Consider the following 55,298-nt stretch of genomic DNA (forward strand, 5'->3'; position numbering starts at 1 on the left):
TGGCGGAGTGGACGGGACTCGAACCCGCGACCCCCGGCGTGACAGGCCGGTATTCTAACCAACTGAACTACCACTCCATATTTCCGTTGCTGTTTAGGTCTCCCTGACAGCGGCGTGAATAATACGAACCAACCCCTATTTCGTCAAGGGCTTTTTTGTTTTTTTATAGGTTTTTTAGTCATCTGTCATCGAAAGGTTTAAAATTTCACCTGATCTGTCATTTTTTGAGCCATTTTTACCGACTTGATTTTTTTCTGTGTCGGCAACATCACCTTCACTTGTTTTCTTTTTCTTTAAAAAAGGCAGCTTCACTTTAAATTTAATCGGTTTTTTCTGAACAAATATACGAATTAACAACCAACCGAGTAATAAAATGAGCGTATTGCAGCCTACAATTAAACTAATAATTGTAGATGTGGCCATTTTTTCTTCAACAGGCTCACTCTCAATCATTTTATCTGGCGTAATAATCGTTGCCGGATCAATTTCGGGCACCGCTTCTATGGGTCGTTCTATCTCAAATTTATACGTTGGTAGCGTTGCCATAAATTCACGACCATTAATATTAGTGCCAAAAACAGACAGTTCAACACTATATCTACCCCAATCATAATTTTTAACACTAAGTTGTCGTGAGTCTTTAGCAGCAGCATCTATGGTAAACATTTGCTCTTCGTTATTGGGATAGTAGATTTTTCCCTGGATGATGACTGTTTCGGGCTTAACAATACTTGGGTCTATATTTATAGTTAACAGATGCTCGTCTGTGTCTTGCTCTGCTAACGCGACTTCGGTTACAAAAGGTGGCTCGTGCACTTCTATTGTATTTTGCACAATGCGACGCTGCAGCAGAGGTGTTGCCACGTAAAGCTCTGGTGTCCATTCACCCGCAGGAAAATCTAAAGTAAACTCGCCAGTAAACACACCATCTTTAGGGCGCTCATCAAATCCACGTCCATCGTCTTTAAATTCCGCTACTTCTTGAATGCCTGCGCCAAAGTTAGCAAAGTTTTCATTGTTGGTACTTACAAAGTCAACATTAAGGCTAACAACATCTCTAAATAGGTTTGTGTTAATTGGCTCACCGTCATTTAGTATTTTTCCGGTGATTTTTATTGTCTCCCCCCTAAACAACATTGAAGGAAGAGGCTCTGCTTCAAGAGATATCTCGCCTAATACAACTATTCTGCTGTCGGGTAAAATACTGCCTATTACTTGCCAAGGACCTGCCATAGGTTTTTTTATGGTTACTAAATCGTAGCTGAGTTCATCAAACCAATCTAAGTTAGGGTTTTTAACTGAGTCAGTAGCAAAGTACTTACTGCCATCGGGCCTCACTAAAATAACAGCAGGTGCACCTGATTTTCTAAAAAAAAGCAGTGTTATTTCATCTATTTTGCTATCTATGCGAAAACGATTATCAAGTAAAGGGATCTCATTTTGATGCCCATCGCGCTTGAGCACTTCTACTTGTTTTACGCCATATGCATTGCTAGTAAATAAACTAGCGGCACATAACGCTGTTACAAAATACATCGTTTTCATTAAATCGCCTTATTCAGCGCGCCATATGCACTGGCCGCCTTCTTTGTTTACAAGATCTAATCGTGCTTCGTGTGCGCTTTGCTCAGCGTCGCTTGCTCGTAATACAACTAATGGGGCTCTATCACTATTTAAACGCTTTATACCGCCCTTCTGTTGCTCGCTGCCGTCATCTTTATTTTGATTCAAATTTAGCTTTGTTTGACCACCCGTCATGGCAAGGTACACATCGGCTAAAATCTCAGAATCCAGTAGCGCGCCGTGAAGCGTTCGTTTACCGTTATCTACATCGTAACGACGACATAATGCATCAAGGTTGTTCTTTTGACCTGGATGCAAATCACGCGCCATTTTAAGCGTGTCGAGAACTTGACAAAAAGTATCTGTTTTAGGGTAGCCCTGATTAAGCAGCGCAAATTCGTTATCCATATGACCAACATCGAACGGGGCGTTATGAATAACTAACTCTGCCCCTTCAATATAGTCGAAAAACTCTTGGGCAATTTGATGAAACAACGGTTTATCACGTAAAAATTCGTTAGTGATACCGTGAACGTCGATTGCTTCTTCTTCGCTTGGGCGTTGTGGGTTTATATAAACGTGAAAGTTATTGCCTGTTAAGCGGCGATTTACTAACTCCACACACCCAATTTCTATAATACGGTGCCCTTGTTTAGGGTCTATGCCGGTGGTTTCTGTATCTAAAACTATTTGTCTACGTGCCATATCGAATTTAGCCTGATTCTGGTATCTTTCTATAATCACTTTATTGTACATAAGATCAAGGTAAAACAGTGCAAAAAACCGTAGAGATTTACACCGATGGCTCATGTTTAGGTAATCCAGGCCCCGGCGGTTATGGTATTTTTATGATTTATAACGGCCACGAAAAAGAAATGAGCCAAGGTTATAAACTCACAACGAATAACCGAATGGAAATGCTCGCGGCTATTGTAGCCCTAGAATCACTCACTCGAGAATGCGAAGTAAATCTAACAACCGATAGCCAATATGTTAAGCAAGGTATTGAATCGTGGATCACTAACTGGAAAAAACGTGGCTGGTTAACATCAGCTAAAAAGCCGGTTAAAAACGTCGATTTATGGAAACGCCTAGATAAAGCCTGTAGCGAGCACAATGTAACCTGGAAATGGGTTAAAGGGCATAGCGGCCATAAGTACAACGAAATAGTTGACGATTTAGCGCGCGATGCCGCTGGCAGTAAAGATTTACTAGAAGATGTAGGCTACCAGCCTTAATTTATTCAAAGCTAGTTGTTATACCAATTTTATTAAAAACATGTTCATTCTATCGCATTAAATAACTCACTAACTGCGTTAAAAATTATTCATATAGAACAACTATATGTCACAATTTTCGCCTTGTTAATGTGCTATTTTCTTAGCGCTATAATAGATCACTTATTTAATGCAATTGGTATTATTTTCTTGCTCGCACGATTTAAAGTGTTGCTTTGACGTTTGTCTAAGCCCTGCCCCTTTTACTGGCGCAAACTGCGGCCTTGCATGCCACTTAGGTTTTATTGGCGTAAGTGGCGCAACTCTTTTTCGTGCCACCAGCATATAAACACTGCCCATCGGTTTTAAATACTGTTTTGCAAAAGTCCGCCAAAACTCAAACCTTGATAGCCTATTACCTCTTGCCAGTGATGAATAAATAAAACGTTCGTCACTTACAATTTCAAAACCAAGTAAGTTTAGCCAATCTTTAACCCTCGCAGGTGTAAAAAAGCGCCCCGTCCATGGTAATTTCTGACCACTAAAAGGCAGCATTTGTGCAAGTCCGCACAAACTAAACGGATTAAATCCCGTAATTACTATATAGCCGCCCGGAATAAGTGTGCGATGTGCTTCTCGTAAAATGTGATGTGGGTCTGAATGATACTCTAAGCAGTGACTTAGTATGCATGCATCAATACTGTGCTCGTAAAATGGCAGTTCATCTATGTCAGCAACTACCCCAGTGTAAGGCCCAGGCTCTGCAACACACACTTGGTGTTTAATCGTACTTATACTTGTATTTAATTCGCCACTTAAATTACCTAGCTTAAGCATATGATAGCCAAACATACGCGGCAGCCATTGCTCCATTTTGCGTTCAATATCTTTGCGCAAATAATCCCCATGAGGAAACTGTTGCCACGACAGTGGTTTGGGTCCTTCTTGAAAACTAAGGGCTGGTTTCATTTTTTGAGCTCGTTATACTATGCGGTAAGTGTCACTTTATAGAGCAATTTACCATGGTGCAAGTCAAAGCAATTAAAGCCTTTTCTGATAATTACATTTGGTGTTTAACTACCGATAATAGTAACCAAGCATGGGTAGTCGATCCAGGCCAAGCACAGAGCGTATTAGCGTATCTAGCTGAGCACAAACTAACGCTTGGTGGTATTTTAATTACGCATCATCACTACGACCACACTGATGGCGTAGCTGCATTAGTTGACGCCTATCCAGATATATCGGTTTATGGCCCCGCAAATAGTCCATTTAAAGGCGTCACTCACGCACTCACTGATGGTCAAAGCATCAGTGTGCTTAATATTAACTTTAATATTTTGGCAACTCCTGGGCACACGCTTGATCATATTTGCTATACAAATGATGAACTTGCTTTTACAGGCGATACATTGTTTAGCGGTGGATGTGGGCGCTTATTTGAAGGCACACCAAAGCAAATGTGGGAATCGTTTAATAAACTAAGAGAGCTGCCTGCAAGCTGCAGTGTGTATTGCACGCACGAATACACGCAAGCTAATCTTGCCTTTGCCAAAGCGGTTGAACCACGTAACCCAGAACTCCTTGCGTACAGTAAAAAAGTAGATGAATTACGCAGTAATAACCAAATCTCCCTACCCACTTCTATTGGACAGGAGCTAAAAATAAATCCATTTATGCGTAGCGATTTGCCAACCATTACAGAGTTAGTGCCAGAAAAATTCATCTCGGTTACAAAAAACAATGAACCTTGGGGGAACTTTGCTAGTCTGAGACAGTTCAAAGACAATTTTTAATGCACAAACTAATACTTTAATATTTATTTTATTAGAATCATTAACTTAAGATATAGTGATGATTCTATTTCTGCGTTTTAAAAAGTCATTAAGTGGCAATGTTAACTCATAACAGGTAGTATTCGCCGAGTTTTTTACCCGATGTATTGGTATTTATGAATAAATCTCCCCTATTAGTAGCCTTGGCGTTAGCGCTAAGTGGTTGTCAAACTGTGACAACTCTAGACTCAGACTCTCAAGTCGCCACGCAAGCAAACCAACAACTCGAAGGCGCAAGTCCTAACGACATTAACAATGCATTGATGGTAAACGCACAATATCAGCAAGTTGACCCTGATGAGCAAGAAGCTCCCGTGTTTGATGATGTATGGGAGCGAATTCGCTACCAACTTTCTATCGAAATACCGCAAAACCGCCCTGTTGTTACTGAACGTAATTATTACGCTCGCCACCAAGCCTATTTAGATCGTATTTCTAAACGTGCAGAACCTTACTTACACTTTATCGTTGAAGAAGTAGAAAAGCGCGAAATGCCAATCGAAATTGCACTACTGCCTATTGTAGAAAGTGCATTTGACCCGTTTGGTTATTCTAATCGCAGCGCATCTGGCATTTGGCAGTTTATGCCTGCAACCGGTGAGCGATTCGATTTAAAACAAAACTGGTGGTACGACGGTCGTCGCGACATAGTGCAATCAACTCGCGCAGCACTTGACTACTTATCGTATTTACATAAAACACTTGAAGGCGATTGGCTAAATGCGATTGCGGCTTATAACTCAGGTGAAGGGCGTTTAATGCGCGCGATTAAAAAGAATCGTAAAAAGCATTTACCTACCGATTTTTGGTCTCTTGATTTACCAAGCGAAACAACAGCCTACGTACCAAAGTTATTAGCACTTGCCGATTTATTAAAACGCTCAGATGATTTTAACGTTACATGGCAACCAGTAATTAATGCACAAGTGGTTGAAGTGGTTGATGTTGGCTCTCAAATAGATTTAGCGCTTGCTGCTGATATGGCTGATATGACGCTTACTGAGCTATACAGATTAAACCCTGGTTTTAACCGCTGGGCAACTGATCCTAATGGCCCGCATTCTTTATTATTGCCTGTTGATAAAGCAGAGGAATTTAGCCAAAAATTAGCAAACACTGATATTAAAAACAGATTACGCTGGCAGCGTTATATTGTGGCTCGAGGCGACAGCTTATCGGTAATTGCCAAAAAGTTTACAACAAGCTCAAGTGCAATCCGATCGCTTAATAAACTCAAATCAAATACGATTAAAGTAGGCCAAGAGTTATTAGTCCCGCTTACTGATGGCGCTATAAATAGCGAGCATTTACCAAAGCAGATGCGTTTAGCTGCTAATAAAGCAACTCGCACAAAGCTTTCGCACACAGTTAAAAGTGGCGACACGTTATGGGATATTAGCCGCGAATATGACGTAACTATGGATGAGTTGGCTAAATGGAATAAGCTAAAGAAAAACTCTGTACTGCGCCTAAATCAAAAACTAACTGTGTATAAATCAGCTAATAAACCACAAGCAACGGCAAGCACCAACCGTACTATTACATACAAAGTACGCCGAGGTGATTCTCTTGCACGTATTGCATCTAAGTTTAATCTAAGCGTTAACGAAATTATTAAGTGGAATAATTTAGCCGGTCAAAAATACTTACAACCGGGCCAAAAGCTAAAACTTAAAGTAGATGTCAGAAGTAGTTAATTTATAAAACTATATTAAAAGTAAAAAAGCAAAAAGGAGCGCATGCGCTCCTTTTTTAATACCTTAAAGTTAAGGATTAAACAGGTAGTTTTTCTAGCCATACTTTTAACCAAGGCTCGGTTACTGGCCATGGTTCAAAATCTTCACATGCATCTATTTCTAGGCGGTTACCCACAGGCTTTGCTTGTAAATCGCGTAGTAACTCGTCAAAGCTACGCCCTGCGCCACAAAATGTATCGCCGTAGCATCTGTCACCCATTGCAATTACACCAAACGGTTTATCGGTAAGCATTGGGAAAGTGCTATTCATTGCAAAGTACAATCCTGCCAAATTACTCGGTACATCACCTTGGCCTGTTGTGGAGGTAACAATTAAAATATGCGATGCATTTTTTATATCATCAAGTGATGCTTCAGTAATTACTGTTGCAGTATGACCCGCTTGCTCTATTGTGGCTGCAACTTCATCGCTTAAACGCTCTGCACCGCCATTAACGCTGCCTACAAAAATACTAATATGTGCCATTAATAATCCTTTTCTTGCTCTGGCCAACCTAGCTGCTTACATATTTCAAGCATGTCTTCACCTAGTGGCGCTTTAATTGTTATTGATTCATTACTATAAGGGTGCACAAAACTAAGCTCTGTTGCAAATAACATTAGGCGTCTTAACTCAAAATGCTCCCTAAAAAATTGATTATGCTGATTATCACCGTGATTTACATCACCAATAATAGGCAGTGATAAGTGCTTTAAGTGTCTGCGAATTTGATGCTTGCGCCCTGTTTTTGGAAAACACTCAACCAACGAGTAACGCACTGTTGGGTACTTACCAATAGGAATAGGCAATGCAACTTGGTGCAAGCAATTAAACTGGGTTTGCGCTTCTTGCGGTGCTTTGTCTTGATCTGCAAATTTATCGGCTATTTTATCAAGTTCTTCTTTAAGCGGTTTATCTAGAAATACTGACTCTGGCGCAAAGCCGCGCACTAAGGCTAAATAGCGTTTAGCAATAGTACCTTCAATAAATAGCTGGTTCATATCGCGAGCAGCTTCAGAGCTCAGTGCAAACAGCAATACGCCCGACGTAGGTCTATCGAGCCTATGTACTGGAAATACATGTTGCCCTAGCTGGTCGCGCAACATTTGCATAGCAAACTGGGTTTCGTGTTTATCTAAAAACGAGCGATGCACTAATAAGCCTGAAGGCTTATTTATAGCCACATAGTTTTCATCTTGATACAAAATAGTCAGCTCGCCATATTCTATAGGCGCCGGACGCTCACTCATTTGGTTCTCCTAAAAAGGAATCAAGGGCTGTTAGTAATTCAATTATTTCATCGCTCCCCGCTTTATTCACAAGTGTCATTTGCGCCATAGGGGCAATAGCAAAGTTACGTGGCAGTGGTTGCTTGTGCGTTATTAATAGCTGTATTTTATCAATAAATACAAATTGTAACCACTGCTCAAACGCCATTGTATCGTGACAAAAAGGAGTATTTGAAAGCAGTGCATCAGCGTCTATTGGCTCACTTTGCCAAAGCGCGTGTTTTTGTAAAAGTGCCGTTAGCTGCACTAAATAAGTTTGGGTTTGCTGGTACATAACCACCCTCTTTTATATATGTAATGCAATTATACCCTGTTCCCTCATAGGCGGCTATGACGTATAATTAATGTAATTTTGCAGTAAAAACAGTTGAGAAAACAATGAGTGATCAAATAGCTACATTAGGTCAGCTTTTAGATGGTGCGGGTACTCAGTGGCGTGCTTTTGATATTGGCAGGCACATTACTAAGCTTGATAAAAAACAATTTTTAGCTATTGAACAAGCTCAAGTGCCTTACCCTTATCCTCTTGCTGGTCATGCTTGGCTCGCTATTCAATTTTGGGATACTAAAGCCAGTAAAGAACCTTATGTATGGTTTTTAAAGTTTCCACTTGATGAGCAAAGTATGCTTGTAAGTGCTAGTCGCGATCACTTTGCTGATATGGTTATTCAAGCGCTAGGCACTGAAATTACAGGTGAGCAAGCCGATGGAAAACTTGATAATAACCCTTATGTTTTTACACCAAACGCAAATAAATTAGCGGCATTTAACGCCCAAGTAAAAGTACTATTAAAACAGCCTGCGTCGCAATATTACGAGCATGCACAACTATACTTTAGCGGTAAAATTGGTTTTGATAATTGGCAAGGTGTTGCACTGCAGGGTATTGCCGATTTTGCACTACGCTTAGACAGCGATACAAACTTAAATAATTTGCAAAAAGCATGGGCGCATTTACCTATTGAAGTACTGCAACCACTCAGTGCCATGCTTGAACACGTTGAAATACCAACATCAATGAGTGAGTTACTTGTTGATTACACACAGACCGCAATTAGTAATAACGATACATTAGCTATAACCGCAGCACTAAGATCTGCATCAAAAGGTCAAGCTCAAGGGTTATGCGCTCAATTAGTTGATACTGTACTAAGCTCGCCGGTAAGGCACGACTCTGACGTGTTACTAACAATAGCTGGGCGGTGTTTTAAGCAATTAGAGAACCCTGAACGCTTACATGTATTTATGGATAATTGCGCACATCATCAAAAAATTGAAGAATTGTTTCCAAGTATTTTTGCTGACTTAGTTGCAATACCGACTATTCGCCCGCATTTATTAGGCTTATTACGTAAAGAAAATCGTAGCGAAACCCTCGCGCGTGCAATTGGAAGGTTATTCTCTTAAATGGCAAGTTTATGGACGTTCATACTTATTGGTAGTGTAATTTACTTATTTTGGCTTAACCGAAAGGTTGCTGAAGCGGCGAACGTTCATGCTAAACGTCAAAGTGAGCAATTGCAGGTGCAGTTGATGAGTGTTGCATGCACAAAACGCCGCTTTGGTTTTTTAAAGAACGGCAAGCCAGGCATCAAAAGTGAATTTATATTTGAATTTTCAAGCGATGGTGAAAATGCTTATCAAGGTGTGTTAATTATGGAAAATGAGTTTTTGAAAAGTGTGGTTGTTCCACCACATAAAATATAAAACTGAATATACTTTAAGAGTATTTGTCTTAAGTTGATAAACTTAATTCAACACAAAAAACTAAGGCGTAACTAAAGTTACGCCCCAATTGGACTGCATCCTGCTAGATATCCATTATCTTAAATCCGTATTATCATCCCCTGAACGAGTAAACAACCTTGTTTACCCTCACATTGCATCCTGCAATATCCATAGCCACCTTGGCAAACCCACGAAATCTATCGTTTGGCTACATACTGTAGCATCATCCCTGGTAATCCTTTTAAGTAGCTCCTGCCACTTTTTGCATCCTGCAATATCCATAGCCATCTTGGCAAACCCACGAAATCTATCGTTTAGCTACATCCCGTAGCATCATCCCTGGTAATCCTTTAAAGTAGCTCCTGCCACTTTTGCATCCTGCAATGTCCACTTGCCATCTTGGCCGTCCTACGTAAACTAACGCTCCTGCTACTTCCTGTAGCGTCATCCGTGATTATCCTAAAGTAACTCCTAGCTACTAAGTGCTTCATGCACTTCCTTATTCTTCCTTGTATCCGTTTTAGCTTGTCCTTTATGCTTCCTGCTAGCGTCTGCTATGTTGCCTATTCCGTATCCTTGGCAGTAACTCAATCATTGAGCTATGTCGTCTTGACAAAGAGAAGTTTAAAGCAATCAGGGGGGAGAAATAGGACTTAACACTAAATAAATAAACGTCACAAAAATGAAAAATAAAAATAAACTTTAAATAACAATAGCTTGAATCAAAAAAGGCTGCATATTAATAGCCTTTAACTGACAATGCTCACGATAATGTGAGATATATCTCACGGCCTTATGTCCGTTTGGGCGCATTGGTTTACATCATAATTTTAAATAGTTGGCTCAATTATTGATTTAAACAGTAACTCGCCCTCTACTTGGTTAAAAGTAAGGTGTTTAAATGCTTCAAACTTTTCGGTTTTAAAAAATTCAGTGTGTTCTTTACGCGTTACAAATACAGCCATCCCCGTTGACTCAGCGTTACATTTAACTAAATCATCAAGCCCTCGTAGTAAGTAACGACCAAACCCTTGCCCATGAAAATGTGGATCTACGGCAATAAAAGCTAAAAAGTAGTAATTGCCCTTCTCTTTAAGGGCATCTCTAATTGTTTGTTCTTTATCTATTAATTGATTTGTTTGTAAGTAGCCCGCACTCAGCATTAATTTTAAACGCCAGTGCCAATAACGCTGCGCTTGTAATTGGCTATTAGATTCAAATACACACGCTACTGCTTTTAATTTATCGTTGCGGTATAAACCAATTAATGGCTGCTTTTCTTGCCAAAAACTACTGAGCTCTTCGCGAATTAATGATCGTAATTTTTTTTCGTATACTGATTTATTTTCGTCATTGTAGCTAAGCATGTTTTGTAATACAGGATCGTCATGATAAGCCTGATAAATTAGGCTTGCTGCAGTGCTAATATCTTCTGCGGCTAAATACTGTACGCTGAACGTATCAGCTGGCGTGGTTACACTCATTGTATTTCCTTTATTATTTTAGCTGTAGACTGTTTAACTTTATACCTAACTATATACCTAAAATTATTAACCGTAAATTCAGCGAGAGTTTAACTAGCTAGGAGTAGAGTTAATCCTTAGAATAAGTTTTCATTCGTTTAAAGGAGCAATATCATGGATACGACTAAACACGACATCAATACACTATTTGCACAGCTTGGATTACCTAATTCTGATGAACAAATAGATGCATTTATTGCCTCACATGAATTAGAAGACACAACACTACTCCAAGAAGCTTCTTTTTGGGATGAGGCACAACAGCACTTTTTAGCTGAATCGCTTGCACAAGACGGTGATTGGAGTGAAGTAATTGACGAGTTAGATGTACGCATTCGTCAAAGTAAGTAATTTTATTTAATGTACCCTCCCTTATTTATTGCTAACATAGCATCTGCGCAGCATTTATATGCTGCGTATTTATTTTATTAAAGAGTTATATATCTAATGAATTCAGTTGTATTTGATGCAATTAAAGCCCTTCTTGATGAAGGAAAAACCCCTACTGTAGCACTAACTAAAAGCCGTTTGGCGCAACCGGTTCCTATGCCGATGATTATTGCAGCAGTAAGCCAATATAAAAACAATCCTGATTCAATAAATAACTTCATGAGAAACCCACAGCAGTCAGATAGTACTGAGCTTAAAACAAGTCAATTAGATAGAATTGAGCAAAAACTCGATAAACTTCTTGCACTGCTAGAACAAAAATAATTTGAGACTATAAATGTTCGTTGTTGATTTAACTTTTGATTGCTACCAAGACACCACCCTAGAACAAGCCGAACAAGCAATAAATCGCTTAGTAAATGCACTGCGTTTTAATGGTCAAATAATGGGCGAAGAATTTCCAACCGTTTTAAAAGATGGATTTTTTATTACCCGTGTAATGTGCCCTACTGAAGATGCAATGCACCCGCTAAATAACAGCCCGTTTGTTAAGCACAGTATCGAAAAGTTACATAGTGCGGGGCTACTTGCGCCAAAAGTAAAAGTGATTGGGCAAGATATTCACTCCAACGGCGCTGACTGCTGTAAAGAACCATCAAGTTATATTTTATACACAACCTATGTGCATACGTGTAGCCCGCTTTATTGTGGTGATGACTTTTTGCCTGTGCCGTTATTTCGTATTCCGGCAATTGCTAATGGTGACTATAAAACGCTTATAAAATGGCAAGAAGATTGGCAAGCCTGCGATCAAATTCAAATTAATGGCGCAACCCGTTGTGAGTTTCCGGCACTTGAAGAAATATCGAGTATCCAAAGCGACTTATACAGACGCGGAAAAGACATAACAAAGCGAATTAGTTTTTTAACTAAAAAGCCAACCTATTATTATTTATACCGTGTAGGCGGCGTAGATAAAGCGTCTGAACTTGAACGAAAATGCCCTAGCTGTCATGGCGACTGGAAATTACCTGAATCGTGGTTTAGGTTATTCGATTTTAGATGTGAGCCGTGTGGCTTAGTGTCTAATATATCGTGGGATTTTCAGTAACCATTAGGGCGTGTTGACCTTTGTGGATTGAAATTTGTTCAATCTAGGGGCGATTTAATCGCGGCGCGAGGTTTGTAACCTAGTGGGCTAAGTAAAAACCGAGCAACAAAGAGTAAATCGTCCCTAGAAAGAACCCAAAGGGCAGGCATGTTTGGCATTTATGCTTCGTTATCGCCTATTTATGGGGAGTAACCACACTACATAGGCTCTGCCTTGCCTAAAAACCAAACATACAGCTGCAAAATCAACCACGAAAGGTCAACACGCCCTAGTAATGGCTCTAAAAATCAGCTTAGTGATGACGCTAAGCTGATTTATTAAACACGTTTTAAACCTCTAATGCCTTTAAAAAAGCATTAATGTTAGGTGCAAGTACATGGTGTGTTTTTTTGCCTACGTGCTCTAAACATACTTCACCAGTGTGCACCAATACACTTACTAGTAAATCATCTTGATCTGTTAAACCAATAAATACCGTTTCTGGCTGCTTGAGCTTGCGTTTCATTAAAACGTGACCCGTTATATTTTGCTGTAACAAATTAAAATCTTCTTCGTTCCATGCTTGTAGTAATTCAACCTGATGCCCATCAATAACTGCTGAAATGCTTCCACCGTACATATGCCCATATAGCTCGCTAAGCTCTTTTGGGAAATCAAGCTCAAGTGCGCTGGCTAAATCATTAAGCGAACCTGCAGGTTGCTGACGCGCCCCCTGCCATTGAATGTTTCCTTGCTCGTCAACCTCACCAACTTCACATGGGCTTGGCCATTGTTCGTCGTGCGCAATAAGTGGGTACTTTGTAGTGTTTTTCAGGATATTTTCGCTAAATGTTTGATGAAGTTGTTCTATAAGCAATGCAACAGACATACTGTGAAACTCATTTAAATTAGATATAATGTCCCTATTGTAACTATTTAAGAGCAAACATGACAGATTACAGCAATTCTCCAGACCTTAAAGGTAGCGTATTAGGCCAATCTACTGAGTATGTAGATGTGTACACGCCAAGCTTGCTTTTCCCTATTGCGCGCAAACTAAATCGTGATGCTTTAAATATTGACGAAGCTGAGCTTCCATTTAAAGGCCAAGATATTTGGACAGGTTACGAGCTTTCATGGCTAAACGCTAAAGGCAAACCGCAAGTTGCCGTAGCCTTATTTACCTTTGAGTGCCAAAGCAGCCATATTATTGAGTCAAAGTCGTTTAAGCTTTACTTGAATAGCTTTAACCAAACCCGATTTGAAAGCATTGATATAGTAAAACAGCACTTAATTGATGATTTATCAAACGCGGTTAACAGCCCTGTCAAAGTGACTTTATATAATCCTGATGATTACAATTGCTTACCGTGTACAGCGCTGCCAGGTGAATGTATTGATGACTTAGATATTGAAATTAATAATTACGATATTGATGCTAATTCACTTAAAGCAAAAAGTGATAACGTAGTTACTGAAACGCTCTACAGCCATTTACTTAAGTCGAACTGTTTAATTACCTCACAGCCTGACTGGGCAAGTGTAATTATACGATACACAGGCGAGCAAATATGTCGCGAATCGTTACTGCGTTATTTAATTTCGTTCAGAACACATAACGAATTTCATGAGCAGTGTGTTGAGCGTATTTATAGCGATTTAACAACACAACTTAATATTAAAGAGTTAGAGGTTTACGCGCGTTATACTCGTCGCGGCGGGCTTGATATAAACCCGTATCGCTCTACGCATTATAACGATACGCCATTTGCAGTTAAAATTAATCGTCAGTAGTTTATTTTAAACTGAAATATGAGTATTAAAAAAGGAGCCTAGGCTCCTTTTTACATTTTTTAATTAACTTCGCGCTTAGTCGGTATGGGCATACCACACACATCAACGTAATTATGTGCTTTAACAAACCATGGTTCAACACGATTTTTACGAGCACTGATTAAGTTTTTAAACACAGATGAGTTTGTTTTCATCACTTTAAATATACTTTTATCGCTTTGTACATCGCCAAGAACTTGTATATTGGTAATTGGGTTAAATGCTTTTCCTTCAGTTGGTGTGCGCGCTAAACGGTTAAAATGCTCTATACCTTCGAGCACTCGACCAAATACCGTAATGTTTTTATCAAGGTAGCGCGGGCCTTGCCCTATCGTTACAAAAAACTCCGTGCTCGCACTATTTATGTCGTTATCGCGCGCCATTGCAAACACGCCACTACAATGCACTTGCCATGTTTGCGTATGTGCTGCATTTTGAGCTACTGTAAAGCCGTTTAAAAAACCCGTAACAGGCGCGTAACCATCGCCTTTTAACTCGGTAATTTTAAGTGGTTTGTTTGTTGTTAAATAAAACTCAGCAGGGACTGTTTTATCTGCCGTTTTAATTAACTTTTTACCCGAGCTGTCCCCGCCTTGCGCTACAAAACCTTCAACAAACCGATAAACGCTAGTATTTTTATAAAACCGTTCTCGCGCTAACTTTTTAATGTTTTTAACGTGCTTTGGGGCAAGCAGTTCATTAAGCTCAATGTACGCATCGCCCGTTGGCAGCGTTATCTTTAAAATATTTTGAGCGTTCACTACTCGCCAGTCATTATCTGTTGCACTAGCAATTACTTCACTCGCGCTCAATAAAGGTAGCTCTTGATTAGCAACATCATCACCGAGTTGTTGAGCACAACCGCTCAACAAAACACTAAGTAGAGCTGGCAATATAATTTTTTTCATCGCTTATATCCTTATAATTATTATAGTTTTGGTTATTCCCAATCAAACTTATATAGCACATCAACATTTTGGTATAGCCCGCTTGTTATCTCTATGTATAACTGTGAAAGTAACTGATATCGCACAGCCACTTCACTGAGCGAATCAAATACACCCACGCTATATTTAACTTGTAAGCTAGGTGCTACGTAACCTGATATTTCTACTTTGGTGCTATCACCACTACCTGATGAGCTTAAACTTACATCTGACAACCCAAAGGTTTCACCTACCTTAGAAACAACCCCTTCGCTGCGGCTAACACCTTGAGAGAGTAATAGCTGCGTAAGCATCGCATCGCTTGACGAACTTTCTCCATCACCTAAAGGTTGGCCATTAAGTAAATATGCAAGTGCTTGAGCTTGATCCATCGCAGGCTCAGAAAATATTTTAAGCGTTGGTTGTTCAACATTACCCGTGAGCGTAACTCCTGCAATGACACCATTTGCAGTCGTATCGGGGTTACGTATTGCTTTAATATTTAAAAATGGTTGTTCAATTGAACCGCTAAAACCTACTTGCCCGGTGCTGATTATTAAATCTTGCCCAAAGGCTAAGTAAGTACCTTCAATTAAGTTAAGCTCACCTGTGGCTATGATTGGCGCACCTTGACTCATTTTTATCGCTAAATCACCCGCAACTTTTGATTCCAAGCCAAACGACTCTACTTTTACATCGTTTTTAACAATCACTTTTAAATCTATGTCGTAATCAAACGGGACTGTTTTGGTGGTCTCGGTTTTTTGATCAACAATAATTTCATCATCGCTAACTTGCACCGCGCCCTCAGGAAGCTCTTCAATCATTATACGACCGTAAGGCACAACTACCTCACCAGCAAGCTTGAGTGCATTATTAGCCAAGCCTATTTTTAAATCCGGCGATACTTTAAAAGTAACCCCTTGCTGCGCGCGTACATAAAACTGCTCGCCAACTACAGCAACATTTACAGCAGGTTGCGCACCTTGCCAATCAACGTCACCGGTGAGATTTATTTTACCGCCTTGATTGTCGTTTAAGTTGCCTTTTATTGTGGCTGTTGCTTTATCAAACAATACATTTATATTTGATTTTTGCAGCGCTATAGGTAATTGCTCGCCCTCTAAACTAATATCGCTCACATTAAGCTCCCCATTTAATAAAGGATCTTTTAACGTACCTGCTAACGCCACTTTACCGCTAATATCACCTTTTAACTGTTCGAGGGTTTCAAGAAAAGGTTGTAAGTCTGAAAGGAGTATTTTATCAATATTAATGGTGCCATTAAGCGCTTGCGTATTTTGTATATCGTCGATATTAATTTGTGTATTAATTTTGCCTAATACACTTGATTCTAAATTAGCTTCAAGCTTGCCAATTTGAGAATCCGAAAACGCACTAATACTTAATGTTTCGATTGGTAATTTAAAACGATCTTCTTCCGAGGTTAGCACTGCTTCTAAGTCGCTAGAATCGATATTTGCGCGTAATGTTTTAAGCGCGCCGCTTTGCCAATTAAGTGCTACATCGCCAGCTATATTACCGCGAGTACGAATGCTATTAGGTAAAAAGTGCTTAAGCTCCTCAAGTGCTAAATTGCTTAGTTTAGCATTTAGCTGACCGAGATTTTTTGACTGCGCTAAGGTGTCTATGCATAATTTACTTTGCTCAGATGCCCAACAATGTGCACTTACATCAAAGTCGCCACTTTGTGTATTAACCATAATGGCAATATTTTTAGTATTACTAAAACTAAGCTTTTTATCGCTAAGCGTTACATTACTAAGCTCGCCATTCCAAGTGGTATTATTAACTTTGCCATTAACTTCAAGCTCTACACTGCCTTGCTCGGCATCTACAGATGCCGTAAGTTGGTGATCTGTTTTGTCGCCGCTAATATCAATTTTAACACTATTGATTTGTTGTTCGGCCACAAGCGCCGAACCAACACTTACCGAAACATCGGTTTGCCAATCGGCTGCGGTATCTAACTGCCCTTTTACTGATAATTTATTAATGTTTATTTCATCAAAAATAAAGCGATCGAGTATTAGTGCTAAATCAACAGAGGGCATTAACCTTTCCCCCCTTACTTTTAAATTTGCGTTGCCGTCAGCAGTAAATGGAATATTAGCTTTTTCATCACTTTTTAGCGTTACTTTGCCATCAACCTGCCAAGTATCGTCAACTTGCCCGCTTAGTGCTAATTTATTGGTGCCGCTACTTAAATAAAAGCTATCAATATTAGCTTTTAACGTGTTGTCTAGCTTAAAGTTTGAGGCAAATTCTAGTGGCACGTCGTTAAGTAATCCGTTTAACTTTGTATTATTCATTTGTAGCTGCCACTTGTCGTCAGCTGCATTAAATGAGCCTTTAAACTGTCCTGAAATATCACTGGTAGCGGCATCAGTTAAATACTGCGCTTTTAAGTTAGCAAGCGTGCCATTAAAGTTAGCCTGTATGCCCTTTTGCCAATCAACATTGGCTTTTATAGTTGCACTGCTTTCGTTCGCTTTAATGCTTAGCGCTTGTAAAGTTGCTTTGGTGAGACTGCCTTTTAATTGGGTATTTAAGTCAACAGCTGGGTACGCACCTAATTGGCTATTCCCCTGTAGGCTAAGCTGATAGTCGTCAGCATTACCTTGTGCGTTAAGGCTTACATTTCGCACTTTAAGCTCATTACTTTGTGCATCAATAAGCCACTGTTTAATTTTGCCATTTAACTCAAACGGATAGTTTTTCTGCTTTAAATTTGCCGTTGCCGTTAAACTAAGCGGATATTGTCCCTGCGTTTCTAAATTTAAGTTTAGATTTGATAAGTCACCATTCAACTGCAAATTGGCTTGGTGCTCGTCACTTTGTAAAACAACATCCCCTTTCACGGGCAAATTCCCTGCAAGCTCAGCATTAAGATGCGTATTAAGCTGCCACTGTTCATACTTTGCTGAGAATGACTCTAAATTAATAACCGCATCTTCCACACTTAATTGCAGCGAGATGTTTTCAATAACATGTTGGGCTTCGTTTTGCTCAATCGTAATTTTAGCTATTTCAAAGTCTTCAACAACTAAATCAAGTGGCGAAGTAAATTCTATATTAGGCAATGCGGGTAGGTGCGTTAAAGGTGCTTGAGTATTTTGCGCCGTTTGTGTTTTCGCATCTTGTTCTTGCTCTTTTAAGGCAACAAGTATGGTGGGAATATTCAGGCTTTTAACCGTCAGCTTTGACCCCTCTGCTTTTGCTGAGAGTTTAAAGTTATTAACGCTTACGTTTGCACTTGGATGCTCTAGAGTAAATTTATTGATCGCAATGTTTTTTACAGCAATATTAAAAGGTAAGCTGATTTTTTCAAGCGGCTCTGCCGCGGCTTCTTCTTGTGACTCTGCAGTTTTTGGTAATGTTAAATTTATAGATTTAGCACTTAAGTTATCTATACAAATTCCATCGCACTGCCACCAAAACAAATCAATTTTCAATTGTTGTGCATTAAAGTCCAATCCGTTGCTAGCAAAGCGTACATTAAAGGAATCATTATAAATAAAACGGCCATCTTTAATTTCGATATGTAGTCCATCTACCGCTTTGTTTGCACTATAAGCAATAAATTGATTACCGGGTGCGGTAAATAACAAACAAAATAGTGCAACAACTAACGTGACAAAAATAGCACTTACGGCGGCTGTTATCTTTTTTAATACTGACATTAAATTTCTGGCCCTATGGTAATACTTAAACGTGTGCTTTTACTTTCTTTTGTTAATCCCCAAGCGTGGTCTATACGCACTGGGCCAACGGGTGTTAAATAGCGAAAACCAAAACCAGCACCTACTTCAAAATCATCAGAAAAATCATTAGTCGCAGTACCACCATCAACAAATAAAGCTGCTCGCCAATTTTTAGCAAACTGGTAGTTATATTCCATCGTGCCCGATAGTAAATACTTACCACCTATTAGCTCGCCGTCATCGTTCTCAGGCGAAATTGATTGGTACGCAAAACCACGAACGCTTTGATCGCCACCTGCGTAAAAACGAAGTGAAAATGGCACGTTGTTAATATCATCAACAAGCATTGCTCCCACATTCGCTTTTAAAAACACCAAGTGGCGGTCAAAATAAGTGCGTAGCCATGCATGTTGCATTTGCACCCTAATCAGATTAGTACTCGAAAGCACATCATCTAAGCCAAACTCAGCAGATATAAGCCACTGCTCTCCCCAATAGGGAGTCGTGCCGCCTTTTGATTTTTTGCGCGCATAGCTAATGCCAGGCATTAACATTTCGGTACTTTCTTCGTCTTCATCACCGATGCGGTAGGTTTCTTGGTCGCGGCGTAAAAATGCAGTACGCACCCACTTATTTTCGGTCAACCATTGGCGCTGAACTTGCCCTGTTAATATTTCACTGTAAGTGTCGTTTGTGAGCTCATCTTCTAATTTATAACCGACAGAGAATCGCCATAAATCATCATTAGGATCATCAACCGGAATTGTATAAGCCATGGAAATATCTTGCTGCTTTTGTGCCACATTTAAATTAGTTTCGAGGTAATGGCCGTCTTCTGTGATCCACGGTTTACTCCATTTAAAACGCACCTTGGGCCCTAAGTCAGTACTAAAACCACCGCCAATTTCATAGCTGTTAGCTGGCTTGGGTAATACTTCAACTTTAATCGGTACTTGGCTGTTTTTGCGCGCTGCAATGTCAGCATAAACACGTACACTGGCAAAATAAGGGGTACTTGATAAATCCAAGTTATAGTCAGCAATATGTGTTGATTTATAAGGTTGGCCCTGCGAGAAAGGCGCTATAGAGCGTATGTATTTTTCAGCGGGTGTACTACTGGCAATTTGTATATCGCCAAACTCATACCTAACTCCGGTATCAATTATGAAAGTAATAACAGCACTATTTTTTTTAAGCGACACTTCTAATTTGCGCGCTGGCCACTTAGCATCAAAATAACCAAGCTCCAGCAACATAGATTCTATTTTTTTATGAGCAGAGTCATATTTACCATGATTTAAAACATCACCTTGCTTTAAGTGATTGCTTTTAATCAATGCCTGTAATTGGGTATCGCTTTGACCATCACCGTTTAGCGTAATATTAATTGCTTCTATGCGAGTTGCAGGCCCCCGTTCAACTTTAACAATTAGTTCGCTGTCGTCTTTATCATAAATAACCTCGACGGTCGGGCTATAATAGCCAAGTGCTTTGATGCTATTTTGTACTTGTTTTTGAGCATAACGGCGAAGTGTACGGGTTGGCTTCTCGCCAATTAACTGCTTGAGGTAAAGAGCTACGTTATTTTCTAAATCGCCACTTAACCCTTCAATTTCGTAATCTTCTATGACTTTTTCTGCCGCATAGCTATTTGTCGCAATTAAAGCGCTCACAACACACATGCAACGTAAAAACTTAATAAACAAGTAAATATCCTTACTTTTAATATCTTACAAAAAACTGGTTAATTACCCGTATATTAGCATAGCCATAATGAGCAACACATTAACTTAATAACAATCTAACGCGTAAATTTAACTTTGAATAAATATCAGCATAATTAAAATTAGTACGCGTTAAGACAATATTTTAGTTACAATAGTACCTACGAATAAAAAATTAATTTTAAATGAGTTTTTAATGCAATTCCCTGATGATGATAACGGCCAACTTTTAGCTGAAATAGCTGCTGCTGGCATTGATTTAAATAAAATGCACCAAGTCGATTTTTTTATTTTATTTGAACAAGAAGCCGATGCTGAAAAATTTGCTAAAGAAATAGTCTCTGATGCATTAGTTCAAAATGCTGAGCTCGAAAAATGCAAAGACACTGGCGTTTGGGAAGTAATCACTCAAGTACAAATGGTGCCAGAGCACACCCTTCTAGGACAAGCAGAGCAATACATTGAAAGTATTGCTAATAGCTTTAATGGATACGGTGATGGCTGGGGATTAATGGACGGTGACGAGGCTTAATTGCCTTTTAATTGTATTAGTTCAATGTACTCTATCAGTTAAGCTTAGCGGCTTAACTGATTTGCCTTTCTAAAACCCCCTTTATAGTCAAATAGCTTATCAGCCACTTTCCAACCATACTTTTTGCTTTTTCGTGCAATAACAAAATCCGGTGGTACTAATTCAAATTGTGCGTTTACTACTTGCGCTGCAGTTTTAAAATTAATAGGTGTTTGCCCAAGTCCTACTCGTAGACCAAATTGCTTATTAAATATAAATTGCCCGCCTTTATTTGCGAGGTTATATACTTCATCGCAACTTGCACCATCTTCATCAAAATACGTTATTTTAATAAGTTCATCTTTAATTTGAGTTACCGATAACCCACTACATCGAAGCACAAGTGCGTCTTTTAAGTTTAATGCATTACGTAACTTATCATCAGGGTCGGCCATAACCGCGCCACAATCATGGCATTTACGTGCAGCAATATCATTTTGGGCACCGCACTGCTCACACTCTTTAAACCTAAAACGATAATCGCACTGCTCTTTATGCCCATCATCATCTTCTAACAGCCCTTTACAGCGCCTGCCATAGTGCTCTATTACTTTTCCTGCAGAATCAGTTTTACCCCAAAATATATTCGCAAAACCACAGCCAGGACAAAGTACCTGCACAGGTTCATTATCACTATCGCCTTTTTTATCGCCTACTTCTGGGTGAAATAAATTAAAACCATTGCCAGCATAATCTATTACTAAGCAATCCGTTTTTGATTCAGATAACCTGAGACCTCGCCCCACAATTTGTTGATATAAACTAACTGATTCTGTAGGTCTTAAAATAGCTATAAAGTCGACGTGTGGCGCATCAAAGCCGGTTGTTAGTACCGATATATTAACTAGATACTTTAATTGCTTAGCTTTAAATTGCTTAATGATTTTATCGCGCTCAGTGTTTGGCGTATCACCTGTTATAAGTGCACTTTGCTGAGCTGGTAGGTAGCTTAATATTTCCTGAGCATGCATTACCGTGGCTGCAAAAACCATAACACCTTCACGCTCTTCACTGTATTGAATTACTTGCTGTAATATCGCTTTCGTTGCGCGCTCACTGTTTTTTAAAAGCGCATTCATATCATCAGTCGTATATTGCCCAAATGCATTGCTATCTAAAGACGAAAAATCATAATGGCTAATCGCTGCATCAACTTCGTTTGGCGGCGTTAAATAATTATGTTTGATCATATACCTGAGTGGTAATTCAAAAATACAACTTTTAAACGGGCTTTCATTAGTCCCTTTAACAAAGCCATGATAATGATGATGGTATATCCACCCCGTTCCTAGCCGATAAGGTGTTGCTGTTAAACCCAATACTTTTAACTGAGGGTTATATTCTTTTAAACTACTTATTACTTTTCCGTACTGGCTTTTTTTATCCCCATTTACCCTGTGGCATTCATCAATAATAAGTAACGAATAATGCTCATTTAATTTATTTAAATTACGAGAAAGTGATTGCACACTGGCAAAGGTTACTTGATGGTTTAATGACTTTTCTTTTAAACCTGCTGAGAATATACTCGCCTCTAAACCAAAACTTTTATATTTTTGCGAATTTTGCTCTACCAACTCTTTGACATGAGCAAGTACTAATATTTTTTGCTTAGCAATACGGGCAAGTTCAGCAATAACAAGGCTTTTACCTGCACCGGTCGGTAGCACAATAACGGCAGGATCATTACTCTTTCTAAAGTGTAAAACGGTGCGTTCTACGGCTTCTTGCTGGTAAGGTCTTAGTTTATAGCTCATGGGAAAACAAATAGGTTTGAGTGAAGAGATTTTAGCAAATAATAGCTGGGAGTTTTAAACTTTAATTATATTTTATTGAGGAGTAAACAAAAAAGAGAAGCCGAAGCTTCTCTTATATTTAGCTTTAGGCTAAAAATTTCTCAAGCTCAACACCTTCAAACGCTTTAGGACGACGGCCACGGCCTGTCCATTCAATAGTCTCACCATTAAGTTCCATGCGGTACTTAGGCTTAACTTTAGTACGTTTGTCTGATGCTCCATCTTGTAAATCTTCTAGCGTAAGTCCTTTTTCTTTTAAAAGATCCAAAACTTCCTGTTTCGCTTTTTGCTGCTGGGTATATTTTGAAATTGCATCATTGATAAGCTGTTGGGCTTTTTCAAGATCCGTTAATGATGCTGTTTTAATAAAAGATCGGACTTCTTTCATTTATATCTCGCTAAATTGTGTGATTGGATTTATTTAATTATTCTTTTTTAGTATAAGGGTATTTTTCAGGAATGACTATTACAAGATATAAACTAAATAATCCCTCTGTTAAATATACGCTATTAGTCCTACCTTATTAAATTAGGAGTAATTTAATATAAATTGTCGATGTATAAGGGAACTTCATTTTATAAAATATATAGTCGATAAAAAAACACTACTAATCCGTTGAATAATAAATGCCAGCTTTCAGTACAATAAAGCAGCTATGAACTTATATGTAATTTGCAAATATCATTACTTCGACTCTATTAAAAACCACATTATCTATTTTTCGTGTCAGGTGAATATAATCGGAAATCACAAGGTAACAAACTTAAAAATGAAGTGGGCCAGTAAGTACATACAAACCATAATTAAAACTTTAAAGATAAAATAGAAAACCAAATGTAAAAAGGTCAGAAGCATAAGCAACTGACCTTTTTTTATAATCGTCAACGTATTAAAGACGAAACATAATCTATAAACGATTTTTAGAAGTTTTGTTCAACTTTTAAAAATACAGCTCGGCCTAAAACATCATATAATGATGTTGAAGCATCGCGATAACCTCTAGTGCCATCGTTTAGCTGTGGTGCTTCTTTATCAAACACATTGTTCACACCTAGTACAAACTTACCATTCCATTCATGGTTATATGATACTTGGATATTGTGTTTAATATAGCTTGGAATATCAGCTAAATATGTTACACCATACTCTTCATTACCTGAGTCTTGGTCGCCTATGTAGTATGTAGTCCATGCTGCACCAAATGCATCATTTGTCCAATCAAAGGTAACATTACCACGAAGCTCTGGGTACTCTTGTAAACCAGCGTAATCGAATGCGTCAGCACCCTCTTCTGTTACTTCTTCAAAGTCACTTACATAACTTAACTCACCTTTAAGAGCGAAGTTACCAATGCTAGATTCAAACATGTAAGCTGTTTTAAAATCAAAACCTGATGTTTCTAAACTCGCCATATTTTGGTCAAAGCTGTACATTACATCAATACGACCTGTATTTGGATCGCGAACTACTGCAGGGTTAGAACCATTGTCTTGCTCGTCTTTTAATAGACGTTCAACACTTACTGCTGCAATTCTGTTTTCTAACTTAATATTATAGTAAGAAAGCTCTACAGATAAGTCATCTGTTACATTCCAAACAAAACCTGTTGTAAATGATTCACCTTCTTCTGGCTCAAGATCTGGATTACCACCAAACCAAGTTTTATGTTGCTGTGAAGCATTTGGGTTACAGTAAATAGCATCAGAACCTGCATTGCCTTGCGTATCACACCAAATTGTATCGTAAGCTTTTTCGAAGCTTAGTGCCTGACTAGAGAACATTTCGCCCATGTTAGGTGCACGGAACGATTCACCCCAGCTAGCTCGCACTAATAGCGCATCAGAAGGACGCCATGCAACACCAATTTGAGGGGCAACATTATCGAATGTTCCTGATACAAATTGTGAACCAACGTCACCTTCTTGCTCGTACTTGTCGTATCGAACAGCTGCTTTAATATCAACATTGTATGGTAGGTTTACTTGAAGCTCTGAATATACAGATGTTCTATCACGTTCTGCATTAACATCGTCACCACCTGAGCCACCTGACACTCGACCTGAAGCCGATTGAGGGTCACTCATTTGTTCAAATTCTACTTGCTCAAATTCAGCACCAACTACGCCAGCAATCGAAACATCACCATTATCAAACAATAATGTAGATGCTACCGTATCAAATTGAGTACTTGTAAAACGAGCTTGATACACACCTGTGTGAGCAGCTTGCCCATACAAGTCTTTCATGCTGCTATCCCAGTTAGCAAAGCTCATTCCTGATGTATTAAAGATATCATATTCGCCGCTATCAATTAATTTCTGAACAACATCATCATTTATCAGGTTTGTATTGAATGAGTTAGTTGTAGAACGGCTGTGTTGTACATTAAATTCCCAGTCAATACCATTTGCAACATCTACAAAGCCGACTAAACCACCTAAGAAATCAATACTATTAATTTCAGTACGAGTATCTCGCTCACCAATGTTAGCTGAGCGCATGTATAGAGTTAAATCTTCGCCTACAGGGTTTAAAGGATTATCAGCCAACATAGTTGGTTGGTTTGTAGATACAGGTGTACCTGCATAGCGAGAATCAGTTTCAGAAAGTGATGCACTTGCGCGACCGCGGAACTTTAAGTTATCAGTGAATTCATAATTGAAATTTGAAAGCATTGAGTTCTGAGTAGTATCACCAAATAACTTAGTTACTGCACCATAGTTATATAAACAGCGAGTGCCACCATCAACCGTGTTATTTGATTCTGCACACATAGTAGGGCTTGTAACCCAACCACTAGCACCATTACCATTTGGAACTGAACTAAATGACGAATAATCAGCATAAGTCTCATCATTTAATTTCCAAATATCTCTATCGTATACTGATTCAGCATCATAATATTCATAAGTTAATGTAATATTACCCTTCTCACCAGAGTAACCTGTACTTACGTTAAAACGATTTGTATCACCACCTTCGGCACTAGGTAGCTCAGTATCATATGAAAAACTTAAACCGTTAAAGTCTTTTTTTGTAATAATGTTAATAACACCTGCAACAGCATCTGAGCCATATACAGCAGAAGCACCTTCACGAAGAATCTCAATTCTTTCTACTATTGCCATTGGAATACGAGAAGTATCTGCGGCAGCGCCTGAAGACGAACTTGTACCAGGCATACGGCGACCGTCAAGTAGCACTAATGTGTACTCAGCCCCAAGGCCACGCATGTTAATATTACTTGTTGCTGCTGCGCCGTTACCGTAGCCAGACATACCACGCCATGAACCAAAGCTATTTACAGAAGTATTATTTAAAACATCAGCAACTGATGCTTCACCTGATAATTGTAGATCTGCAGCGGTAATAACAGTTACTGGTGATGATGTTTCCATATCAACTTGTTTAATGCGAGATCCAGTTACTTCTATACGTTCAACTTTTTCTTTTTCCGCGGCCATAGAGCTTGCAGAAAAAGCAGCGGTAGATACCGCACCAAAAGCTATCGCTAAGCGAACAGCTTTCGAGATTTTATTATTTAACATTGGATTACCCCTAGAATATTTTTTAATTATTTTGTTTTCAAAACGGTCTGCAATTCATCACAGTACCTATTTCGATTTGAATAGTAGTCCCAACTCAAGCAAAAGGTCAACACTTTGACAACGAAAAAATACATTAATTTACAATAACTTAAAGAAACAAAAAATCAACACGTTGCCATATAATCACCATTAACCAAAGAGCAATATTTCACTTTTTGGAGTCATGCTAATGAAATGAAATTAAATGTAAACAAACCTTGAAAGTGAATTAACATTTGTAGATGATGGTGTTCCTAACAAACAAAGGAATTGCTATGAAAACCTACTCCGCATTTATTTTTATACTTCTTGTCTCTTGTTCAGCTTTCGCTGATTTAAAAGAACTTCCGGAAGAATTTTCAGATTTTAGTTTAAATAGAGATATTTCTGTCTCATATGATGACTTAGATACTCTTCTAAGTTTTACTGTAATTGATACTGGAGCATCAGATCGTTCCAAACTAAATTCTCAAGCCTCTATCGGTACAAGAATGAAGTCGCATAAAAATAACGACACAGCATTAGAAGCAAATCGTTTCTTCTTTGAAGAAGTAACAAAATCAGAGATTAAAGATGGTTTTTATAAGATTAGAGTTAGCCTAGAAAGTCTGCCAAATGAAATCTCACTTAACGAACTCAGCCTTGATGAGCAACTTGCTTATTGGTTAAACCTTTACAATACAGCCATGTTAGAAAAACTAATCACACACTATCCTATTCGCGATACAGAAGATTTACTCTTTGGCAGCAATTCAATTTTAGAGGATGAGTTTTTAAATGTTGCTGGCCATAAACTTTCTTTAAACGATATACAACAAAATATTGTTTTTAAAAAGTTTGGTATAAAAAAGCCAATAGTTATGTATGGGTTTTATCAAGGAAATATAGGAAGTCCTAACATTCGTGCCGAAGCATATAAAGGAAACAAGGTTTATCATCAATTAGTTGAAAACGCTGAAGAATTTGTCAATTCAAATAGAGGAACTAGTATCAAGCGAAAAAATCGCCTTTATGCCTCTAAGTACTATGAGCAAGTTAAACCATTATTCGAAAACTTCGAGAAAGATTTACGAGAGCACCTAAAAGACTATGCAAACCCGCCAATGAGCTCTGATATAAAATATGCTAAGAGCTTTAAAATAGGTATTGAAGATTGGAGAATCACTGATATTTATGGCACAGAGCGAAAGTTTGGTGGCGCAGCGTCAACAAATCCTGCCGCCATGCTCAATGCTGTTGCAAATAACTCATCAAAACCAATAGGAGCTGATGGCGCAGGTTCAGGATTAGGTGCTGTTAACATAAGCTTTTTATCTAATTCTATTTCGGAGAAAACGATGGACTTTGGCCGCTTCGCTCCAGAAATGCTCGAAAAAATTAGAGCTCTCAAGCTAAAAGAAACTGATAATAGTGGCTCAGTAAAAATAAAAGACCTTTAATAAATTTTATTATTTAACTTTAAAAAACACCCTGTTAACATGGTGCGAAAAATAGGGTGTTTTATGTCTAACTTTCTTAACTCTGCGCTCACTGCTTATAATTCACGCCAATATAACCAAGCTATTCTTTTTTTAAACAAATGTGATATTAAAACTGTTGATTGGTATATTTTACTTGCCGCTACATATAGCGCACTTAACCAAAATGAAAATGCCGAACAAACATATTCTTACGCAGTAAATAAGTTTCCTTCATCCCTCCCTCTAATTGAAAACTATACAAACTTGCTATGCAGAACTGCTAAACATTCGTTATGTTTAAACTTTTTAAAAAACACAAGGTATTTGGCACAAAGCGAAAAGGTATCTCTGAATTTTATAGAAAGCTTGATCAAAACCAACCAGTTGTTACAAGCAAAAAAGGAACTTTCTAAAACCTTATCTGATGAAACCTTAAAAGAGAGATATCACTGGTTAAAGCTTGAATTACTAGAACGTTTGGGTGACTTAGAGTTAGTTGAAAGCTATTACCTGTCTTTACCTGCCGATTTAAAAAATCAATTTTTATTTAAATATAAACGTGCTTGTAATTTTCGCAATATGGGTAAATTCGACAATGCTTTAGATATATTTTTAATGCTAAGCGATAAGCAGAACAAGTATAGCCCCGAGGTTAACTTTTTGATTGGCTGTACTTATTATGATTTACTAAAGTTTGAGCTCTGTGAGCAGTATTTAAAACGATGTCTTGAACAGGCTCCTAACTATATACCTGCGCATGAGTGTTTAAATAAATTATACTGGGATCGTGCAAACAAATCAGCCCTTATGAGCTCCTACGATAGTACATTCTTAAATCATGCTAAAAACCCACAACTAGTTCAATCACAACTAGCTCAGCTTTTACATTTTAAAGATTTTAATCAAGCCCTTGATGTATCTTCACAAGCAATTAGGCTCTTCCCTGATAACTTAGACATAAAACATGCTCATGGCATCATTTTAGGTAAGCATGGGCAAAGTGATAAAGCATTCATTATATTAGATGAGCTTGTATCACAGGCTCCCCAATCAGCAAGATATAGTGTAGATTTGGCAAACTACTGTATTGAAAATTTTGAATATAAAAAAGCAATACTGCACTTAAACACTGCAGTTAAACACAACCCTTTTAATCAAGAAATCTGGGCTTATTTATCCACAGCTTGGCGCTTAGCTAAAGACGATAAATATCATTGGTTAACTAATTACGATATGTTTGTTAAAACAATGGCTCTACCTACGCCTAAAGGCTACAAGTCGTTTGACTCTTTTGCTAAGGATCTCAAGGAACTCTTACTTACTTTACACACTAAAGAACAAGACCCGCTTGATCAAAGTGTTCGAAGAGGAAGCCAAACTGAAGGACACTTACTCTATCGCTCAAATACGTTACTCTCATTATTTAAGCAGTCAATGGAGTCATGTATATCTACTTACTTAAATGATTTACCAGCAGATAGTATGCACCCATTAACGGTAAGAAATAGCCTAAACTTTACTGCCAAAGGCAGCTGGTCAGTAAAACTCGAAAATGGAGGATATCATGCCAATCATATTCATCCTCACGGTTGGTTGTCAGCACCCAGCTATATTTCTATACCTGATGAAATGAGTAAAAATGATCCACTTAAAAATGGCTGGTTAAAGCTAGGAGAAACATGTCTTGATCTAGGAAAAAGAGAATCAATAGATCGCGAGATATGCCCTGAAAGTGGACAAATTATCATTTTTCCTAGCTATATTTGGCATGGTACAAATGAGCTCAAAAGTGATAGACCTCGCTTAACAATACCTAGCGATATTATGCCAATTGGTTAATCTAGTTGATTAAAATTTAAACTAGTGCTATACAAATAAAAATAAACAAAGGATTGATCATGATAAAATGCTTGCTAGTTATAATCGCTATTGTTTTTATTCCAGTGAAAGCTGATGAATTCTCTTTACCCGAAGAGTTTTCAGATTTTGGCTTAAATAGGGATATAAGCATATCTTATGAAGACCTAGACCAACTCCTAGAGTTAACCGTTACTGACATGGGTTTATCTGATAGGACTATCCTAAAACCAATAGTAGGTAATGGCACAAGGTTACGATCTAATAGAGACAGAGATACGGCTTTAGAGGCTAACCGCTTTTATTTTGAAGAAGTTGTAAAATCGGATATTAAGCTAGGTTTTAAAATAATTCGCCAAAGCCTAGAAAAAGTACCTGAAGAAGTCCCTTTAAATGCATTAACCTTAGATGAGCAATTAGCTTATTGGCTAAACTTATATAATACAGCCATTATTGAAAAGTTAATTGAACATTACCCAGTTCGGAATGCAAAAAAATTACTCGAAGGTGAAAACTCAATACTAAACGATAAATTTATAAATGTTTCAGGCCATACCTTGTCACTTAATAATATTCAACATAATATCGTTTTTAAGAAATTTGGGAATAAGAAAATAGTAATGTATGGCTTCTATCAAGGGATAATTGGAAGTCCGAATTTACGTAACGAAGCTTACACAGCTGATAAGGTATATCAACAACTTTCAGGTAATGCTGAAGAGTTTGTAAACTCCAACCGAGGCGTTCAAGTTAAAAGAAATCGTCTAAATGTTTCTATTTTTTATGATCAAGCAAAAATTTTATTTCCTGACTTTGAGAACGATCTACTAAAGCATATTTTAAACTATTCTGATTCTTCTATTAACTCACAAGTAGAAGATTCGGAAGAATTAATTCTAGCTATTGAGGACTGGAATGTAACCGACATATACGGCACTGAGCGCTCATTTGGTGAGGGTAATGCCACCAACAAAGCGGCCTTACTCAATGCCGTAGCAGCCAATAGTAGCGTGCCTAGTGCAGGCGCTATGAACCTTAGCTTCCTAGACGATATGTTATCCTCTAAAGTTAGCTCTCAATCTCGCTTTTCACCTGCTGTATTAGACAAAATTAATAAGCTTCGTCTCAAGAAAAAAATCAATAGTAGTAGTGTTAAAATAAAAGACTTACCCACTAAATAATTAAATTGTATTCAGCGCTCTATTGAGTGCTGAATACTCTCAGTGATTAATCTAATACATTATTAAACTCTTCAAAATCAGAAATAGATAAGCTTTCTTTAATATACCTACTGAAATTTTTATATCTTCCCGATGAAGATGTATAAAGGGGCTTTCTCACCTGCCAAACACTAGCAGTACTTACAATATTTTTTTGTTGATGAAATAAACCGCTTTCACCTTGATATTTTACGCCTAAAAATTCGAACAGAGGCAATAATACCCCTTCGGGCTGTGAAACAAGTTCATCATAATTGACTGTAAAAATATCATTAGGATACTTTTTTAGCCAATGTGTTTTAACACGCTGCTGCGCTTTATGGTAGTGCACTGTATCATTCAGTGCTGTCGCATAATTCAAACTTGGGCCTAAATGTTGAAAGTAAGCTGATAAACTGTTATCTCTAATATCGCGCTGTGTCCAAATAACTTTTGCTTCAGGGTACATCGTTTTGATTATATCAATGTATAAGTAGTTCTCAGGCCGTTTATCCGTAACAAGACTACTCTTTCCCGCTCTTAACTTTAATTCTTTCTCATAACCTTGCTGAAATAATTGTGAGTTAACCGTGCTTAACAGCACTTTAGGCTTATCAATTAGATTGAATAGTTGCTTATGCAAGTAATCAATCTCTCCTCCATTGCTAATCATCTCAGAAGTACAAATTATTTGTTCTATTAAGGTTGAACCAGACCTAAACATGCCACAAATAATAATTGGAACAATATCGCCAGTCTTACTTTTTACGTTACTAAGCTCTCTTGCTAGTGTGCTACTTACTTGATGTTCAATATCAACTCTGCTGTATTGCGGGATATATTTTCGATTAAAACTATTGGCTTTAGTATAATAAGACCATGATTTTTCATAATCTTTGCTATCGTCAAAAGCTTTCCCAAGCGCATAATACATATCAGCTTTTAACACACCGTCTTCTGTAGCTTCTAAAATAGATAGGCTTTTTAGTTCGTATTCTAATACTTCTTTTTTATTAAATGTTTGTATATCGGCAATTCTCGCATGCGCAAGGCCATATAAAGGATTTATCTTTAATACCTGGTTAAAGCTCTTTAAACAGTTTTGCTTATCACCAAGCTGCTCATATATATTAGCAAGATTAAAATAGGCATTAATTTTATTTGGTTCAATTGTAATTGCCTGCTGTAAATAATTAGTCGCAGTCCCATAATCAATTAAAAGCTCAGAGTAGACGGATGCTAACTCCACATAAGCGGTATATATGTCGTGGTAACCAAGCTCGATAGCTGCTAAGAAAGATGTACTTGCAAGAATACCATCGCCATCTTTTTTTGCCATTTCACCCAATTGAAAATACGACATTGTGCTACCCGGTACTATTTCAGTGTATTTTTTAAGTAAGTCTATTGCTAAAGAGAATTCATTACTGGCGGCATATAATTGACAAAGAGTATTTACATAATCGAATTTTTTGGGGGCTATTGAAATGAGTCTTTTACAAACTTCCTTACTTTTTACTAAATCGCCTTCATTCATAGCTACTTTAAACAATACAGCTAAAGCTTGCTCATTAACCTCAGGGTTGTCGCATAAATCTTCTAGGGTGGCTTTTCCTGCCACAATATTTCCACTATTCAATTGCTGTATTGCAAACAGTAAACTTTCTTTTACCGATTTCATTTTTTCCCCATAAAAAAAGCGAGCCTAAGCTCGCTTAATATACATTAATTAATTCAAATTAGAATTTTAATGAAAGGCTCGCATGGAAGTAACGACCTAACGAATCGTAGTAACCAGCAATAGCATTTGCGTTTGTTGATAATGAACCACCAACTAGAGGTGCCTCTTTATCCATAACGTTGTTAACACCTACTAATAAAGACGTGTAATCATTAATAGTAAATGTACCTTTAAGGTCAATATAGCTTTGTGAGCTAATACCGTCGTCTTGTACTAATGTATCAGCACCAGTGTAATCGTTTACACCGCTGAAGAAACGCCATTTAGCAGTAGCTCTCCACCAGCTGCCCGTGTCGTAGCTAGCAGATACAACATGACGCCATTCTGGTTGAGGGAAACAACCGTTATCTAATGAGTCAACACAGTCATATACTTCACTTACACCAGGAATATTATCAAATTCCTTAGTTAACATGTAGGTACCAATGATACTAGTTTTTAATGTACCTTCAGCAATTTCCATATCGTAGTTTGCGCTTAAATCGATACCTTCGTAATGGATATTACCTAAGTTAGTATTTGTAGCAACAACTTGGCCAGAACCTATCCAAAGGCTACCACTACCAGGTGTACGGTCTACGTTATCACAAAATACAGCCGCGCCGCTTTTACCACATTGTGTAACAAGAATTTCTGGGTCAATATTACCAATCGCGTCTTCAAGTTCAATATCCCAGTAATCGATTGAGAAGTTGAAGTTTTCAAATGGGTTACCAACAACACCTAAAGTAATAGTATCAGCGATTTCTGGAGATAAATCTGGGTTACCACCAAACAGAGCATTATATTGATCCGCAGGGCTCTTACCTACATTGCCGTACTGGCTTGCAGAAACACCTGTATTTGCACACTCAGCTGCTGATAAAGTCGGTGTACCAGCACATGGATCTGTACCTGCCCATAAACCAGTGCTTTGTTGAGCAAATAACTCACCATTGTTTGCTGCACGAACTGCACGGTTGTAGCTTGAACGAATTTTCCAATCGCTAGTAACATCCCAGTTCATTGCCACTTTATAAGTCGGCTCAGCACCTGAAGTGCTATAGTCTGACCAACGGTAGCCTAATTCAACAAGTAAACTTTCAACTAACGGTAAATCTTCAACGATTGGTAGGCTAAGCTCGCCAAACACTTCACGTACTTGATAACCACCATTTAAACTCTTAGTAGTACCACCTTGGCCAAGTAATAGACCTTGTGCGTATACTTCGTCAGCTGTTCTACTGAATGTTTCTTCACGATACTCTGCACCAAATACTGCAGCAACAGGGTACTCTGAAGATGGAAGTGAAAAATCGAATTCGCCAGTAACAAAACCACTTACAATCAATTGCTCAGTAACACCGTTAAGAATTGCTGTACCTGTTAATGACTTTGCAGCTTCTTCAGTTACACCATCAAACTGAAAAACATCATATGGGATACAACCAGAAGTCGCGCTACAATCTTCACCATTTGCTGATAAAGCAGTGATTATACGCGGACCAAAGAAGTCATTTTCATATGCTGAAGAAGATGAAGTTGAACCGTATTGAGCAAATGCTTCGTAAGACCAAAGGTCGTTAATTTCGCCTTTACTACCTAGTACTAAACGGAAAGAGTTATGTTCAAGGCTGTCTGCACGAGCACCACCTTCAACGTTACGCTTACCAATATAAGTTGCAAACTGATCACCAGAAGTCAACCCAAAGCGCTCAGTTAGTTGTGCACGTTGTGTATCATTTAATAATGGGCTATCAAAATCAATTGAGTAATTATCATTAAAGAACGTACCAGACTCAGCAATCTGCGCTGTAGTGCGGTTACGCATAAACATTGCTTCCATGAACGGACGGAAGCTATCATTGATTTCGTAGTTAGCAAACATGCCTAATGTATGACGTTCATCAGGACGCATAAAGTGGTTAATTGGCGCGTAGTTATATGTATTACCAACTGAAGGAATAAAGCTGCTATCTTGACCTAGAGTCCAGTATTCATACTGGCCTTCACCAAAATCTACAACACCGTCAGCGTTAGGAGCTGAGATATAGAAGTTAGGGTTAACAGCATTACCTGAACCGCCACAAGCAGTACCAGCTGCATTTAGAGCACAAGATGAGTAATCACGTGCACCTTGGCGTAATTCGTTTTGTCTGTTGTAAGTAAAGTAAGCTACTGCATGGCCCTTACCACTATCAAATGCACCACCTAGAGTCGCTGCAAAATCAAACGACGCGCCATCAAGACCCGTATTACCTTCTTCATACTCAAAGCCAGCATCATCCATTAGGCCTTGCATGTATTCATTATCGTTATTATGTTGGTAAGCAGTTGTACCTACATTAACTTCAAAACCTTCAAACTGATCGTTCATTACAAAGTTTACAACACCAGCAACAGCGTCTGCACCGTAAGTAGATGAACCACCACCAGTCATTACATCTACGCGTTTAATTAGCGCAGCAGGAATTTGGTTAATATCAGCTGATTGTGTGTAGATACCACCAGCTTGCATACGACGACCGTTTACAAGAACAAGAGTACGCTGAGCGCCCATACCACGCAAATCAAGCGTTGCAGTGCCCGAAGCGCCATTTGATTGGAAAGAAGTGTTAGACGCTTCTAGTTGCGGCAAACTATTCATCATGTCTTCAACACGAGTAAAACCTGCAACAGCAATTTCTTCTGCAGTTGTTACTTGTACCGGGCTAGCTGTTTCCATATCTGTTCGTTTGATACGTGAACCAGTAACTTCAATTCGTTCAACTTTATCAACTTTTTCTTCATCAGCAGCAAAAGAACTTGCTGAAAACGCAGCTGTTGAAGCTGTACCGAAAGCTATCGCTAAGCGAACCGCCTTTGAAACTTTATTATTTAACATTTGATTCTCCCAGAATACTTTATATTTTTTATATTTTTTTGCTTGATTACCATTTGTTAATAAATAGTAATCATACGCTATGATAATACCAGCAACACAACGTGGTCAACATAAAATTAACCTAATGTTAATTAGCAATACTTTTACAGCCAAAGAATTACAATTTAGAGTCAAAAAATTTACATTGGCATTATTAAATAGCGCCATTACTGCATTAGGGGAAATTATAAAAAGGAGGGATTAAATTCACAAAGGTTAACTTTTAGCTTACAGTAACTTAAAAGAGAGAGGTTTGAATGCTCTTTGATAGCGTCACTTCCATAGCACTAAAAATCATTTCGGCTATTGGGTCTAATTGTTTTTTTATATACAAAGGATAATTCAGTCTTTTATTTGTATCACTGAGCTCTGGTCCATCAAAGGTGTAAACATATTCTATAACTTGCCCTCGTTTAACCTCAAAGTTTGGGTTCAGAGCTTTATATTTTTTAACTGCTTGGACATGTGGTGGAATATTCTTTTTATATTCAGTTAAATTTTGTCCTAATTTTTTTCTATAAATTAATTTATCGTCAAATTCTCCATTTTGTAAACGCCTAGAGTAAGAATTAACTAACTCCTCTAAAAGGCTTATTTTATAGTCACTACTGAACAAAGCTTCAAACAACTCTACTTGAAACTCTTGAGCGAACTCAGTCCAATCACTTCGAACTGCTTCAACACCTTTAAATACTAGCTCATTGTGATTTTTATTAATTTTTTGACCTACATATCGTTTTTTAGAGCCCATCGTTTTCCCCCTAATTGTAGGCATAAAAAAAGGACTGTATAAGGTTTCAAATTCAATCTCCAAAAAGCTCTCTAAGTCGTGCTTCTGACTAATTTCTTGTACCCACTGTTGATTGATATTAATAGCTAATTGTTTACCAATTTCATCGCATTGAAGCGTATTCAAACCGTCATCCAAAGTAATGAATATTGAATCTGTATCGCCATAAATTACATTGTACCCACACTCCTCTATCCATTTTTTTGTGGTTTGCATTATATCGTGCCCACGTAGTGTGATTGAACTTGAAAGACGTGGATCGTAAAAGCGACACCCCCGAGAACCAAGCACTCCATATAAGCTATTCATAATAATTTTTATAGCCTGCGATAACATAGGTTTTTGGCTATCTTTTGCTTCTTGTCTTGTTATTGATAGAGTTTTTATAAGGGCTGGTAAATGATTTTTATGTCTTGAAAAAAGTGCATTATTATATCCTGGAATTGCATCTTTTGGATTGAGCAACCCCTCAATTAAACCAAGAGGGTCTATACAAAAAGTACGCATAATTGATGGATATAAGCTTTTAAAGTCGAGTACAAGTACATTTTTATAAAACCCCGGTTTTGAAGACATTACATACCCTCCAGGACTATCAAAACTTAAGCCATGATCTCCTAAATTAGGTGCAACATAACCACTTCGGTGAAGTAAGGGCAGATAAAGGTTAACAAATGAAGCGACTGAACCTCCCATTCTATGAAGTTCAAGCCCCGTTAATTGACTCCTAACAACAGCAAAATCAAGTAAATTTAATTTGATAAAAATACGTAGAACCAGTACGCAATCTTGTCTATTGTATTTCGCAAGGGATAACTTATCATCATTAAATTGGCGTTCAATTTCTGCTAGCTGGTCACTTGAACTGATGAACTTTTTCTCACCAAGCTCCTTAGCAGCTACATTTGACAGGCTGAAGCTATCATAGTGGTAGGTCGCATTTTTTAACGTGTCTATACCGTCTATAACAACTCTTCCTGGTATAGTTAATCGAGTATAATGGCCTACTCGTAATTTTATTTTTTCGTTATTACGTCCAAGACGCAATTCTATACCTAGAGTTTCAGCTCTGGAGTGAAGAACAGAAAAATCAAACTCAATGACGTTCCAACCAATAATAAGATCTGGATCTGTTTTTGCTATAAAGTGCTGTAATTTATGTAAAAGATCGATTTCATCAACACACCATATTACTTCAATTGCATCACCATATTTAATCGGACTGCCAATCATTAATACACAATCAATGCCATGACCGACCAAACCAATGGAGAATAATACCCCTTCTCCATTGCATTCGATGTCTAAAGAAACTGTTTTAAACTTAGGATTTACATCTGGGTTATTTTTAAATTGGCAATTGGTTAACAGCCTATATCCGTCTTTATGTGTAATATCTCCTCTCACCCATGTGGAGCCTTTAATAAATCGCTCCATTAAAAAGCGATCTATAGGCCGTATGTCATCTTCGTATGTCACAATGCTCTCTGCGCTTAGAGCTTTTAACGCATTGTAGTAATGCTTAAGTGATTTAAAGTAGCAACCAGCCACAGTCCCCTGCTGGAAATCTTTTAGTTCTACAGGGACAATTTCAAAAGAAACACCTGAGAGCCGCAGTACTTTTTCTACCGTCGCCTTATCCTTTAACTTGATAAAAAAAACAACTGACTCTGGTAAGCTAATTGTTTTTAATGGCCCTTTTTCAGTTAAAAGCCAAATAACAAAACTTACGCCCAAAGGTGAATCAACTGTTTCTGTAGAGAGAATAAACCCCGAGTCTAAGTGCATTAATGAAATAAGCCTTGTAATAAAAAACGACAAAAATAAAATTTGTAAAGCAGGTTATATTTTATTTCTTTCTAAGTTAGTCTTAAGAAAAAATAATATGAGCATTCAATGAGCCCTTCTGAAATTATCCAACACGCTAATAATCTACTTCAACAAAACAAGCTTCAACAAGCAAAAAAAATAATATTATCTTTAATTCAAACTGCACCAGAGCACCATCAAGCTTGGCAAGTATTAGCCCAAGTACATCGACAGTTAAAAGAGCAAGAGCAATACCAACAAGCCAATAAACAATATGAGATGATTGCTTGGTTTAACCAACGTTTAGATAAAGCGAATCAGCATCTATTAAACAAAGAATTAAAACCAGCAGAAAACATTGCCCATGAGTTGCTCAAGCTTGTAGCGAATGAATACCGTGTTTTAGTGTTATTAAGTAAAATAGCTTTTCAGGCAAACGACTTAAAAACGTATTTGGCTATTACTTCTCATAATATAAATATAAACAGCACAAAATCAGCCGCTTATGATGCGCACATTGAAGCATTATTTAATACAAAGCAATATTTAGAACTAATCTCTTTTTATAATAGGTCGACCAAATTAGTTACTTTACTACCACAATCCCAAAGTCTACTCGCTGCTGCCTATGTAAAAATGATGGACTTCAAAAATGCATCTCTAAATTACCAATCTTTGTTAAATAAAAATTATTACCCCGCATATTGCAATTTAAGACTTGGAAACATAGAAAAGATAATTGGCAATAACCAAAGTGCTATTGCGTACTATTGCAAAACAATAAAACTAGCTCCCCATATAGGCGAAGCCTATTGGAACTTAGCAAACTTAAAAACATATACTTTCACTCAGCTCAATATAGCTAATTTAGAACAGCAGATAACAATAGACTCAAATAAATTAAATAAAGCACAACTTCACTTTGCTTTAGCTAAAGCATATGAACAACATAGCAGGTACGAAGATGCCTTTTTGCAGCTAAGAATAAGTAACGATTTACAAAAGTCACTTACCCCTTACATTACTAATGACTTTAATGAACGCTGTAAAAAATACCTAACCAAAAAAGTAGCCAATACAGTACATACCTCAACCGAAAATGAAGTCCAGCTAATATTTATTGTAAGCTTGCCTAGAAGTGGCTCTACACTTATTGAGCAAATACTGGCATCGCATAGCCATGTTGACGCTAGCTATGAATTATCAGAAATCAATTCTATTGCAGTAGAGTTAGAAAACCTTCAGATAAAAAGCAACGTACCTTATAAGCTAAATAGTTTGACTCAAGATCACTTGGCAACATTAGCCAAACGCTACTTAAAATTCATTGAACCTTTTCGCAATAACAAGCCTTACTTTATTGATAAACAACCAGTCAACTTTCAACATATTGCTCTTATCAAAACTTTATTCCCTAATGCAAAAATAATCGATGTAGAACGAGATAAAAAAGCGACTGCATGGAGCCTTTATAAGCACTCATTTTCACAAGGCCATAGTTATAGCTATGATCAGGAAGATTTAGCTCACTACATGAATGAATATTATAAGCTGATGACACATTGGCATAGCGTATATCCTGACGAAATATATACAATTAATTATGAAAGCTTAATAAACAACTTCACTGAAACGGTTGATGATTTATTTGAACATTGCAATTTAGTAGTAGAGCAAGCGTGTTATGAGTTTTATAATAACCAACGCCCTGTTTTAACTCCCAGTTCAGAACAAGTACGTAAGCCAATTTACAAAGAAGCGTTGACTGACTGGAAAAAATATGCAAATCATCTAACGCCACTGCTTAATAGGCTAAATTAGTAAACAAGCTGCTTGTAGTTACACTCTTATAACTCTAAAATCCATAGCACTGTAATTATATACATACTTTAGGTAAATCATCCCATGCTTTCTGACTCACTAAAAAAAACAATTAGGCAAGTACACCAGCATGTGGCTAGTAACCTAAACGATTATCGCCCTCGTAGCAGTCAAAACTACCTTGTAGCCGAAATAGCAAAAACGCTTGCTGGCGAATACCATAAAAAGCAGCGCATTTGCGTAATTGAAGCAGGCACCGGTACAGGTAAGTCTCTTGCCTATTGTTTAGGCGCATTACCGCTTGCCTTAGCGCAAAAAAAGAAGCTAGTTATTTCTACCGCAACGGTTGCACTGCAAGAACAATTAATAGCAAAAGAACTCCCATTTTTTAAAAAGCATTCAGGCCTCGACTTTAAATTTGATTTAGTAAAAGGTCGCCATCGTTATATTTGTGCCCACAAATTACATAATGCTGTAAACGGCGATAGCCAAACACAAATGGACTTTATGCCAACGCTTACTTCACCATTTAGCGCAATGGAAACCAAGTGTTTGAATGAGCTATATAACGCCTATGTGAATAAAAAATGGCAAGGCGATAGAGACAGTTGGGCCGATACTGTACCCGATAGAGTGTGGAACTTAATAGCGTGCGATAAACATTCATGCCAACGCCAAATGAAGGCCCATCAAACGTGTCCGTTTCAGCTTGCTCGTAATCAATTAATGCAAATGGATGTACTGGTAATTAATCACTCTTTATTACTTGCCGATTTAGACCTAGGCGGTGGTAAAATTTTACCAGAGCCCGACAACACCATTTACGTTATTGATGAAGCCCACCATTTAGCACATATAACACGCGATTTTTCATCAGCTGCTGCCACAATCAAAGGCACGATAGAATGGCTTGATAAGCTCACCAAGTTTAGCGGGAAAATGGCGAAGGTTTTAGTGGGGCAAAGAGCTATTGGGCAAAACTTTAAACTTTGCGACAGCATTAATGACGCGAATAAAGATTTAAAAGTAGTTCGCGACATTCTTGATAATGCCGACTTTGAATACTCAAAAGACGATACTTATCGCTTTGAACACGGTGAAATTCCACAATCGCTGCACAGTAAAGCAAAAGACATAAGCGAAGCCACGCAAGATGCGCTGCGCTGCTTAAACAAAATGCACGACACACTCACCCAAGATGTAAGTGACGGCGACATAAAACCTTACGTTGCCGACCCAATACTAGGCGAAAGCGGGCAATACATAAACCGATTAGAGCAGCTAAACAAACTTTGGTTTAGTTACGCTAAAAAAGGTGAAGGTGCTCCGCATGCACGGTGGATAAAACGCCTTGAATACAAAAGCCATCACGATCACTTATTAAGCGACTGCCCTATTGAGGTCGGTTACTACCTAAAAGATAAATTATGGCGCGAATGCGCAGGTGCTGTTTTGTGTTCTGCTACATTAAGTGCACTCGGCTCGTTCGATCACTTTGCTTACGAAACAGGGCTTGCCAAAGAAGAAGGCGTTAAATTTATTAAAGTACCTTCTCCTTTTGACTACCCAAAACAAGCCACTTTACGTATTCCGGTATCTAAAGTAGAACCTACCGATAAAGACTTTAGTGATCACCTAGCTAAAACTTTACCAGAGTACCTAAATGATAAAAAAGCGAACCTTGTATTGTTCGCTTCTTACTGGCAAATGGACCATGTAACAAAGTTTCTTAGAACAAAAGGTTTTAACTTATTAGTACAAGGTGAGATGTCGCGAGAAGCGTTGCTTAAATTACACACCAAAAATATAGATGAAGGCAAAGGCAGTATTTTATTTGGAACACAAAGCCTCTCAGAAGGCCTTGATTTACCTGGAAAATATTTAGAGAACTTAATAATTACTAAAATTCCGTTTGCTGTACCTACTTCGCCAATAGAAGAAGCGCAAGCAGAATTTGTACAAAGCAAGGGCGGTAACCCGTTTTTAACGATTACCGTACCAGACGCCGCAAAGAAATTGGTACAAAGCTGTGGTAGACTGCTGCGAAAAGAGAGTGATGAAGGCTGTATTACTATTCTCGATAGGCGCTTAGTTACTAAGCGATACGGTAAAGCCATGCTCGACACCCTACCACCATTTAAAAGACAAATAGATTATTAATGTTTGAACTCGCACTCGATCCAACAACTTGGGCTGTTTTATGTGCTGTTGCACTTGCCGCAGGTTTTATAGACGCTATCGCCGGTGGCGGTGGCATGTTAACTGTGCCCGCTTTACTAACAGCTGGCTTACCTCCGCATTTAACACTAGGAACCAATAAACTAGCAGCAAGTTTTGGCTCGTTAACGGCAAGCTATACATACTATAAAAAGAACTTATTTAGTCCAAAGTTTTGGGCTGCCTCTATTATTGCTACCGCAATAGGTGCATTGATAGGTACTGTTATTGTTGATCATTTAAGTATCGATTTTTTAAACAAACTACTCCCCATTATTATTATTTTAGTTGCCGCTTATAGCTTATTTGGTAATTTAAGTACCACAGAAGGCGATGAACTCCCTAAACTAAACAAAGCGATGAAAATAAAACAATGGTTACAGGGTTTAGCATTAGGCTTTTTTGATGGTTTAGCAGGCCCAGGTACGGGGACATTTTGGACCGCTTCTAATGGCATGCTTTATAAAATGAACTTGCTACTCAATTGTGGTTTAGCGCGTTCAATGAACTTTGTTTCTAATTTTATATCGCTCATCACCTTTGTAGCACTCGGCCATGTAAACTTTTTACTTGGCATAACAATGGGCTTTTTTATTATGCTAGGCGCATGGTTTGGAGCACATTCGGCGATACGTTTTGGTAGTAAATTTATTCGCCCTGTATTTAATACTATGGTTATACTTTTAGCTTTAAAACTAATTTACGAGGCTTACTTTTAATATGCATTCAATGGCTTTAGATAAACTACGCCAACAAGTTGCAACGCTAAAACAACAAGCTGAGCAATTTGATAAAGCTAAACTTTTTTCTAAAAATCGTTACATGCAAGCGCAACCTAGCTTGTTTGACCGCGCAGTTTTTAGTACAAAAAGCATGAACCTCGTCGATTACGTAATAGAAATAGAAGATGAAGTGTCAAGATTACCGCCAAGTGAGCATCGCCATGCTTATACTTACGCACTTGAACGTATAGGAGCTCAGGTACAAGCTGTATTCAACGTTATTAAATCAACGCCTATTTGGGTTAAAGAAAACAAAAGCCATTATAAACCACGCCCTAAGCAAACCGTTTATAAGCAAGCGGTACAAAAAATAATGCAATCATCGCACGAGCTTTACGACGAATTAAAACAAAACCATGAGTTTGAACGCCGTTTAGTGCTCATGATTGAAGAGCGTAAAATGCAAATGGATAAAGCATCGCCAGCTAAAGCACAAAAGCTTAACCTTGAAATATTAAGCACACACGCTCGATTAGGCCGCTGCAGAAAAGCAATTTCTGCCACCGAGGACAAAATACAACAAGTAGAAAAACAGCAGCTGCGTTAAGCCGAACTTTACTATGCAGCTTTATTATCATCCATTGTATTCAGACCTTATCCTTGCAGAACGTCATCGATTTCCTATTCAAAAGTATAAGCTACTTAAAACAGAAATAGAAAACCTAGGTGTTTCGGCTATTCACTTTCAAGAGCCTATAAAAGCAACTAAATCTCAACTTTCGCTATGTCATAGCCAACGTTATATAGATGACTTTTTAAATGGGACTCTAGGTGATAAAGCAATTAAAAAGATGGGATTTCCCTATTCGCAACAACTTGTAGAGCGTACTCTTTTATCTATTGGCGGGAGTATTCAAGCTGCTGAAGCGGCTTTTAGTCACGATCTAACCTTCAATTTAAGCGGTGGTTATCATCATTCTCATAGTGATTTTGGCAGTGGCTTTTGTATTTTTAATGATTTAGCTATTGCAGCAGCACATTTAATAAATACAGAGCAAGCCGACACTGTTTTAATTTTTGATTGCGACGTACACCAAGGCGATGGCACAGCACAAATCACTCAAAACCATAACCAAATTATTACCTGCTCAATTCATTGTGAACAAAATTTTCCTCGTAATAAGCAAGAGTCCACTTACGACTTTGCATTGCCCGCTAAAACAGCCGACGATGAGTACCTTGCTACATTAAAGCAAGCACTCGATTTTTGCGTGCGCATACATAACCCTGATATTATTTTGTATAATGCAGGCGTTGATATTTACACTAAAGACGAGTTAGGCTTGTTCAATATATCGCTCAATGGCGTATATGAGCGCGACTTGTTTGTTCTCAACTTCTGTAAGCAACATCAAATCCCACTAATGTGCGCTTTAGGCGGCGGTTATCAGCGTAATTTGAGTTCACTAATTAATGTTCATAAACAACTATTTAAAGCCGCTATCGATTTATAGTAAGCCTTAGTATAGACTCAGTTAAACGGATTATTTTAAAGCGGTGGGAATATGCGATTACACGAAGACATACACAACTATTACGAAAAGATTGTAGTTGAAGAAATCATCAAACTTAAACTTGATGAAAAATATGATGAAGATGTAATGGCTGACTTTTGTTGTACGGTACTAAATCAGCTCCCGCCACGATATATTCGCTACGATGTAGATATGGCGTTTTATTTACCGCAATCAGAACGCATACATATGGAACAACGTGTGCAAACAGCAATAAATGTCGCCATTAGCCAAATATCAAAAAAGAAAGAATTAAATGACAAGCCCACTTGATCAAGCCCCTACACATATTAAACTTGCAGTAGATTTAATTATGATACTAGAGCAACACGATGTTGCTCCAGAAGAGGTCTTAAAAGCACTCGATATTGTAAAAAGCGACTTTGAAAAGAAGCTAGAAAAGCTATAACTCTATTCTATTATTTGTATGTCGTGCTCGGTAACGATACCTTCGTGTTTAGTGCAATCAATTTTAACTTCACCAAATGTACGCCTAGGCGAAGTTGAACGACGACAGGTCATATTTTGTGCCTTAACGCCAAATTGCGTTATATACAACGTAACTGTTTCATCTATTAGTTGTTTTTGTTGCGTAGTCGCTGCACTGTAAAATGCATCGTATTGCGCAGACCAATTTTTAACCCCCGCTTCCTTTGCAACGCCTAGCCAGCCCATCCCTAGTTTAGTAGATTGCTCCAAGTATTGGCCTTTCAAAAACATAAACGCCAACGTGTATTGTGCGCTTTTATAGCCTAGCCCAGCAGGCTCTTTTAAATAATTGAAAGCGGCCTCAAACTGTCCTTTTCGATACGCTTTAATACCATTGTATTCATTCTTTTTCATGGTGGTATCACTGTAAAGGTTGATTGAGCTTGAATTACATCCACCCAAAAAAGTGATAAATACCATAGAAACTACTGAGAACGTTTTCATTCTTATCCTTAATTTATTATTTTTATATGCCAGTTCCGAATATGGCTTACACTTTTTATAAACCCTGTTATTCTAAAAACCAATCAGCTTAATTAAAATACTATCATGACCTTAGCAAGCTTACTGCGATTATTTTTTCTGGCCGCTATATGGGGCGCTTCTTTTTTATTTATGCGAATGGCAGCTAACAGCTTGGGGCCTGCGGTATTAATTGAGTTTAGAGTAGGCTTTGCTGCAGTTACTTTATTTATTGTTGCTTTATATTTAAAACGCCGCTTAGCGTTTGTCCAACATAAAAAACACTTTTTTATTATAGGCGCGTTTAATTCTGCCCTTCCGTTTTTATTTTTTGCTTACGCAGCCCAAACTATTAGCGCATCCACACTCTCAATTTTAAATTCGACAACACCAATATGGGGTGTTGTCGTTGGAATTTTATGGACGAAAACAAAGCCCAATAAAAGTATGGTGCTTGGTTTACTACTTGGCTTAATAGGCGTTGCAATACTCGTTGGGCAAAATCATTTTGTATTAAATAGCCAATCAATAATGGCTATAATAGCAGCATTGAGTGCTTCACTTTGCTATGCCATTACATCGCATTACACTAAAAACGCGCCTAAACTGGCCCCATTCGATAATGCCCATGGCTCAATGTGGGCTTCGAGCTTTATGGTATTACCGCTTATCTTATTTATGCCAATACGAGAAATACCAAGCACCAACATTATGCTAGGTGTATTAGTACTGGGCGTAGTATGTACCGCCCTTGCTTATATTTTATTTTTTAAATTAATCGACGATATTGGCCCAACCTCAGCGTTAACAGTCACGTTTTTAATTCCATTATTTGGCATATTTTGGGGGCATTTATTTTTAGATGAGCAAATAGGGCCAAATACATTACTAGGCGCACTATTTGTAATTGTAGGCACTATGCTGGTTACTGGTTTCTTACCACGAAAAAAGCACTTAGCTAAAACAAGCTAAGTACTTATATCAAGCGCTTTTACCAAACGCTTACTTTTGCGCCTTTTTGCTTAAGTTTTCAATTAAGTCTTGGGCGCTAAAGCTGTTGTCACTTGGCTTTATACCTTTGCCCATTTTAATATCAATCAGGGTGTGCACTTCTTTGCGTTTATCATTGTTGCTTAACTGTACGCCTACGCTGCTTGTTGGGCTAGCGCGTGTTTCGCAAGTTAATAAACCACAGCTTCGCTCATATTGCTGGCTTTGTGATGCACTAATAGATGACGCAGGAGCTTGCGATTTAGACTCAACAAAGGTTTCTTTATTAGTTACAACAAACCAGTCGTAGCCTTGCGCTTGTGTAAGCTCAGCCGCGCGCAATAATGCATAGTCACCGGCATCGGCTACGTTGTTTGACACACTTTTAAATTCTACTCGGTATTGATCGTCGCTAATTTTTTGCTCGCTGTAACCTTGTGAGCCATTATTCGCGGCGCGGTAATCAGGTTTAGATGCACAGCCCGCCATAAGTAAAATACTGATAATTAAAATAGATGTTTTCATAGTTCACCTCGTTTTATACACATTATTATTTGTTTAACTGCCACTTTGCGCTAATTGCTTGCTGCTCTTGCACTCTATCTAGTGGTGCGCCGCTGATCATGCTGTCTATAACAGCATCTAAGTCACTGTTATTAGACGCCGTTTGATATTGCGCGCCATTGTTACTTTGCTGCGTAGCTGTTTGCGCTTTAATTTGCCAACCGCTTTGCGTTTTACAAGCAATGCTTGTTTGCGTTGTATTATTTGAGCTTAGTGCATACTGCCTACAAAGCTCACCTTGCTGATTTTTAAAACTTAGCTGCGCGCTAAATAGTGAGCCATCACTTTGCTCAAACACACCACTACTTAGCTGCGTATTAAGGGCGGAGGCTGTATTACTGGCTACTAAATTTTGCGACTCATTGGGTTGTAAATAGCTAGTCATTGCAATACCAAATACCACAGCAATGCTTGCTGCTATTGCTAAACTTTTATTAGCCGATTGCTTAACCTTTTGCCAAGGCGTTAACGTTACTACATTACTGTTTAACGTGTTTTTTTTCGTTGCTATATCAAGCTTTGCAACCGTTTTAGCTAATGAGTCACTAAGGGGTGCGTCGTCAATACTTGTTGCGTGCTCTTTTACTAACATGTCTACTTCGCTAAATTCTGCAAGTCGCATTACTAGCGCATCATCGGTTTCAAGGGCTTTACGCACTTGCTCCATTTCGTGCTCACTTAGCTCTGAGTCTAAAAAGGCGCTAAGTGTTTCGTCGTTAATGTTCATACTTGCTCCTTTTTAAAGTCGGGTTTTATTAAGTTATAAAGCGTGCTGCGTGCGCGCGATAATTTACTCATTACACTGCCTATAGGTATATCTAGCGTATGTGCTACTTCTTTATAGGCCATGCCCTGCACTGCCACCAGCGATACTATGGCGCGTTGCTCTTCGGGTAATTGCCCAAGTGCTGTATTTACATTTTTAAGCATTTGTTTGTTTTCGAGTGTTTGGTGTTCATTGCTTGTTATTGGTTCTGGTAAAATATCGGCCTGAGCCGTATTTTGCCTTACCTTGCGTGAGCGGTATTCGTCTATCCACACATTACGGCAAATTTTAAATGCCCACTTAGCAGGCTCAACGTCATCCGGAATGCCTTTTACTAATAGTTTTTCAATTGTTATTTGCACTACATCGTCTGCATCTGCTTTACTACCCGTTAGCGAATAGGCAAAACGCCTAAGCATGGGCAATAAGGTTTTTAGAGTTTCGTTCATTGATTTTTACCCCTTTTATAAAGAAGACGATTCAAAAAAACATTTATTCCCAAATAATCAAAATAATTTAAATAATGAAATATTTCTATGTGTTAAACGTTAACTAACCAGCATGATAAATTTAATAGAAGTAACCCACTATGAATATTAAAAACACACGCGTTAAACACATAATAGCCGCCTCGCTTTGCATATTTAGCGCAACGAGTTCAGCCAACATAGTAAGAGTCGATCAGGTGCTTGGGCAGCTAAGCCCAATAGAGCAGCGTATTGAGCAAACTATAGAGCGAGCACAACGCCTGCCGCTTCCGGTGCCTGTACCACAAGTTTCGATTGATGAACTAAAAGCGAAAATAAGTGAGCCAATTAGCAGCTTACCTAATGTGCTTAACATTAATATAAATAGCCAAAACACCGCATTTGTAGAAGTAGAGCTTGAAAACGGCTTTAGAGCTATAGAGCGCCAATGGTTATTAATGGCAAATAGCCAACAACTTAATACCCTAAAGCAGCAAAATGTAACTATTGTATCGGTAAAAAATTACAACGCACTTAACATGAGCTTAGTGCGCTTTAACGTACCCCAAGGTGTTAATTCTAAAAGTGAGTTATTAAAAGCGCTTAACTTAGATGAGTCTGCAATACTTGACCGAAACCACATTTACCAAGCGCAAACAGGCGAGCCTAGCGTGAAAGTAACACAAAATAAGCCTGTTGCTCCTTACTGCACACAAAGCGTAAAAATTGGCATGATCGACAGCGCCATTAATACCAAACACAGTGCTTTTAAAGGCGCCAATATCACCACGCAAAGCTTTTTACCTAAAGGGTTAAGCTCGCCAAATTTACACGGCACCGCCATTGCAGGGCTAATTACAGGTAAAGGCGCAAAACTTAACCCGCTTTTAGGCAGTGCCAAGCTTTACAGTGCCGAGGTGTTTTATAGGCAATCTGAATATGCACAAGGGGCTACTTTATTTGCCATAGTAGAAGCACTTGACTGGTTAGTTAGTAATAAAATACCCGTAATAAATATGAGCCTAACGGGGCCAAATAACGCAATTTTAGAAGCAAGTATTACTGCAGCAATAAAACAAAATGGTTTAATTGTAGCTGCTGCGGGTAATCAAGGTCCGGCGTCGCAGCCGTTATACCCAGGCGCGTATAAAAGCGTGATAGCGGTAAGTGCTATTGATTCAAAAAACCACATTTATAGATGGTCAAATAAAGGCGATTACATAGACTTTACAGCCCTTGGTGTAAATGTTGTTACAAGCCAAAGTAATGGAAAATTTAGTAGGGAGTCGGGTACGTCAATGGCGGCGCCGCATGTAAGCGTGGCATTAAGTTGTTTATTGTTAAAGCATGGTAATAATAAAACTAAAGCACTTAACGAGCTTACATCGCTGGCCGTCGATTTAGGCGAGCAAGGCAAAGACACCACCTTTGGTTATGGCGCCATTTACCCACCTAAAAGTGCACTTTAACTGACGCCGATAAAACCGATTGCGTATAGGTATTACTACTAAGCTTTGATTGATAATCGCCATATTCAGCCTCGGCTATTAGTTTTACGTGCTCAAACACAGCTAGGTTATAAAACGCATTAACTACATTTCGGTGCTCATCTCGCGACGGTATTTGCTCAAAAAAATCATCCGTTGTTTGCTCATCGTAATCTTTATTTTGATAACGCCAGCCAGCCCCCACTTTGTTAGCCACATTAAAGGCCGTAAATTTGTGCGTAACTTTAGTAGTAAAGCCGTAACCGTTAAAGTCGTATTGGTTGTCGTCGGCGTTTTCTTTATCAGCACTTAGCGCTGCCATTAGCATGGTTTGGCCATTATTTATAAAATGATAAAGCGCTACATCGGCACCTACGCCGTCGGCATTACGTGCTTTTGCATTAGCAAAACGTTTAGTTTTGGTTTTTATGCTCATACGTAAATACGTATACGGGTTTAAAAAATGGCCATAGTAGGCGCTGGCTTGATTAAAATGTAAAAATGTATCGCCATCTACATTTGCTTTTGCACCATCGTAACGAACCCCTACCTCGTGATTACTAAAGGTATAGCTGCCATCTAAACCATATTGATGAAGGTCTAAATCGTATTGATCAAACTCATCGTAGTCTTGTTGTTCAAACTTATAGCTTGAAGTTAATTTAGCGCCTTTGGTTAATTGCCATTTTGCATTAACACCGGCTGCGGTTTTTATGCCGCTGTCACTTTGCGACGAAATATCGTCAAGCTCCTGAACAGAGAGCGCCGAGTTACTTAATACCCCAATTTCTGCATCTGCATTTAGCTCAAAGCTACTTTTAAAGGGTTTATTTTGCTCAGCTGTTTTAACGTGGTTAGTTTGTGCAAGCACCGCTTGGGCACTAAAAACACACAGTGTCGCGGTTATAACTGCTTTCATATTTATTCTCCAACAGGCCGAATAGGTTTCCCTATTCGGCATTTGTGCAAACACGCTTAGGGCGTGTTGATCTTTGATTGTTGAATTTGCAGCAGTATGTTTGGTTTTTAGGCAAGGCAGAGCCTATGAAGTGTGGTTGTTCCACATAAATAGGCGATAACGCAGCATAAATGCCAAACATGCGCTGCCCTTCGGGTTCTGCCTAGGGGCGATAAACTATTTGTTGTCTACATGGATGCAGGTAAGGGGCGTGAGCAGGACACGGAAGCTTTGCTCAGTTTAACCGCCCCTAGATTGAACAAATTTCAATCCGCAAATTTCAACACGCCCTAAAGGCCTAGGTCTAAATCGTTAGTAATGTTGGTTACTACTTCACTTGCAGTGCTAAGTGCTACATCGTTACTAATTTGATCAGTGACCGCTGCACTCACCTGCCCGCTAACACTTTGCTGTACCGTGCTTTGTAAACTGCTAACCGTACTATCTTGCACGCTGGCAATTAAAGATTGCTGAACACTACTTACAACTTCATTACTGGTATTAATTGCATCACCTACCTGCAGTGCAGAACTCACTGAGTTTGCAGCCGTATTAGTAATTGCTAATTGGTTTGTAAGCTCACCCGCATTAAGCGCATTTGTTGCATCAGCTTGTGTTACTGAATCTGTAGAGCTACTCACATTTGAAAGTAAAGAGGCACTTGTTGGTGTATCAGTAGTATCAGGCTGAGCGGCTTGCTCAGAGCTAACAGAAAGTAATGACGATTGGCTCACTGCAGTCGTTAAATTACCCGCCGATGAGGTTAACTGCGCGGTTGCATCAAGTGCTGTATTGACTGTGGTATTGCCTGTGGCATTTAAAGACGATGCCGATGCATTCAATGAGTTATTTAAAGATGAGCTGGCAGATGCAACTAATGAATTTGCAGGCTCTGCGGCCTCGCTGCTTTCTTGCGCTGAAGTTTGTGTATTATTTGCCGTTGAATCTGTAGCTTGCGAGTCATCAGCCGTTACTTGTGTATTGCTAGATGCGTTTGTGTCATTGCTACCACTGGCTGTTAAACCGTTTTGTGAAAGCGCAATAGATGTAGATGTTTGTTGCTGCGCCGACGTTGACTGGGATATTTCAATATCAGCGGCCTGCACTGCACCTGTAAAAGTACACACACCGCTTAACATCATTACGCTTACAATTTTATTTAATTTAGTCATTGTTTTGTCCTCTAGTTTGTCGGATTGACATAAAGAAGACGATTTACAAAAACACTTTATTCCAAAATAAATTAAAAAATTACAATAAAACCACTTATGACCTAAATTTCAAATACTTAAAGGTAAGCTAATACCCTACGGCGTTAGCGTTTCACTATTTTGTATCAGCAATAACAGCTCGGCAGTGGCGGTTGCATCAGCCAATGCGCGGTGATGGCTGGTTAAATTTAAATTAAAATGCGATGAGAGATTACCAAGCGAATACGACTTTAAGCCTTTAAACGCTTTGCGCGATTCAACCACGGTGCACATTTTTGGCATTTTAAAAAAGTGCCCTGCCATCTCGCATTCTTTTTTAATAAAGCCGTAGTCAAAATTAACGTTATGGGCTACAAAAATACTGCCTGCTAGTTTATCAATTAGTGGCTTTACAACCTCTGCAAATACGGGCGCGTTATAAACCATGCTGTCGCTAATACCAGTTAGTGACGTTATAAATCCAGGTATATGGCGCTCGGGGTTAACTAAGCTCGTCCAGGTATCAATTACTTTACCGTGCTGCACTTTTACAAGGCCTATTTCGGTAATACGGTTACCGCCTTTTAAGCCGCCTGTGGTTTCTATATCAACTACGCTGTAAATACGGTTTGGATCTACAAACCATTTAACCGCAGCAATGTGTACCTCAAAGCCTACGTTTTTTAAGTTATCAATAGTGGTTAATTGGTTGCGCCTAAGCTTATCGCCCGGTGCTTTTACTTCTTCAAAATGTACTTGGCCATTATTGATAACCATTAAGTCGGGGTAGCCGTCTTTTAGCTGTAAATAATGTTTACTCATGGCTGTTAAATGAGTAATTAATGCCTCAAGTGGGCTGTTTAAAATGAGCGCCTCTAGTGGCTCTAATAAATTGCTGCGCCATCTAAACAAGCCGTTAGGTTGGTCAAAGTATTGCGCTGCATTTTTGCATACCAAATTAAGTAATGCTTGTGGCGTTTGACACTGTGCTAAGCGCTCATTTATCTGTGTTTGCTGCGCTTCATAAAAATTACCAAGCCTTAATACTTGCGGATAAATATCAAACTCATTGCATGGTGGATAAGGCGACTCCACAAATAACTCATGCCAAAATACTAAACCAAATAAACTTTGCCAAAGCATGTTTTCGGTATTAAATACAGCCATACCTTGGCGAGTATAATAATCGTTTACGCCCTGCTCTACTTCACCTCGGTACAGTTCATCTATTTCTAGCACGCACTGAGTATCGGCAAGCATGGCACTTAAACGCGAACGTGTTTTTTTATTAAACTTACGCATTAAAAAATCGTCAGCAAAATACAGTAAATCATCAGTAAGTGGGTTTTCGATAATGGCTTCTAATCGAGCTTTTACCCACTCTTTATTGCCAAGCCTGTATTGCTCTCTTATTTGAATTTCTTGTGCTTCGCTATCATCCACGCACCCTTCTAGTAAGCTAAAAGCAAGTTCGCTATCAACTGTTTTTAGCTGCCTATAAAGCCTAACTAATAATTTATTTTTTAATACAACGGCAATGGCACCATGTGTAGCTTGCACTAAAACCTGCGACGCTAAAGCGACGTAATCGCTCTCATCTGTAATGTTTTTAAATGCTAACCGGTAACGGTTTAGTAAATAGTTTGATTGCGCTTCGTCAAGTGTTTCAAAACGCGACAAGCTCTCGCTGTGTCCTTCGCGTGTAGCGGTTAAGCCTAAGTCTCGCATTACAAAACGATTTTGATGATTTACATCGCCGCTGCTTAGTTTGCCTGCAAATAAAAACTCAAAATACTCGTAGTAATCACTGCGGTTATTAATTACATACTGGCTATAAAGTGGCGCAAGCTCTTGTGGGCACGCTTTAAAAAACTCACGCGCAATATCCACCAGCGCGCCTTTAGCAGCGCTCTTTTTAAAGCTTATTTGCTCACTGTAATTACTTAGCAACTCAACCAAAGAAGGCTTAGTTAAGTGCGCTAAAAGCTGCGAATAATGCTGCTCGTTTGGCTCAAATAAAATGCCCGCTTTTTTTAGCGCATAAATAGCCTGATGCGGCGATGTTATTTCTTCATAATTGAGCGATTGCGCCTGCACCAAATAAGGCTTGCGTGAGTACACGCGCGCCAACATGCACTGGCTTTGCTCATCTAGCTGGTTAATTTTACTAATAAATTCACTATGTTTAGGCTCAAGTAAATGCATACATTTACTTGTTACAAACTCAATAAGCTCTTTAAAATGCGCTAAATAGTATTTTGCTGGTAATTCTTTTTTCATAATATCGCCACAACTGTATATAAAAACAGTATCCAGTATTTATGCTTATTATTCAATCTTAAACTTGTAATCAGTAATGCTTATAGTTGTCATATATAAATAATGTAGAGTCGATAAGCACTAAATGTAAAAACCGATATATTGCAAGCCATACAACGAAAGCAAACCATTGCCATACACTGTAAAGGTGGCACCTGCGGCACAAGGTTGGTCGCTGCACTTATTTTAAATTCGACAGGTTACACATAAGAAGAGGTATACAACCTAGTACAAGGCATTCGATCTAAAGCGCTTACTATAGAACTGCAAAAAGAGTATTTTGAGAACTTTAAGGGATAGGCTGTGATTGGGGAGGATTTAGCACTATAAATAGTGCTAAAAATATTATTTTTTAATGCTCGTTATTAGCGAGCGTGGATAACGCTTAACCACTTGTTAGACATTTTTGCTACTGATTAATTTTTCCATGCGTTCTGAATTACTACCAACTCTAACGTAACCTTTTTCAGAATACCAAGAATAAAGAGCACCCTTATCAAGAGTTCGATCAAAAGCATGCACATCAAGCTGTAACTTTGTACACCCAAGCTTAATTGCAACTTCTTCTGCCTTATGAAGAAGTGAACCACCTAAGCTTTGATTTCTAAATTCCGGAAGTACGTATATTTCGTAAATAAATCCAAGTGATTTATCACTCCAATCTTCAAAAGATAAAAACGCAGATTCAAGACCATCACATTTGGCTATAAACTCAAGTGTCCGTCCACTTTGTGCTCTTTCTGCACGAGTACGAAGAGTGCCATTTTGTATTTGATTTAAGTTGTTAATTTTATTTACTTCTATCAAAAAACCTCCGAATAACACTGGTTCCTAACAAGACTGTAGAATAACTCCAACAGCCAAATTCAATTAAAAAACGAGCTCCTGTAATTAACTCTAAGTGTAGTGGTAGAGTAATTTTGGTCACCCATTAAGAAAGAAATGTTATGCTATTTGCATACAAATTTGGGTGAAAAAA

The 55,298-nt window shown here is 38.4% G+C and carries 47 protein-coding genes, 1 tRNA gene and 1 pseudogene; 23 read left to right on the forward strand and 26 right to left on the reverse strand.

From position 1 onward, the window contains the following. The 3 genes from I6E72_RS17715 to dnaQ form a co-directional block, all read right to left on the reverse strand. Positions 1 to 77, reverse strand: a tRNA-Asp gene (locus I6E72_RS17715). Positions 78 to 174: 97 nt separating this feature from the next. Then, positions 175 to 1,545 carry a TIGR03503 family protein gene (locus I6E72_RS17720; protein WP_197113453.1) on the reverse strand — a complete coding sequence of 457 codons (1,371 nt, stop codon included), beginning with the start codon at positions 1,543 to 1,545 and terminating at the stop codon, positions 175 to 177. Positions 1,546 to 1,554: 9 nt separating this feature from the next. After that, on the reverse strand, positions 1,555 to 2,268 hold the full coding sequence (gene dnaQ / locus I6E72_RS17725) for a DNA polymerase III subunit epsilon (protein ID WP_007586004.1): 714 nt from the start codon (positions 2,266 to 2,268) through the stop codon (positions 1,555 to 1,557). 68 nt (positions 2,269 to 2,336) lie between these two features. On the opposite strand from dnaQ, the gene rnhA reads away from it, so the two are divergent. Beyond that, on the forward strand, positions 2,337 to 2,801 hold the full coding sequence (gene rnhA, locus I6E72_RS17730) for a ribonuclease HI (RefSeq protein ID WP_007378210.1): 465 nt from the start codon (positions 2,337 to 2,339) through the stop codon (positions 2,799 to 2,801). Between the two features lie 162 nt (positions 2,802 to 2,963). Here the strand turns inward: rnhA and I6E72_RS17735 are convergent, their stop codons facing one another. After that, positions 2,964 to 3,749, reverse strand: a complete 786-nt coding sequence (locus I6E72_RS17735; RefSeq protein ID WP_101217180.1) for a class I SAM-dependent methyltransferase — start codon at positions 3,747 to 3,749, stop codon at positions 2,964 to 2,966. A 53-nt stretch (positions 3,750 to 3,802) separates the two neighbouring features. Here I6E72_RS17735 and gloB point away from each other — a divergent pair, with 53 nt between their 5' ends. Both gloB and I6E72_RS17745 read left to right on the forward strand, forming a co-directional pair. Next, positions 3,803 to 4,576 carry a hydroxyacylglutathione hydrolase gene (gene gloB, locus I6E72_RS17740; protein ID WP_101217181.1) on the forward strand — a complete coding sequence of 258 codons (774 nt, stop codon included), beginning with the start codon at positions 3,803 to 3,805 and terminating at the stop codon, positions 4,574 to 4,576. Positions 4,577 to 4,731: 155 nt separating this feature from the next. Next, the gene (locus I6E72_RS17745; RefSeq protein ID WP_197113455.1) at positions 4,732 to 6,312 is read left to right on the forward strand and encodes a LysM peptidoglycan-binding domain-containing protein; all 1,581 of its coding nucleotides are present in this window, start codon (positions 4,732 to 4,734) and stop codon (positions 6,310 to 6,312) included. A 76-nt stretch (positions 6,313 to 6,388) separates the two neighbouring features. Here I6E72_RS17745 and I6E72_RS17750 read toward each other — a convergent pair whose 3' ends face one another. From I6E72_RS17750 to I6E72_RS17760, 3 genes are read right to left on the reverse strand one after another with little or no spacing between them, the layout of a single operon-like run. Further along, positions 6,389 to 6,838: a flavodoxin gene (locus I6E72_RS17750; protein ID WP_197113457.1), complete on the reverse strand. Its 450-nt coding sequence runs from the start codon at positions 6,836 to 6,838 to the stop codon at positions 6,389 to 6,391. Beyond that, positions 6,838 to 7,602 (reverse strand): tRNA pseudouridine(65) synthase TruC, encoded by a 765-nt coding sequence (gene truC, locus I6E72_RS17755; protein WP_024593675.1) that lies wholly within the window; start codon positions 7,600 to 7,602, stop codon positions 6,838 to 6,840. Before truC ends, I6E72_RS17750 begins: the two co-directional genes overlap by 1 nt. After that, positions 7,595 to 7,915 carry a YqcC family protein gene (locus I6E72_RS17760; RefSeq protein WP_197113459.1) on the reverse strand — a complete coding sequence of 107 codons (321 nt, stop codon included), beginning with the start codon at positions 7,913 to 7,915 and terminating at the stop codon, positions 7,595 to 7,597. Before I6E72_RS17760 ends, truC begins: the two co-directional genes overlap by 8 nt. Positions 7,916 to 8,019: 104 nt before the next feature. Here I6E72_RS17760 and I6E72_RS17765 point away from each other — a divergent pair, with 104 nt between their 5' ends. Together I6E72_RS17765 and I6E72_RS17770 are read left to right on the forward strand one after the other, a co-directional pair. Then, entirely contained in the window at positions 8,020 to 9,048 is a 1,029-nt protein-coding gene (locus I6E72_RS17765; protein WP_197113463.1) for a DUF3549 family protein, read from the forward strand. Beyond that, complete coding sequence (locus I6E72_RS17770; protein ID WP_002963032.1) at positions 9,049 to 9,348, forward strand: DUF3301 domain-containing protein; 300 nt, start codon at positions 9,049 to 9,051, stop codon at positions 9,346 to 9,348. Between the two features lie 851 nt (positions 9,349 to 10,199). Here the strand turns inward: I6E72_RS17770 and I6E72_RS17775 are convergent. Continuing rightward, on the reverse strand, positions 10,200 to 10,853 hold the full coding sequence (locus I6E72_RS17775; protein ID WP_008169301.1) for a GNAT family N-acetyltransferase: 654 nt from the start codon (positions 10,851 to 10,853) through the stop codon (positions 10,200 to 10,202). A 153-nt stretch (positions 10,854 to 11,006) separates the two neighbouring features. Here I6E72_RS17775 and I6E72_RS17780 point away from each other — a divergent pair, with 153 nt between their 5' ends. The 3 genes from I6E72_RS17780 (at position 11,007) to I6E72_RS17790 (ending at position 12,393) form a co-directional block, all read left to right on the forward strand. Next, positions 11,007 to 11,243: a DUF2789 domain-containing protein gene (locus I6E72_RS17780; RefSeq protein ID WP_002958240.1), complete on the forward strand. Its 237-nt coding sequence runs from the start codon at positions 11,007 to 11,009 to the stop codon at positions 11,241 to 11,243. A gap of 96 nt (positions 11,244 to 11,339) precedes the next feature. After that, on the forward strand, positions 11,340 to 11,606 hold the full coding sequence (locus I6E72_RS17785; protein ID WP_010553684.1) for a hypothetical protein: 267 nt from the start codon (positions 11,340 to 11,342) through the stop codon (positions 11,604 to 11,606). 13 nt (positions 11,607 to 11,619) lie between these two features. Then, positions 11,620 to 12,393, forward strand: a complete 774-nt coding sequence (locus I6E72_RS17790; protein ID WP_197113466.1) for a Zn-ribbon-containing protein — start codon at positions 11,620 to 11,622, stop codon at positions 12,391 to 12,393. Between the two features lie 328 nt (positions 12,394 to 12,721). Here the strand turns inward: I6E72_RS17790 and syd are convergent, their stop codons facing one another. Beyond that, the gene (gene syd, locus I6E72_RS17795; protein WP_197113469.1) at positions 12,722 to 13,261 is read right to left on the reverse strand and encodes a SecY-interacting protein; all 540 of its coding nucleotides are present in this window, start codon (positions 13,259 to 13,261) and stop codon (positions 12,722 to 12,724) included. Positions 13,262 to 13,320: 59 nt separating this feature from the next. Between syd and queF the strand changes: the two genes are divergently transcribed. Then, on the forward strand, positions 13,321 to 14,166 hold the full coding sequence (gene queF, locus I6E72_RS17800) for an NADPH-dependent 7-cyano-7-deazaguanine reductase QueF (protein ID WP_197113472.1): 846 nt from the start codon (positions 13,321 to 13,323) through the stop codon (positions 14,164 to 14,166). A 59-nt stretch (positions 14,167 to 14,225) separates the two neighbouring features. On the opposite strand, the gene I6E72_RS17805 is transcribed toward queF, so the two are convergent. The 3 genes from I6E72_RS17805 to I6E72_RS17815 are packed head-to-tail and all read right to left on the reverse strand — an operon-like array spanning position 14,226 to position 20,562. After that, positions 14,226 to 15,113, reverse strand: a complete 888-nt coding sequence (locus tag I6E72_RS17805) for a peptidylprolyl isomerase (RefSeq protein ID WP_197113475.1) — start codon at positions 15,111 to 15,113, stop codon at positions 14,226 to 14,228. 32 nt (positions 15,114 to 15,145) lie between these two features. Further along, a complete protein-coding gene (tamB, locus tag I6E72_RS17810) occupies positions 15,146 to 18,835 on the reverse strand; it encodes an autotransporter assembly complex protein TamB (protein WP_197113478.1) in 3,690 nt (1,229 codons plus the stop codon). Beyond that, positions 18,835 to 20,562, reverse strand: a complete 1,728-nt coding sequence (locus I6E72_RS17815) for an autotransporter assembly complex protein TamA (protein ID WP_010553690.1) — start codon at positions 20,560 to 20,562, stop codon at positions 18,835 to 18,837. Before I6E72_RS17815 ends, tamB begins: the two co-directional genes overlap by 1 nt. 214 nt (positions 20,563 to 20,776) lie before the next feature. Here I6E72_RS17815 and I6E72_RS17820 point away from each other — a divergent pair, with 214 nt between their 5' ends. Continuing rightward, on the forward strand, positions 20,777 to 21,112 hold the full coding sequence (locus I6E72_RS17820) for a ribonuclease E inhibitor RraB (RefSeq protein WP_007378192.1): 336 nt from the start codon (positions 20,777 to 20,779) through the stop codon (positions 21,110 to 21,112). 44 nt (positions 21,113 to 21,156) lie between these two features. Here the strand turns inward: I6E72_RS17820 and I6E72_RS17825 are convergent, their stop codons facing one another. The 3 genes from I6E72_RS17825 to I6E72_RS17835 all read right to left on the reverse strand — a co-directional run bounded on the left by I6E72_RS17825 (position 21,157) and on the right by I6E72_RS17835 (position 26,496). Continuing rightward, positions 21,157 to 22,908, reverse strand: coding sequence for a DEAD/DEAH box helicase (locus I6E72_RS17825; RefSeq protein WP_197113481.1), 1,752 nt, complete (start codon positions 22,906 to 22,908; stop codon positions 21,157 to 21,159). 124 nt (positions 22,909 to 23,032) lie between these two features. After that, entirely contained in the window at positions 23,033 to 23,335 is a 303-nt protein-coding gene (locus I6E72_RS17830; RefSeq protein WP_007586043.1) for an H-NS histone family protein, read from the reverse strand. Between the two features lie 533 nt (positions 23,336 to 23,868). Further along, on the reverse strand, positions 23,869 to 26,496 hold the full coding sequence (locus I6E72_RS17835) for a TonB-dependent receptor (RefSeq protein ID WP_197113483.1): 2,628 nt from the start codon (positions 26,494 to 26,496) through the stop codon (positions 23,869 to 23,871). Positions 26,497 to 26,810: 314 nt separating this feature from the next. On the opposite strand from I6E72_RS17835, the gene I6E72_RS17840 reads away from it, so the two are divergent. The 3 genes from I6E72_RS17840 to I6E72_RS17850 all read left to right on the forward strand — a co-directional run bounded on the left by I6E72_RS17840 (position 26,811) and on the right by I6E72_RS17850 (position 31,033). Further along, on the forward strand, positions 26,811 to 27,974 hold the full coding sequence (locus tag I6E72_RS17840; RefSeq protein WP_197113486.1) for a DUF547 domain-containing protein: 1,164 nt from the start codon (positions 26,811 to 26,813) through the stop codon (positions 27,972 to 27,974). A 63-nt stretch (positions 27,975 to 28,037) separates the two neighbouring features. After that, entirely contained in the window at positions 28,038 to 29,834 is a 1,797-nt protein-coding gene (locus I6E72_RS17845) for a 2OG-Fe(II) oxygenase family protein (RefSeq protein WP_197113489.1), read from the forward strand. Between the two features lie 59 nt (positions 29,835 to 29,893). Next, positions 29,894 to 31,033: a DUF547 domain-containing protein gene (locus I6E72_RS17850; protein ID WP_197113492.1), complete on the forward strand. Its 1,140-nt coding sequence runs from the start codon at positions 29,894 to 29,896 to the stop codon at positions 31,031 to 31,033. 46 nt (positions 31,034 to 31,079) lie between these two features. On the opposite strand, the gene I6E72_RS17855 is transcribed toward I6E72_RS17850, so the two are convergent. The 3 genes from I6E72_RS17855 to I6E72_RS17865 all read right to left on the reverse strand — a co-directional run bounded on the left by I6E72_RS17855 (position 31,080) and on the right by I6E72_RS17865 (position 38,272). Beyond that, the gene (locus I6E72_RS17855) at positions 31,080 to 32,732 is read right to left on the reverse strand and encodes a tetratricopeptide repeat-containing sulfotransferase family protein (protein WP_197113495.1); all 1,653 of its coding nucleotides are present in this window, start codon (positions 32,730 to 32,732) and stop codon (positions 31,080 to 31,082) included. A 58-nt stretch (positions 32,733 to 32,790) separates the two neighbouring features. After that, positions 32,791 to 35,655, reverse strand: a complete 2,865-nt coding sequence (locus I6E72_RS17860; protein WP_197113498.1) for a TonB-dependent receptor domain-containing protein — start codon at positions 35,653 to 35,655, stop codon at positions 32,791 to 32,793. A gap of 277 nt (positions 35,656 to 35,932) precedes the next feature. Continuing rightward, the gene (locus I6E72_RS17865) at positions 35,933 to 38,272 is read right to left on the reverse strand and encodes a DNA polymerase II (RefSeq protein ID WP_197113501.1); all 2,340 of its coding nucleotides are present in this window, start codon (positions 38,270 to 38,272) and stop codon (positions 35,933 to 35,935) included. Positions 38,273 to 38,380: 108 nt separating this feature from the next. Here I6E72_RS17865 and I6E72_RS17870 point away from each other — a divergent pair, with 108 nt between their 5' ends. The 7 genes from I6E72_RS17870 to I6E72_RS17900 all read left to right on the forward strand — a co-directional run bounded on the left by I6E72_RS17870 (position 38,381) and on the right by I6E72_RS17900 (position 45,036). After that, positions 38,381 to 40,114: a tetratricopeptide repeat-containing sulfotransferase family protein gene (locus I6E72_RS17870; RefSeq protein WP_197113504.1), complete on the forward strand. Its 1,734-nt coding sequence runs from the start codon at positions 38,381 to 38,383 to the stop codon at positions 40,112 to 40,114. 84 nt (positions 40,115 to 40,198) lie between these two features. Then, a complete protein-coding gene (gene dinG / locus I6E72_RS17875; RefSeq protein ID WP_197113507.1) occupies positions 40,199 to 42,274 on the forward strand; it encodes an ATP-dependent DNA helicase DinG in 2,076 nt (691 codons plus the stop codon). Next, positions 42,274 to 43,050 (forward strand): sulfite exporter TauE/SafE family protein, encoded by a 777-nt coding sequence (locus I6E72_RS17880; protein ID WP_024593658.1) that lies wholly within the window; start codon positions 42,274 to 42,276, stop codon positions 43,048 to 43,050. The genes dinG and I6E72_RS17880 overlap by 1 nt, the downstream gene beginning before the upstream one ends. Before the next feature lies 1 nt (position 43,051). Further along, positions 43,052 to 43,660: a primosomal replication protein gene (locus I6E72_RS17885; RefSeq protein ID WP_007584039.1), complete on the forward strand. Its 609-nt coding sequence runs from the start codon at positions 43,052 to 43,054 to the stop codon at positions 43,658 to 43,660. Between the two features lie 13 nt (positions 43,661 to 43,673). Then, positions 43,674 to 44,567: a histone deacetylase family protein gene (locus tag I6E72_RS17890; RefSeq protein WP_197102670.1), complete on the forward strand. Its 894-nt coding sequence runs from the start codon at positions 43,674 to 43,676 to the stop codon at positions 44,565 to 44,567. A 51-nt stretch (positions 44,568 to 44,618) separates the two neighbouring features. Beyond that, positions 44,619 to 44,900 carry a late competence development ComFB family protein gene (locus tag I6E72_RS17895; protein ID WP_024590772.1) on the forward strand — a complete coding sequence of 94 codons (282 nt, stop codon included), beginning with the start codon at positions 44,619 to 44,621 and terminating at the stop codon, positions 44,898 to 44,900. Beyond that, positions 44,884 to 45,036 (forward strand): DUF2496 domain-containing protein, encoded by a 153-nt coding sequence (locus I6E72_RS17900; protein ID WP_197113510.1) that lies wholly within the window; start codon positions 44,884 to 44,886, stop codon positions 45,034 to 45,036. The genes I6E72_RS17895 and I6E72_RS17900 overlap by 17 nt, the downstream gene beginning before the upstream one ends. 2 nt (positions 45,037 to 45,038) lie before the next feature. On the opposite strand, the gene I6E72_RS17905 is transcribed toward I6E72_RS17900, so the two are convergent. Beyond that, the gene (locus tag I6E72_RS17905; RefSeq protein WP_197113513.1) at positions 45,039 to 45,560 is read right to left on the reverse strand and encodes a sel1 repeat family protein; all 522 of its coding nucleotides are present in this window, start codon (positions 45,558 to 45,560) and stop codon (positions 45,039 to 45,041) included. Positions 45,561 to 45,665: 105 nt separating this feature from the next. On the opposite strand from I6E72_RS17905, the gene I6E72_RS17910 reads away from it, so the two are divergent. Continuing rightward, the gene (locus tag I6E72_RS17910) at positions 45,666 to 46,550 is read left to right on the forward strand and encodes a DMT family transporter (RefSeq protein WP_197113516.1); all 885 of its coding nucleotides are present in this window, start codon (positions 45,666 to 45,668) and stop codon (positions 46,548 to 46,550) included. A gap of 30 nt (positions 46,551 to 46,580) precedes the next feature. On the opposite strand, the gene I6E72_RS17915 is transcribed toward I6E72_RS17910, so the two are convergent. From I6E72_RS17915 to I6E72_RS17925, 3 genes are read right to left on the reverse strand one after another with little or no spacing between them, the layout of a single operon-like run. Next, entirely contained in the window at positions 46,581 to 47,093 is a 513-nt protein-coding gene (locus I6E72_RS17915; RefSeq protein ID WP_197113519.1) for a CC0125/CC1285 family lipoprotein, read from the reverse strand. A 25-nt stretch (positions 47,094 to 47,118) separates the two neighbouring features. Further along, the gene (locus tag I6E72_RS17920) at positions 47,119 to 47,859 is read right to left on the reverse strand and encodes an anti-sigma factor family protein (RefSeq protein WP_197113522.1); all 741 of its coding nucleotides are present in this window, start codon (positions 47,857 to 47,859) and stop codon (positions 47,119 to 47,121) included. Continuing rightward, entirely contained in the window at positions 47,856 to 48,347 is a 492-nt protein-coding gene (locus tag I6E72_RS17925; RefSeq protein WP_006793586.1) for an RNA polymerase sigma factor, read from the reverse strand. The genes I6E72_RS17920 and I6E72_RS17925 overlap by 4 nt, the downstream gene beginning before the upstream one ends. A gap of 140 nt (positions 48,348 to 48,487) precedes the next feature. On the opposite strand from I6E72_RS17925, the gene I6E72_RS17930 reads away from it, so the two are divergent. After that, positions 48,488 to 49,834, forward strand: a complete 1,347-nt coding sequence (locus I6E72_RS17930) for a S8 family serine peptidase (protein ID WP_197113525.1) — start codon at positions 48,488 to 48,490, stop codon at positions 49,832 to 49,834. Here the strand turns inward: I6E72_RS17930 and I6E72_RS17935 are convergent. The 3 genes from I6E72_RS17935 to I6E72_RS17945 form a co-directional block, all read right to left on the reverse strand. Then, the gene (locus I6E72_RS17935; RefSeq protein ID WP_197113528.1) at positions 49,818 to 50,771 is read right to left on the reverse strand and encodes a hypothetical protein; all 954 of its coding nucleotides are present in this window, start codon (positions 50,769 to 50,771) and stop codon (positions 49,818 to 49,820) included. The genes I6E72_RS17930 and I6E72_RS17935 overlap by 17 nt on opposite strands. A gap of 329 nt (positions 50,772 to 51,100) precedes the next feature. After that, positions 51,101 to 51,982, reverse strand: a complete 882-nt coding sequence (locus tag I6E72_RS17940; RefSeq protein ID WP_197113530.1) for a hypothetical protein — start codon at positions 51,980 to 51,982, stop codon at positions 51,101 to 51,103. 135 nt (positions 51,983 to 52,117) lie between these two features. Further along, complete coding sequence (locus I6E72_RS17945; protein WP_231620585.1) at positions 52,118 to 54,280, reverse strand: exonuclease domain-containing protein; 2,163 nt, start codon at positions 54,278 to 54,280, stop codon at positions 52,118 to 52,120. Positions 54,281 to 54,409: 129 nt separating this feature from the next. Here I6E72_RS17945 and I6E72_RS19800 point away from each other — a divergent pair. Continuing rightward, positions 54,410 to 54,619 (forward strand): annotated as a pseudogene (locus I6E72_RS19800) (protein phosphatase); the annotation flags it as partial. A 96-nt stretch (positions 54,620 to 54,715) separates the two neighbouring features. On the opposite strand, the gene I6E72_RS17950 reads toward I6E72_RS19800, so the two are convergent. Further along, positions 54,716 to 55,126 (reverse strand): GNAT family N-acetyltransferase, encoded by a 411-nt coding sequence (locus tag I6E72_RS17950; protein WP_197113533.1) that lies wholly within the window; start codon positions 55,124 to 55,126, stop codon positions 54,716 to 54,718. Positions 55,127 to 55,298 lie beyond the last annotated feature (172 nt).

This window comes from Pseudoalteromonas sp. NSLLW24 (genome assembly GCF_015864725.1).
Taxonomy (GTDB): Bacteria; Pseudomonadota; Gammaproteobacteria; order Enterobacterales; family Alteromonadaceae; genus Pseudoalteromonas; species Pseudoalteromonas arctica.

Excerpts from the sequence above, each read along its gene's own strand:
- I6E72_RS17720 (WP_197113453.1), bottom strand. The coding sequence starts at position 1,545 with ATGAAAACGATGTATTTTGTAACAGCGTTATGTGCCGCTAGTTTATTT.
- dnaQ (WP_007586004.1), bottom strand. The coding sequence starts at position 2,268 with ATGGCACGTAGACAAATAGTTTTAGATACAGAAACCACCGGCATAGAC.
- I6E72_RS17735 (WP_101217180.1), bottom strand. The coding sequence starts at position 3,749 with ATGAAACCAGCCCTTAGTTTTCAAGAAGGACCCAAACCACTGTCGTGG.
- gloB (WP_101217181.1), top strand. The coding sequence starts at position 3,803 with ATGGTGCAAGTCAAAGCAATTAAAGCCTTTTCTGATAATTACATTTGG.
- I6E72_RS17745 (WP_197113455.1), top strand. The coding sequence starts at position 4,732 with ATGAATAAATCTCCCCTATTAGTAGCCTTGGCGTTAGCGCTAAGTGGT.
- I6E72_RS17750 (WP_197113457.1), bottom strand. The coding sequence starts at position 6,838 with ATGGCACATATTAGTATTTTTGTAGGCAGCGTTAATGGCGGTGCAGAG.
- truC (WP_024593675.1), bottom strand. The coding sequence starts at position 7,602 with ATGAGTGAGCGTCCGGCGCCTATAGAATATGGCGAGCTGACTATTTTG.
- I6E72_RS17760 (WP_197113459.1), bottom strand. The coding sequence starts at position 7,915 with ATGTACCAGCAAACCCAAACTTATTTAGTGCAGCTAACGGCACTTTTA.
- I6E72_RS17765 (WP_197113463.1), top strand. The coding sequence starts at position 8,020 with ATGAGTGATCAAATAGCTACATTAGGTCAGCTTTTAGATGGTGCGGGT.
- I6E72_RS17770 (WP_002963032.1), top strand. The coding sequence starts at position 9,049 with ATGGCAAGTTTATGGACGTTCATACTTATTGGTAGTGTAATTTACTTA.
- I6E72_RS17775 (WP_008169301.1), bottom strand. The coding sequence starts at position 10,853 with ATGAGTGTAACCACGCCAGCTGATACGTTCAGCGTACAGTATTTAGCC.
- I6E72_RS17780 (WP_002958240.1), top strand. The coding sequence starts at position 11,007 with ATGGATACGACTAAACACGACATCAATACACTATTTGCACAGCTTGGA.
- I6E72_RS17785 (WP_010553684.1), top strand. The coding sequence starts at position 11,340 with ATGAATTCAGTTGTATTTGATGCAATTAAAGCCCTTCTTGATGAAGGA.
- I6E72_RS17790 (WP_197113466.1), top strand. The coding sequence starts at position 11,620 with ATGTTCGTTGTTGATTTAACTTTTGATTGCTACCAAGACACCACCCTA.
- syd (WP_197113469.1), bottom strand. The coding sequence starts at position 13,261 with ATGTCTGTTGCATTGCTTATAGAACAACTTCATCAAACATTTAGCGAA.
- queF (WP_197113472.1), top strand. The coding sequence starts at position 13,321 with ATGACAGATTACAGCAATTCTCCAGACCTTAAAGGTAGCGTATTAGGC.
- I6E72_RS17805 (WP_197113475.1), bottom strand. The coding sequence starts at position 15,113 with ATGAAAAAAATTATATTGCCAGCTCTACTTAGTGTTTTGTTGAGCGGT.
- tamB (WP_197113478.1), bottom strand. The coding sequence starts at position 18,835 with ATGTCAGTATTAAAAAAGATAACAGCCGCCGTAAGTGCTATTTTTGTC.
- I6E72_RS17820 (WP_007378192.1), top strand. The coding sequence starts at position 20,777 with ATGCAATTCCCTGATGATGATAACGGCCAACTTTTAGCTGAAATAGCT.
- I6E72_RS17825 (WP_197113481.1), bottom strand. The coding sequence starts at position 22,908 with ATGAGCTATAAACTAAGACCTTACCAGCAAGAAGCCGTAGAACGCACC.
- I6E72_RS17830 (WP_007586043.1), bottom strand. The coding sequence starts at position 23,335 with ATGAAAGAAGTCCGATCTTTTATTAAAACAGCATCATTAACGGATCTT.
- I6E72_RS17835 (WP_197113483.1), bottom strand. The coding sequence starts at position 26,496 with ATGTTAAATAATAAAATCTCGAAAGCTGTTCGCTTAGCGATAGCTTTT.
- I6E72_RS17840 (WP_197113486.1), top strand. The coding sequence starts at position 26,811 with ATGAAAACCTACTCCGCATTTATTTTTATACTTCTTGTCTCTTGTTCA.
- I6E72_RS17845 (WP_197113489.1), top strand. The coding sequence starts at position 28,038 with ATGTCTAACTTTCTTAACTCTGCGCTCACTGCTTATAATTCACGCCAA.
- I6E72_RS17850 (WP_197113492.1), top strand. The coding sequence starts at position 29,894 with ATGATAAAATGCTTGCTAGTTATAATCGCTATTGTTTTTATTCCAGTG.
- I6E72_RS17855 (WP_197113495.1), bottom strand. The coding sequence starts at position 32,732 with ATGAAATCGGTAAAAGAAAGTTTACTGTTTGCAATACAGCAATTGAAT.
- I6E72_RS17860 (WP_197113498.1), bottom strand. The coding sequence starts at position 35,655 with ATGTTAAATAATAAAGTTTCAAAGGCGGTTCGCTTAGCGATAGCTTTC.
- I6E72_RS17865 (WP_197113501.1), bottom strand. The coding sequence starts at position 38,272 with ATGCACTTAGACTCGGGGTTTATTCTCTCTACAGAAACAGTTGATTCA.
- I6E72_RS17870 (WP_197113504.1), top strand. The coding sequence starts at position 38,381 with ATGAGCCCTTCTGAAATTATCCAACACGCTAATAATCTACTTCAACAA.
- dinG (WP_197113507.1), top strand. The coding sequence starts at position 40,199 with ATGCTTTCTGACTCACTAAAAAAAACAATTAGGCAAGTACACCAGCAT.
- I6E72_RS17880 (WP_024593658.1), top strand. The coding sequence starts at position 42,274 with ATGTTTGAACTCGCACTCGATCCAACAACTTGGGCTGTTTTATGTGCT.
- I6E72_RS17885 (WP_007584039.1), top strand. The coding sequence starts at position 43,052 with ATGCATTCAATGGCTTTAGATAAACTACGCCAACAAGTTGCAACGCTA.
- I6E72_RS17890 (WP_197102670.1), top strand. The coding sequence starts at position 43,674 with ATGCAGCTTTATTATCATCCATTGTATTCAGACCTTATCCTTGCAGAA.
- I6E72_RS17895 (WP_024590772.1), top strand. The coding sequence starts at position 44,619 with ATGCGATTACACGAAGACATACACAACTATTACGAAAAGATTGTAGTT.
- I6E72_RS17900 (WP_197113510.1), top strand. The coding sequence starts at position 44,884 with ATGACAAGCCCACTTGATCAAGCCCCTACACATATTAAACTTGCAGTA.
- I6E72_RS17905 (WP_197113513.1), bottom strand. The coding sequence starts at position 45,560 with ATGAAAACGTTCTCAGTAGTTTCTATGGTATTTATCACTTTTTTGGGT.
- I6E72_RS17910 (WP_197113516.1), top strand. The coding sequence starts at position 45,666 with ATGACCTTAGCAAGCTTACTGCGATTATTTTTTCTGGCCGCTATATGG.
- I6E72_RS17915 (WP_197113519.1), bottom strand. The coding sequence starts at position 47,093 with ATGAAAACATCTATTTTAATTATCAGTATTTTACTTATGGCGGGCTGT.
- I6E72_RS17920 (WP_197113522.1), bottom strand. The coding sequence starts at position 47,859 with ATGAACATTAACGACGAAACACTTAGCGCCTTTTTAGACTCAGAGCTA.
- I6E72_RS17925 (WP_006793586.1), bottom strand. The coding sequence starts at position 48,347 with ATGAACGAAACTCTAAAAACCTTATTGCCCATGCTTAGGCGTTTTGCC.
- I6E72_RS17930 (WP_197113525.1), top strand. The coding sequence starts at position 48,488 with ATGAATATTAAAAACACACGCGTTAAACACATAATAGCCGCCTCGCTT.
- I6E72_RS17935 (WP_197113528.1), bottom strand. The coding sequence starts at position 50,771 with ATGAAAGCAGTTATAACCGCGACACTGTGTGTTTTTAGTGCCCAAGCG.
- I6E72_RS17940 (WP_197113530.1), bottom strand. The coding sequence starts at position 51,982 with ATGACTAAATTAAATAAAATTGTAAGCGTAATGATGTTAAGCGGTGTG.
- I6E72_RS17945 (WP_231620585.1), bottom strand. The coding sequence starts at position 54,280 with ATGAAAAAAGAATTACCAGCAAAATACTATTTAGCGCATTTTAAAGAG.